Source organism: Streptomyces sp. NPDC091649 (assembly GCF_044756785.1).
Taxonomy (GTDB): domain Bacteria; phylum Actinomycetota; class Actinomycetes; order Streptomycetales; family Streptomycetaceae; genus Streptomyces.
The window spans coordinates 1-53,420 of record NZ_JBIVTR010000016.1; the positions used below are offsets into that span (position 1 = coordinate 1).

General features: G+C 72.8%; 44 protein-coding genes and 3 pseudogenes. 32 read left to right on the forward strand and 15 right to left on the reverse strand.

What is annotated here, in order from left to right; genetic code table 11:
• Window positions 1-183 precede the first annotated feature (183 nt).
• From ACIQMU_RS24060 to ACIQMU_RS24070, 3 genes are all read left to right on the forward strand, one after another.
• Window positions 184-1,086, forward strand: coding sequence for an oxygenase MpaB family protein (locus ACIQMU_RS24060; RefSeq protein ID WP_402689648.1), 903 nt, complete (start codon window positions 184-186; stop codon window positions 1,084-1,086).
• Window positions 1,087-1,176: 90 nt separating this feature from the next.
• Window positions 1,177-3,558 carry a tetratricopeptide repeat protein gene (locus ACIQMU_RS24065; protein WP_402689649.1) on the forward strand — a complete coding sequence of 794 codons (2,382 nt, stop codon included), beginning with the start codon at window positions 1,177-1,179 and terminating at the stop codon, window positions 3,556-3,558.
• A gap of 176 nt (window positions 3,559-3,734) precedes the next feature.
• On the forward strand, window positions 3,735-5,453 hold the full coding sequence (locus ACIQMU_RS24070; protein ID WP_402689650.1) for a phytoene desaturase family protein: 1,719 nt from the start codon (window positions 3,735-3,737) through the stop codon (window positions 5,451-5,453).
• A gap of 105 nt (window positions 5,454-5,558) precedes the next feature.
• Here ACIQMU_RS24070 and ACIQMU_RS24075 read toward each other — a convergent pair whose 3' ends face one another.
• Window positions 5,559-7,565: a serine hydrolase gene (locus ACIQMU_RS24075; protein WP_402689651.1), complete on the reverse strand. Its 2,007-nt coding sequence runs from the start codon at window positions 7,563-7,565 to the stop codon at window positions 5,559-5,561.
• Window positions 7,566-7,787: 222 nt separating this feature from the next.
• Here ACIQMU_RS24075 and ACIQMU_RS24080 point away from each other — a divergent pair.
• Window positions 7,788-8,336, forward strand: a pseudogene (locus tag ACIQMU_RS24080) (nitronate monooxygenase); the annotation flags it as partial.
• A pseudogene (locus tag ACIQMU_RS24085) lies at window positions 8,335-9,000 on the forward strand (acyl-CoA synthetase); the annotation flags it as partial. The pseudogenes ACIQMU_RS24080 and ACIQMU_RS24085, both read left to right, overlap by 2 nt.
• A gap of 71 nt (window positions 9,001-9,071) precedes the next feature.
• Here the strand turns inward: ACIQMU_RS24085 and ACIQMU_RS24090 are convergent.
• Window positions 9,072-11,489, reverse strand: coding sequence for an acylase (locus ACIQMU_RS24090; RefSeq protein WP_402689652.1), 2,418 nt, complete (start codon window positions 11,487-11,489; stop codon window positions 9,072-9,074).
• Between the two features lie 154 nt (window positions 11,490-11,643).
• Here ACIQMU_RS24090 and ACIQMU_RS24095 point away from each other — a divergent pair, with 154 nt between their 5' ends.
• The gene (locus ACIQMU_RS24095; protein WP_352242147.1) at window positions 11,644-13,143 is read left to right on the forward strand and encodes an acyl-CoA synthetase; all 1,500 of its coding nucleotides are present in this window, start codon (window positions 11,644-11,646) and stop codon (window positions 13,141-13,143) included.
• Between the two features lie 86 nt (window positions 13,144-13,229).
• On the opposite strand, the gene paaK is transcribed toward ACIQMU_RS24095, so the two are convergent.
• Window positions 13,230-14,525, reverse strand: coding sequence for a phenylacetate--CoA ligase PaaK (gene paaK, locus ACIQMU_RS24100; protein ID WP_352242146.1), 1,296 nt, complete (start codon window positions 14,523-14,525; stop codon window positions 13,230-13,232).
• 569 nt (window positions 14,526-15,094) lie between these two features.
• On the opposite strand from paaK, the pseudogene ACIQMU_RS24105 reads away from it, so the two are divergent.
• The 5 genes and pseudogenes from ACIQMU_RS24105 to ACIQMU_RS24125 all read left to right on the forward strand — a co-directional run.
• Window positions 15,095-15,262: pseudogene (locus tag ACIQMU_RS24105) on the forward strand (crotonase/enoyl-CoA hydratase family protein); the annotation flags it as partial.
• 62 nt (window positions 15,263-15,324) lie between these two features.
• Complete coding sequence (locus tag ACIQMU_RS24110; protein WP_402689653.1) at window positions 15,325-16,131, forward strand: enoyl-CoA hydratase-related protein; 807 nt, start codon at window positions 15,325-15,327, stop codon at window positions 16,129-16,131.
• On the forward strand, window positions 16,132-17,163 hold the full coding sequence (locus ACIQMU_RS24115; protein ID WP_402689654.1) for a thiolase domain-containing protein: 1,032 nt from the start codon (window positions 16,132-16,134) through the stop codon (window positions 17,161-17,163).
• Window positions 17,156-18,322, forward strand: a complete 1,167-nt coding sequence (locus ACIQMU_RS24120) for a thiolase domain-containing protein (protein ID WP_402689655.1) — start codon at window positions 17,156-17,158, stop codon at window positions 18,320-18,322. The genes ACIQMU_RS24115 and ACIQMU_RS24120 overlap by 8 nt, the downstream gene beginning before the upstream one ends.
• 76 nt (window positions 18,323-18,398) lie before the next feature.
• Window positions 18,399-18,899: a hypothetical protein gene (locus ACIQMU_RS24125; protein WP_003971159.1), complete on the forward strand. Its 501-nt coding sequence runs from the start codon at window positions 18,399-18,401 to the stop codon at window positions 18,897-18,899.
• A 149-nt stretch (window positions 18,900-19,048) separates the two neighbouring features.
• On the opposite strand, the gene ACIQMU_RS24130 is transcribed toward ACIQMU_RS24125, so the two are convergent.
• From ACIQMU_RS24130 to ACIQMU_RS24140, 3 genes are all read right to left on the reverse strand, one after another.
• Complete coding sequence (locus tag ACIQMU_RS24130) at window positions 19,049-21,262, reverse strand: germacradienol/geosmin synthase (RefSeq protein WP_402689656.1); 2,214 nt, start codon at window positions 21,260-21,262, stop codon at window positions 19,049-19,051.
• A 171-nt stretch (window positions 21,263-21,433) separates the two neighbouring features.
• On the reverse strand, window positions 21,434-22,090 hold the full coding sequence (locus ACIQMU_RS24135; RefSeq protein WP_352242141.1) for a transglycosylase SLT domain-containing protein: 657 nt from the start codon (window positions 22,088-22,090) through the stop codon (window positions 21,434-21,436).
• Between the two features lie 591 nt (window positions 22,091-22,681).
• The gene (locus ACIQMU_RS24140; protein ID WP_352242140.1) at window positions 22,682-23,818 is read right to left on the reverse strand and encodes an aminoglycoside phosphotransferase family protein; all 1,137 of its coding nucleotides are present in this window, start codon (window positions 23,816-23,818) and stop codon (window positions 22,682-22,684) included.
• A 231-nt stretch (window positions 23,819-24,049) separates the two neighbouring features.
• Between ACIQMU_RS24140 and ACIQMU_RS24145 the strand changes: the two genes are divergently transcribed.
• Window positions 24,050-25,540, forward strand: a complete 1,491-nt coding sequence (locus tag ACIQMU_RS24145) for a hypothetical protein (protein WP_402689657.1) — start codon at window positions 24,050-24,052, stop codon at window positions 25,538-25,540.
• Between the two features lie 24 nt (window positions 25,541-25,564).
• On the opposite strand, the gene ACIQMU_RS24150 is transcribed toward ACIQMU_RS24145, so the two are convergent.
• Window positions 25,565-26,998 carry a PP2C family protein-serine/threonine phosphatase gene (locus ACIQMU_RS24150; RefSeq protein WP_402689658.1) on the reverse strand — a complete coding sequence of 478 codons (1,434 nt, stop codon included), beginning with the start codon at window positions 26,996-26,998 and terminating at the stop codon, window positions 25,565-25,567.
• 309 nt (window positions 26,999-27,307) lie between these two features.
• On the opposite strand from ACIQMU_RS24150, the gene rpmG reads away from it, so the two are divergent.
• Together rpmG and ACIQMU_RS24160 are read left to right on the forward strand one after the other, a co-directional pair.
• Window positions 27,308-27,472, forward strand: a complete 165-nt coding sequence (gene rpmG / locus ACIQMU_RS24155; protein WP_352242137.1) for a 50S ribosomal protein L33 — start codon at window positions 27,308-27,310, stop codon at window positions 27,470-27,472.
• Window positions 27,473-27,539: 67 nt separating this feature from the next.
• Window positions 27,540-27,815, forward strand: a complete 276-nt coding sequence (locus tag ACIQMU_RS24160) for a type B 50S ribosomal protein L31 (RefSeq protein WP_352242136.1) — start codon at window positions 27,540-27,542, stop codon at window positions 27,813-27,815.
• Window positions 27,816-28,142: 327 nt separating this feature from the next.
• On the opposite strand, the gene ACIQMU_RS24165 is transcribed toward ACIQMU_RS24160, so the two are convergent.
• Window positions 28,143-28,643, reverse strand: coding sequence for a tetratricopeptide repeat protein (locus ACIQMU_RS24165; protein ID WP_352242135.1), 501 nt, complete (start codon window positions 28,641-28,643; stop codon window positions 28,143-28,145).
• Between the two features lie 146 nt (window positions 28,644-28,789).
• Here ACIQMU_RS24165 and ACIQMU_RS24170 point away from each other — a divergent pair, with 146 nt between their 5' ends.
• Both ACIQMU_RS24170 and ACIQMU_RS24175 read left to right on the forward strand, forming a co-directional pair.
• Complete coding sequence (locus tag ACIQMU_RS24170) at window positions 28,790-29,491, forward strand: VanZ family protein (RefSeq protein ID WP_402689659.1); 702 nt, start codon at window positions 28,790-28,792, stop codon at window positions 29,489-29,491.
• 111 nt (window positions 29,492-29,602) lie between these two features.
• The gene (locus ACIQMU_RS24175) at window positions 29,603-30,391 is read left to right on the forward strand and encodes a DUF4389 domain-containing protein (RefSeq protein WP_352242133.1); all 789 of its coding nucleotides are present in this window, start codon (window positions 29,603-29,605) and stop codon (window positions 30,389-30,391) included.
• 36 nt (window positions 30,392-30,427) lie between these two features.
• Here ACIQMU_RS24175 and ACIQMU_RS24180 read toward each other — a convergent pair whose 3' ends face one another.
• Window positions 30,428-31,432: a helix-turn-helix transcriptional regulator gene (locus tag ACIQMU_RS24180; RefSeq protein WP_402689660.1), complete on the reverse strand. Its 1,005-nt coding sequence runs from the start codon at window positions 31,430-31,432 to the stop codon at window positions 30,428-30,430.
• Window positions 31,433-31,530: 98 nt separating this feature from the next.
• Here ACIQMU_RS24180 and ACIQMU_RS24185 point away from each other — a divergent pair, with 98 nt between their 5' ends.
• From ACIQMU_RS24185 to lepB, 9 genes are all read left to right on the forward strand, one after another.
• Window positions 31,531-32,100, forward strand: a complete 570-nt coding sequence (locus tag ACIQMU_RS24185) for a DinB family protein (RefSeq protein WP_402689661.1) — start codon at window positions 31,531-31,533, stop codon at window positions 32,098-32,100.
• Window positions 32,101-32,168: 68 nt separating this feature from the next.
• Window positions 32,169-33,269, forward strand: coding sequence for a winged helix DNA-binding domain-containing protein (locus ACIQMU_RS24190; RefSeq protein ID WP_352242130.1), 1,101 nt, complete (start codon window positions 32,169-32,171; stop codon window positions 33,267-33,269).
• A gap of 129 nt (window positions 33,270-33,398) precedes the next feature.
• The gene (locus ACIQMU_RS24195; RefSeq protein ID WP_352242129.1) at window positions 33,399-34,097 is read left to right on the forward strand and encodes a DUF4230 domain-containing protein; all 699 of its coding nucleotides are present in this window, start codon (window positions 33,399-33,401) and stop codon (window positions 34,095-34,097) included.
• Between the two features lie 241 nt (window positions 34,098-34,338).
• On the forward strand, window positions 34,339-35,013 hold the full coding sequence (locus ACIQMU_RS24200) for a TNT domain-containing protein (protein WP_352242128.1): 675 nt from the start codon (window positions 34,339-34,341) through the stop codon (window positions 35,011-35,013).
• 4 nt (window positions 35,014-35,017) lie between these two features.
• Window positions 35,018-35,251, forward strand: coding sequence for a hypothetical protein (locus ACIQMU_RS24205; RefSeq protein ID WP_352242127.1), 234 nt, complete (start codon window positions 35,018-35,020; stop codon window positions 35,249-35,251).
• A 158-nt stretch (window positions 35,252-35,409) separates the two neighbouring features.
• On the forward strand, window positions 35,410-36,438 hold the full coding sequence (locus ACIQMU_RS24210) for an alpha/beta hydrolase (protein WP_352242126.1): 1,029 nt from the start codon (window positions 35,410-35,412) through the stop codon (window positions 36,436-36,438).
• A gap of 96 nt (window positions 36,439-36,534) precedes the next feature.
• Window positions 36,535-37,044: a DUF664 domain-containing protein gene (locus ACIQMU_RS24215; protein ID WP_402689662.1), complete on the forward strand. Its 510-nt coding sequence runs from the start codon at window positions 36,535-36,537 to the stop codon at window positions 37,042-37,044.
• Window positions 37,045-37,147: 103 nt separating this feature from the next.
• Complete coding sequence (locus ACIQMU_RS24220; protein WP_352242124.1) at window positions 37,148-37,438, forward strand: hypothetical protein; 291 nt, start codon at window positions 37,148-37,150, stop codon at window positions 37,436-37,438.
• Window positions 37,439-37,533: 95 nt separating this feature from the next.
• Window positions 37,534-38,238 (forward strand): signal peptidase I, encoded by a 705-nt coding sequence (gene lepB, locus ACIQMU_RS24225; protein ID WP_352242123.1) that lies wholly within the window; start codon window positions 37,534-37,536, stop codon window positions 38,236-38,238.
• Between the two features lie 141 nt (window positions 38,239-38,379).
• On the opposite strand, the gene ACIQMU_RS24230 is transcribed toward lepB, so the two are convergent.
• The 4 genes from ACIQMU_RS24230 to ACIQMU_RS24245 all read right to left on the reverse strand — a co-directional run bounded on the left by ACIQMU_RS24230 (window position 38,380) and on the right by ACIQMU_RS24245 (window position 42,665).
• Window positions 38,380-40,404 carry a fructose-specific PTS transporter subunit EIIC gene (locus ACIQMU_RS24230; RefSeq protein WP_352242122.1) on the reverse strand — a complete coding sequence of 675 codons (2,025 nt, stop codon included), beginning with the start codon at window positions 40,402-40,404 and terminating at the stop codon, window positions 38,380-38,382.
• Between the two features lie 102 nt (window positions 40,405-40,506).
• Window positions 40,507-41,454 carry a 1-phosphofructokinase gene (gene pfkB, locus ACIQMU_RS24235; RefSeq protein ID WP_352242121.1) on the reverse strand — a complete coding sequence of 316 codons (948 nt, stop codon included), beginning with the start codon at window positions 41,452-41,454 and terminating at the stop codon, window positions 40,507-40,509.
• Window positions 41,451-42,212, reverse strand: coding sequence for a DeoR/GlpR family DNA-binding transcription regulator (locus ACIQMU_RS24240; RefSeq protein WP_352242163.1), 762 nt, complete (start codon window positions 42,210-42,212; stop codon window positions 41,451-41,453). The genes pfkB and ACIQMU_RS24240 overlap by 4 nt, the downstream gene beginning before the upstream one ends.
• A gap of 204 nt (window positions 42,213-42,416) precedes the next feature.
• On the reverse strand, window positions 42,417-42,665 hold the full coding sequence (locus tag ACIQMU_RS24245; RefSeq protein WP_352242162.1) for a DUF6296 family protein: 249 nt from the start codon (window positions 42,663-42,665) through the stop codon (window positions 42,417-42,419).
• Between the two features lie 199 nt (window positions 42,666-42,864).
• Between ACIQMU_RS24245 and ACIQMU_RS24250 the strand changes: the two genes are divergently transcribed.
• Both ACIQMU_RS24250 and ACIQMU_RS24255 read left to right on the forward strand, forming a co-directional pair.
• Window positions 42,865-43,680 (forward strand): PepSY domain-containing protein, encoded by an 816-nt coding sequence (locus ACIQMU_RS24250; RefSeq protein WP_352242120.1) that lies wholly within the window; start codon window positions 42,865-42,867, stop codon window positions 43,678-43,680.
• 319 nt (window positions 43,681-43,999) lie between these two features.
• On the forward strand, window positions 44,000-44,833 hold the full coding sequence (locus tag ACIQMU_RS24255) for a PIG-L family deacetylase (protein ID WP_352242119.1): 834 nt from the start codon (window positions 44,000-44,002) through the stop codon (window positions 44,831-44,833).
• A gap of 154 nt (window positions 44,834-44,987) precedes the next feature.
• On the opposite strand, the gene ACIQMU_RS24260 is transcribed toward ACIQMU_RS24255, so the two are convergent.
• The gene (locus ACIQMU_RS24260) at window positions 44,988-45,491 is read right to left on the reverse strand and encodes a GNAT family N-acetyltransferase (RefSeq protein WP_352242118.1); all 504 of its coding nucleotides are present in this window, start codon (window positions 45,489-45,491) and stop codon (window positions 44,988-44,990) included.
• A 72-nt stretch (window positions 45,492-45,563) separates the two neighbouring features.
• Window positions 45,564-47,597, reverse strand: a complete 2,034-nt coding sequence (locus ACIQMU_RS24265; protein WP_402689701.1) for an ATP-binding protein — start codon at window positions 47,595-47,597, stop codon at window positions 45,564-45,566.
• A 796-nt stretch (window positions 47,598-48,393) separates the two neighbouring features.
• Between ACIQMU_RS24265 and ACIQMU_RS24270 the strand changes: the two genes are divergently transcribed.
• The 5 genes from ACIQMU_RS24270 to ACIQMU_RS24290 all read left to right on the forward strand — a co-directional run bounded on the left by ACIQMU_RS24270 (window position 48,394) and on the right by ACIQMU_RS24290 (window position 53,159).
• Entirely contained in the window at window positions 48,394-48,597 is a 204-nt protein-coding gene (locus ACIQMU_RS24270) for a hypothetical protein (RefSeq protein WP_352242117.1), read from the forward strand.
• A 322-nt stretch (window positions 48,598-48,919) separates the two neighbouring features.
• On the forward strand, window positions 48,920-49,081 hold the full coding sequence (locus tag ACIQMU_RS24275; RefSeq protein ID WP_352242116.1) for a hypothetical protein: 162 nt from the start codon (window positions 48,920-48,922) through the stop codon (window positions 49,079-49,081).
• Between the two features lie 781 nt (window positions 49,082-49,862).
• Complete coding sequence (locus ACIQMU_RS24280) at window positions 49,863-51,215, forward strand: ABC transporter substrate-binding protein (RefSeq protein WP_402689663.1); 1,353 nt, start codon at window positions 49,863-49,865, stop codon at window positions 51,213-51,215.
• A gap of 5 nt (window positions 51,216-51,220) precedes the next feature.
• Window positions 51,221-52,189 (forward strand): sugar ABC transporter permease, encoded by a 969-nt coding sequence (locus ACIQMU_RS24285; RefSeq protein ID WP_352242114.1) that lies wholly within the window; start codon window positions 51,221-51,223, stop codon window positions 52,187-52,189.
• 16 nt (window positions 52,190-52,205) lie between these two features.
• Window positions 52,206-53,159: a carbohydrate ABC transporter permease gene (locus ACIQMU_RS24290; RefSeq protein ID WP_352242113.1), complete on the forward strand. Its 954-nt coding sequence runs from the start codon at window positions 52,206-52,208 to the stop codon at window positions 53,157-53,159.
• Window positions 53,160-53,420: the final 261 nt, after the last annotated feature.

A 53,420-nucleotide genomic window follows, 5' to 3' on the forward strand; every position in this document is an offset into this window, starting at 1 on the left:
ACGCAAGACGCTCGGCTGGAATACACCAGCCGAGCGTCTACGTGATCTACTCGCCGTCTGAGCCAGCAGTGTTGCAACGACCGCTAGAACTCGAGCGGCGTACCATGGGGCCCTCTCGTGTTCCCGATCTCGTACGCGTACCGGCACCGCCCCCGTGCACAGCCGAGCCGGAGGTACCCGCGGATGGACGACGCCTCTCCCGTACGCCCCGACCCCGGGCTGTTCGGGCCCCGGTCGGTCACCTGGCAGATGCACGGCGATCCGATGATGTGGGTCGCGGGCGTCCGCGCCCTCTACCTCCAGGCACTCCACCCGCGCGCCGTGCGCGGGGTCACCCAGAATTCGGACTTCCGCCGGGACGCCTGGGGCCGGCTCATGCGTACGGCGTCCTTCGTCGGCACCATCACCTACGGCACCACCGACGCCGCCGAACAAGCGGGCGCCCGGGTCCGCCGGATCCACCGCGCCATCAGGGCCACCGACCCGGACACGGGGGAGACGTACGGCGTCGACGAACCGGAGCTGCTGCTCTGGGTGCACTGCGCCGAGGTCGACTCCTACCTCCAGGTCCAGCGCCGCTCCGGCTTCCCGCTCACCGACGCCCAGGCCGACCGGTACATCGACGAACACCGCACCGGCGCCCGCCTCGTCGGCCTCGACCCCGGCCAGGTGCCCGCCGCCACCGCCGAACTCGCCGCCTACTTCGACCGCGTACGCCCGGAACTCGCCGCCGGAGCCGAGGCCGCCGACATCGACGCCTTCCTCCGCGACCCGCCCGTGCGCCCCTGGCTTCTCCCGGCGCGCGCCCTGCTGTGGCGGCGCGTGGCATCACTCGCCTACCAGTCACTGCCCGCATACGCCCACGCCCTGTACGGCAGGCCGGCCCCGCCCCCGGCCGCCGTCGACCGGCGGTTGCGCGCCACCGGCGCCGCCCTGCGCGCGGTCCCGGCCCGGCTGCGCTGGCAGCTGCCGCCCGGTCACATTCTCCGGGCGATGGCGCGCCTGGGGCCCGACAGCCGCCCCGCCGCGTACAAACTCCGCGGACCGGCCGCCATACTGGACGGGCCGGGGAGGGCGCAGCACTAGGGTCTTTCGTCCGGATCGTGCCGGAGCACACCAGTGCGGCACGCTCCGGGCGAAGGCGCGAGCGGGAACAACGGGGGCGGGAAGCGGGAGATGGCGGACACCAGGCTGATCCAGAGCCGGTACCGGCTGCTCGAACAGATCGGGCGCGGCGGCATGGGCGAGGTGTGGCGCGCCCGCGACGAGTCGCTGGGCCGTCAGGTCGCCGTCAAATGCCTCAAACCCGTGGGCCCCCAGCACGACCGGGCGTTCACCCGCGTCCTGCGCGAACGCTTCCGCCGCGAGGCCCGGGTGGCCGCCTCCCTCCAGCACCGCGGCGTCACCGTCGTGCACGACTTCGGCGAGCACGAGGGTGTGCTGTACCTCGTGATGGAGCTGCTCGACGGGCAGAACCTGAGCCAGCTCCTGGAGGAGAACCAGCAGCACCCCCTGCCGGTCGAGCATGTCGTCGACATCGCGGAACAGGTCGCCGACGCCCTCGGATACACACACCGGCAGGGCATCGTCCACCGCGACCTCAAGCCCGCCAACATCATGCGGCTGACCGACGGCACGGTGAAGATCTGCGACTTCGGCATAGCGCGCCTCGGCCACGACATCGGCATGACCTCCCGGCTCACCACCACCGGCCTCGCCATGGGCACCCCGCACTACATGTCGCCCGAGCAGATCAGCGGCAAGGAGGTCGACCATCGCAGCGACCTCTACTCACTGGGCTGCGTCCTGTACGAAATCGCCACCGGCGTACCGCCGTTCGACCGGGAGGACGCCTGGGCCGTGCTCGTCGGACACCGCGACACCCCGCCGGAACCGCTGCGCACCCACCGCGCGGACCTGCCCGGTTTCTTCGACCGTGTCGTCCTGGACCTCCTCGCCAAGGCCCCCGAGCAGCGGCCGGTGGACGCGGGCGACCTGCGCCGCCGCATCGTCCTCGGCCGGACCGGGGAGCAGCCCGCGCTCGGGCCCGGACCCATCACGCCCTCCGGGGACGGGCGGCCGCCGGCCCTGCACGCGACCGCCCTGCCCGCCTGGACCCGGTCCATGACCGCCGGCCACCGGGCGACCGGCGCCAGGGGCCCCGGCACCGAACGGCCGGACCCGGCCGAGGGCCTGACGGGGCAGTGGACCACCGCACGCCCCACCGCGACCGCCACCCCGCGCTCCGGCGGCACCGCACACTCCGACCTCGCCGCTCCGCGCTCCGGCAGGGCCGCACACTCCGACTCCGCCGCTCCGCGCTCCGACGAAGCCGCCGCACATTCCGGCTCACCGGTGCCGCACTCCGGCTCCTGCGTATCCGGGCCCGTTGGACCGCCCGCCGCCGATCTTCTCGCCACGCTCGACGGCCGCCACAGCGCGGGCATCGACCTCGGCCGCCTGGGCCGCTGGGAGGAGGCGGGGGAGGTGCACCGCGAGGTCGCAGCCCGGCGTGGCCGCGTCCTCGGCCCGGACCACCCCGACACGCTCGCCAGCCGCTACGAGATCGGCCTCACCCTCAGCCGTACGGGCCGGGCCGAGGAGGGGCTGCGCGAGTTCGCCCGGGTCGCCGAGGGCCGTGAACGCGCCCTGGGCGCCGACCACCCCCAGACGCTCGCCGCCCGTCAGGCGACCGCCCACGCCCTGGGCCGCCTCGGCCGGCACGCGGAGGCCCACCAGGTGTACGAGGCGGTCCTCGCCGTCCGCGAACGCGTCATGGGCCCCGACCACCCCGACACCCTGCGCTGCCGCCACAACCTGGCGTTCAACCTCGGCCGGCTGGGGCGGCCCGAGGAGTCCTGGCGGCTGGCCCGGGAAGTCGCCGACGCCCGCGCGCGGCTGCTCGGCCCGACGCACCCCGACACCCTCGCGACCCGCTACGAGGTGGCGTTCACCCTGGGAAGGCTCGGCCGCTGGGCGGAGGCGCTGGAGACCTTCCAGGACGTCGCCCGGGCCCGCGCGAGCACCCTCGGGGCCGATCACCCGGACACCTTCGCCGCCCGCTACGAGGCCGGCATCAGCCTCGGCCGGCTCGGCCGCGACGCGGAGGCCCTGGAGCTGTACCGGTCCCTGGTGGCCGACCGCACGCGGACCGCTGGTCCGGCCGACCCCGAGACCCTGCGCGCCCGCCACGGTCTGGGGGTCAACCTGGGACGAACGGGCCGCTGGGAGGAGGCGCTCGCGGAGGCGCGCGAGGTCTGCGCGCTCCGGGAACGCACCCTGGGACCCGATCACCCGGACACGGTGATCAGCCGTCGCGAGGTCGCCGCCGGGCTCGGCTGGCTCGGCCGGTGGAGCGAGGCCCTGGTGGCGTACCGGCAGGTCGCCGAGGCCCGCGCCCGGGTCCTGGGCCCCGACCACCCCCAGACGCGGGCGGCCCGCGACGACGAGGCGCACTGCCTGGAGCGGCTCGGGCGTTCGGCCGCGGCGGGACCGTACCGCACCCCGGGCGGCGTCTCGCCGGTCACGGCCGGAGCCGATCAGCCCGAGACCTTGTAGCCACGGCTTTCCCGGCTTCCACGGCTTCCGGCACCGGCGGGCGACCAGGGCGGCCGACCCGGGCCGCCGCCCGTCCTGCCGCCCGCTCCGCGCCGCCGCCCCCCGACGCGCGTCCGCCGCACGCCGCCGCGCCGCCACCCCCTGGCCGGACGGAAGCCGGCGTGTTACGAAGGTGCATGCCCGCACCCCGGACACCCGCACCCCGGACACCCGCACCCCGGACACCCGCACCCCGGACACCCGCACCCCGGCCCTCCGCAGGTGGGCCCGACGCCCGGGGGCGTCTGGGCCCCGGGGCCCCCGGCCGGGACCGCTACGACGCCGTGATCGTCGGCGGCGGCCACAACGGCCTGGTCGCCGCCGCCTACCTCGCGCGCGCCGGGCAGTCGGTCCTCGTCCTGGAACGTCTCGGCGTCACCGGGGGAGCGGCGGTCTCGACCCGCCCCTTCGCCGGCGTCGACGCCCGGCTCTCGCGCTACTCCTACCTGGTCTCCCTGCTGCCCGACAAGATCGTCCGTGACCTCGGCCTCGACTTCGCCGTACGCAAACGGAACGTCTCCTCCTACACGCCCGCCGTGCGCGACGGACGCCCCACCGGGCTGCTCGTCGCGGGCGACGGGACCCGGGAGTCCTTCGCCGCGCTGACCGGCGGCGAGCGCGAGTACGCGGCCTGGCAGCGGTTCTACGGCATGACGCGGCGGGTCGCGGCCCGGGTCTTCCCGACGCTCACCGAGCCGCTGCCGACCCGGGCCGCGCTGCGCGAGCGGGTCGACGACGCCGACGCCTGGCGGATGCTGTTCGAGGAGCCGCTCGGAATGGCCGTCGAGGAGAACTTCACCGACGACCTGGTGCGCGGGGTCGTTCTCACCGACGCCCTGATCGGCACCTTCGCCGACGCCCACGACGCTTCGCTCCTCCAGAACCGGTGCTTCCTCTACCACGTGATCGGCGGCGGCACCGGTGACTGGGACGTTCCGGTCGGGGGCATGGGGGCGCTCACCGACGCCCTGGCCGGGGCCGCCCGCGCGGCGGGCGCCGAGATCCGCGTACGCCACGAGGCCACCCGGATCGAGACCGACGGCGAGGCGGCCGAGGTGACCGTCCGCACCCCGGACGGGGAACACGTCGTCGCCGCCCGCCGGGTACTCGTCAACGCCTCCCCGCAGGCTCTGGCCGCGCTGCTCGGCGACACCCCGCCCCCGCCCGCCGAGGGCGCCCAGCTCAAGGTGAACATGCTGCTCACCCGGCTGCCGAAGCTCCGCGACCGGTCCGTCGACCCCCGGCACGCCTTCGCGGGGACGTTCCACATCTCCGAGGGGTACGGGCAGCTCGCCGCCGCCTACCGGGAGGCGGCGGCCGGACGGCTGCCCGCCGCCCCGCCCTCCGAGATCTGCTGCCACTCGCTGACCGATCCCTCGGTCCTCGGCCCCGACCTCGCCGCGCGCGGCTACCAGACCCTCACCCTCTTCGGCCTGCACGCCCCGGCCCGGCTGTTCGCCGCCGACAACGACGCCGCCCGCGCCGCGCTGGTCGCGGCGACCCTGGCGGAACTGGACGTACACCTGGAGGAGCCGGTCACCGACTGTCTGGCCCTCGACGAGAGGGGCGAGCCCTGCATCGAGGCCAAGACCCCGCTCGACCTCGAACGCGATCTGCGGCTGCCCGGCGGCCACATCTTCCACCGCGACCTCTCCTTCCCGTACGCGGTGGAGGGCACCGGCGTGATGGAGGGCGACGGAGGGGTGGTGGGCAACGGAGCGGTGGTGGGAGCCGGGCGCTGGGGCGTGGAGACGGCGCACGCCACGGTCCTGCTGTGCGGGGCGGGCGCGGTGCGCGGCGGCGGCGTCAGCGGGGTCCCCGGCCACAACGCGGCGATGGCCGCGCTGGGCCGGTGACCAGAACCGCCGCGACCGTCTGCCCCGCCGGGCCGCCGCGAGCCCGGTGCTCGGAGGCCCGGTACTCGGGAGGCCCGGCGGCCGTCCGGCGACGGTCGGGCGTGGTCAGTCCGCCGACCGCACCCAGCCCGTGGCCTCGATCCGGCCGGCGTCCCGGGGCCGTTCCGCGTCGAAGACCGTGCGGACCCCGTCGCGGACCCGCAGGCCGTCCAGGTACGCGCCGCGTCCCACGTACAGCCGGTCGGTGGTGTAGCGCCACCGCAGGCGGACGTCCCGGTCGCGCCAGGCCGCCAGGTCCGCCTCCAGCCGGTGCCAGACGCGCCCCGACCAGCCGGTCACCGAGCCCGCGGGGTGCGGCCGCGGATCCGGGCCGCGGCCGGGTCCGGGGCCGGTAGCGAGCGTGGTGAACGGCACCGGCCGCCAGTCCTGGCCGCCCGCCGACGCTTCCAGGAAGAGGCCGTCGGAGGCCGGTTCGGTGTCCCACCACAGCGCGCACTCCAGGCGCACCCGCGCGGAGTCCAGGCGCAGGACGGGCAGCGTCAGGGTGGCGGTGGACGCGCTCGCCATTCCGGAGAACCAGGCCGTGCGCCCCCGTTCGGGCCGGACCGGAACAGCCCGGGCCAGCTGGTTGGCGGCCGCCACCCGCGGGGCGCTGCCCGAGCGCCAACTCCGTACGGGATGGACCGAGTTGCCCAGCACGATGAGAAAGGTGTCGGTCGACGGGTCGAGCACCAGGCTGGTCCCGGTGAATCCGGTGTGCCCCGCGCTGCGCGGGGTCGCCATCGCCCCCATGTACCAGTGCTGGTAGAGCTCGAAGCCCAGGCCGTGCTCGTCACCCGGGAACGCGGTGTTGAAGTCGGTGAACAACAGGTCGACCGACTTTTCGGACAGGATGCGGGAGCGGCCGTAGACCCCGCCGTTGAGGAGTGTCCGGGCGAGGATCGCGAGGTCCCAGGCGCAGGAGAACACCCCGGCGTGGCCGGCCACCCCGTCCAGGCTGAACGCGTTCTCGTCGTGCACCTCGCCCCAGACCAGCCCGCGTTCGAGCCCCGACCAGGGCAGCCGGGCGTCCTCGGTCGCCGCGATCTTCGGCTTCCAGGAGGCGGGCGGGTTGTAGCGGGTGCGGTGCATTCCGAGCGGGGCGGTGATGTCGTCGCGGAGCAGGGCGTCCAGCGGGCGGCCGGTGATGTGCTCCAGGATCAGTTGCAGCGAGATCAGGTTGAGGTCGGAGTAGAGGTAGGCGCTGCCCGGGGTGCTCGCCGGGACCTCGTCCCACAGTTTCCGGAGCTTGCCCTCCCGGGTCGGCTCCTCGTACAGCGGGATCCAGGGCCGGAACCCCGATGTGTGGGTCAGCAACTGACGGACCGTTACGTCCTGCTTGCCGCCGCCCGCGAAGTCCGGGAGGTACGAGGCGACCGCCGCCTCCAGCTCCAGTTCGCCGCGCTCGATCCGCTGGACCGCCAGGAGCGACGTGAACAGCTTGGAGATCGACGCCAGGTCGAAGACGGTGTCCTCGGCCATCGCGATCTGCTGGGCCGCCGGGAACTCCACCCCGGTGTCGGTCTTCTCGTCGTACGCCGCGTAGCGCACCGCCTTGCCGATCGGCCGGTGCAGCGCCACCGTGCCGCCCCGCCCGGCGAGCAGCACGGCGCCCGCGTACCAGGGGTGCCGGGGGGAGTCGGCGAGATAGCTCTCGGCGTCCCGCACGAGCTGGTCCAACGGCCCCTGGAGCAGCCCGGCGCGCGCGGCGCTCCCGCGCCGCAGCGTGGGCCGGTGCTTCCCTGGCTCCATGCCCGCTCCCGTGTCCGCCGCTCCGCCCGTCACCCCGGCGCCTGTCCCGCCCCGGGCGGCGGCGCCCGCGAGCGGGACCGGCGTCAGCGCGAGGGCGCCGCCCAGCGCCAGTATCCCGCCGCCCAGCCGCCGCCGGGCGATGCCGCTCCCGGTCGCGCGGCTCCCGGACGCGGAGTCGAGGCTTTCGTCCCCGCCCCCGGACGGGGAGCGAAGGTTTTCGTCCCCGCCCCCGGAGGCGGAGGGGCTCTCGTTCCTGCCTCCGACTCCGCGCGCGCCCCGGCCGTCCGCCGTGCGTCCGCTCGCCTGCGTGTCCCCGGTCATCCGTGACTCCTTCCCGCGCCCGGCGTCCGGTCGAGGGGCCGCGCCCGCGTTCCGGCGCCCGCGCGAAAGTAACTTCCGAATTTTCGCCGAGCAGTGAAAGTTCCTGCCGCCAGAGATTACTGTCACCCCCGCGCTCCCGTGAGCGTCCCGGCCCACAAAGAATCTGACGCTGCATCAGAAAAACTCTTCCCTCGGTCGCCCCGCTGCGGCATCCTGCCGCCCATGGAGACGGAGCTGAGCCGGCGACTGGGTATCGAGCACGCCGTCTTCGGCTTCACGCCGTTCCCCGAAGTCGCCGCGGCCATCACCAGAGCCGGCGGCTTCGGCGTGCTCGGCGCGGTCCGCTACACCGCGCCCGAGGACCTCGCGCGCGACCTGGAGCGCCTGCACCGGCACACCGACGGCAAGCCCTGCGGCCTCGACGTCGTCATGCCGGCCAAAAAGGTCGAGGGCGTCACCGAGGCGGACGTGGAGGCGATGATCCCCGCCGAGCACCGCGGCTTCGTGCGGGAGCTTCTGGCCCGTCACGGCGTGCCCGAACTGGCCGAGGGCGAGACGTCCGGCTGGCGCATCACCGGCTGGATGGAGGAGGTGGCCAGGGGCCAGCTCGACGTGGCCTTCGACTATCCGATCAAGCTCCTCGCCAACGCCCTCGGCTCCCCGCCCGCCGACGTCATCGAACGGGCCCACGACCACGGCGTCCTCGTCGCCGCCCTCTCCGGGAGCGCGCGGCACGCCGGGGCGGGCATCGATGTCGTCGTCGCCCAGGGGGAGCTGCGTCGAGGAGTACTACGCGGCCAGCGAGGGCGGCGGAGCGTTCGCCACCGCCGAGGACTGGCTGAAGAGGCCCGGAACCGTCGGCAGGGCCTGGCCGGTCAGCGAACTGGCCGTCTTCGACGACGACGGCAACCGGCTCCCCGCGGGCGAACTGGGCACCGTCTGCATGAAGATGAGCACCGGCGGCTTCAGCTACCACAAGGACGAGACCAAGACCCGCCGCAACCGCGTCGGTGACTTCTTCACCGTCGGCGATCTCGGCGATCTCGGCGATCTCGGCGTGCTGGACGCGGACGGCTACCTGTTCCTCCGGGACCGCAAGATCGACATGATCATCGCCGGCGGGGTCAACATCTACCCAGCCGAGATCGAGTCCGCCCTGCTCACCCACCCCGCCGTCGCGGACGCCGCCGCCTTCGGCATCCCGCACGCCGACCGGTGGGAGGAGGTCAAGGCCGTCGTCGAACCGGCCGAGGGCCACGAACCGTCAAAGACGCCCGCCGCCGCGCTCCTCGCCCACTGCGAGGAGCGGCTGGCCGGGTACAAACGGCCGCGAAGCCTCGACTTCATCACCGCGATGCCCCGGGACCCCAACGGCAAGCTCTGCAAACGGCGGCTGCGCGAACCGTACTGGGAGGGCTTCGAGCGCCCGCTGTAGAAGTGCCCGCGTCCGGGAGAGCTGTGGGCCGCGCCCCTCCCGGACCCGGCCCACAACCTCCCGGACCTGACCTACCGCCGCTCGTGCACCCGCACCACCTGGAGATCCGGGGAGCGCGCGATGTCCTTCTCGCAGAACCGGGACGTCACCCAGCGCTCACCCGCGTACAGCCGGGTCTGGTCGCTGTAGTGCGGTGACCTCGGATTCTCCGACTGGGAGTACGTCAGCAGCGTCCGGGCCACCGGACACCGGCCGTCGTCCCAGCCGACCGCCTGGATGTAGCTGGAGCCCGACGACACCTCCGTATAGCCGCCTCCCGCCGGATTCCACCTCGGCTCGGTCTTGTTCCAGACGCCCAGCGACTCCGTCCCGCCTCCGATCGGGAGCCGCTTGCCGTTCCGCACGACGAACTGGTGCTCGCCCAGCGGCGCGTCCAGCGCGATGCCCGCCGCCCGCAACTCCGTCACGGCGTCCGCCAGGGCCCTGCCCAGGACGGGCGCGGCGGTGTTCAGGTCGCGCGGGGTGCGCACCGGGTCGGCCGGGTCGAACGGTGTCCTCCACAGCTCGGCGGCGGGCGCCGAGGACGCCCTCCGCCAGAACCGGTCGAAGAGGAGCGCGCCCCGGCTGTCGCTGTCCGTGCTCCGGTCCCAGCGCCGCAGCACCCGGCAGGCCGCCGACACGTCGACCGGCGTCCCGTCCGTGCCCACGGCGGTGCCGCCCGGCAGCGCCGCACACCACTCCGCCGCTTCGGAGGCGGCCAGCCCCCCGGCCGGCGCCCGGTTGGCGAACTGCTGCCGCTGAAGGTCGGCGACCCGGAGGCGGCCCTTCTCCGCCATCGCCGCGACGTCCTCGATCGCGCCCCTGGTCCGCATCGACCGGGGTGTCGCGATCGTGCCGAAGATCCGCTCGTACCCGGTCAGCGGCCGCTCGGCGTTGGTCAGCCAGGCGCTGTCGTTGGAGTTCTCCACGTACGGCTGGTTCCTCAGCACCGGCATCCGGCCCGGGCCGAAGATCCCCGGCTGCACCGCGTCCGGGTCGCTGCCCAGTGCGCAGTCCGCCCGCGAACCGTCCAGCACCGCGAGGCCGGAGGCGGGGTAGGTCGCCCGGCCCAGCGGCGTCGAGCAGCGCTCGGCCAGCTCGTCCGTGATCCTCGGCAGCACCTGTGACTGGGAGAAGAAGGAGCGCCCCGCCCGGTCCGCCGCGACGGTGTTCACCCACGGCAGGCCCTGCGACCGGTGCAGCGTACGTTCCACGTCCCCGGTGGAGCGCGCCTTGCCGAAGCCCAGACCCGTGTCCGCCATCCGCAGATTTCCCGCGTTCGGGTCGTTCAGCGCGTACGCCGTGCTCGCCGTCCACGGCAGGGGCAGCGCCGCGCCCATCGAGGTGACCACCGGGCCGTAGCGGGTCCACCACTGGGTGCGGGTCACGTCGGCCGCGCCCTTCACGGGGACGCTCACCGTCCGCTTCGTCATCCGCTCCCGCTTCCCGTCGACCAGATAGGCGGTCGGGTCGGCCGGATCGAGTGTCAGCTGATGCAGATTCAGCGTGACACCCGTGGCGACCGTATGGCTCCACGCCACATCGGCGTTGTGCCCGATCGAGATCGTCGTCGCGCCCAGCAGGGACGCGCCCGACACGTTCAGCTCGCCGGGGATCGTCTGCTGCGCCTGCCAGAAGCGGCGTCCGCCCTGCCACGGGTAGTGCGGGTTGCCGAGCAGCAGTCCGCGCCCGTTCACCGTGGTGGAGCCGTCGAAGGCCACCGCGTTGGAACCCATGTCCGCGTTCTGCGCCGACAGCAGCCGCTCCGCCGCCGTCGCCGCCTCCTCGGGCGTGACCCCGGCGGCCGGGGGAGCGGCGGTCGGCGGCCGGGCGGCGGTGATGCCGTCGATGCCGCGCCCCTGGCCGCCGAGGACCGCCAGCGCGTAGCCGCGCGCCGCCACGTCCAGCGCCGTCACCGGACGCACCCAGGATGCGCCTCGGCAGGCCGGATCGGTGATCCGGTTCTGCGCTATCCACGCGTTGTAACCGGCGGCGAACCCGCGCATCGTCTCCTTGACGTCCCGGCTCGGACCGGCGGGCGCGGGCGTCCTGAGCAGCCTCTCCACGGTGCCGCTCTCCCGGACACCCCGGAAGTACAGGTCGCTGGAGAGGTTCGTCGCCGCCGAGGAGAGGGAGTAGTCGGTGGCGGCGTCCGGGCCGAAGTGCTTCGACCGCTCGCCGCGCACGGTGAGGAAGCCGTCCGCCAGTGTGCACACCTGGTCGGCGGCCTGCGCCCAGCCGGTGCCGAAGCCGAGCCGCGCGTAGTCCTTCGCCACGATGTGCGGTATGCCGTACTCCGTGTACCGGATGACGGCGGAAAGGCCGCCGGCGGACGGGTGCCGCGTCTCCTGCGCAGCACCGGACCCGGCGGCGGGCGGCAGCGACGCCGACACGGTGAACAGGGCGAGACCGGCGACCCCGAGCAGTCTCAGACGGTTACGTAAGGTCAAGGTGTTCCTCCCAGCGGTGCGGGTGGCACGGCGGCCCGTCCGGACCGCCCGGACAGCCACGCGCCACTCAGCCAGGGAGGCCCGCGAGCTGTCAACCGTCTGGTCGGTATCCGGACCCTTGACCCCGCGGGGCCCGGCCGCACAGGATCACGCCATGACAGGTGTACGCAGCAGCACAGTCGACGGCGTCCTCACCCGCAGCGCCCGGCGCACCCCCGGACGGACCGCCGTACGGTACGCCGGCCGGGCCTGGACCTACCGCTCCCTGGACGCCGCCGTCTCCACGGCCGCCGCCGTCCTCACCGAGGAGCACGGCCTCGCCCCCGGCGACCGGGTGGCCGCCTACGCCCACAACTCCGACGCCTACCTCATCGGCTTCCTGGCCTGTGCGCGGGCCGGGTTCGTCCATGTGCCGGTCAACCAGAACCTCACCGGCGACGACCTCGTCTACCTCCTCGACCAGTCCGGATCCGCCCTCGTGCTGACCGACCCGGACCTCGCCGGCCGGCTCCCCGCCGGGCGCCCGGTGCGCGCGCTGCGCGACGCGCCCGGATCGCTGCTCGACGCCCTGGAAACGGAACGGCCGTTCACTCCGGCGCGTCCGCCCGCCTCCGACGACCTGGTGCAGCTGCTGTACACCTCCGGCACGACGGCCCTGCCCAAGGGCGCGATGATGACGCACGGGGCCCTGGTCCACGAGTACGTCAGCGCGATCACCGCGCTCGGCCTCGCCGCAGCCGACCGGCCCCTGCACTCCCTGCCGCTCTACCACTCGGCCCAGATGCATGTGTTCCTGCTGCCGTATCTGGCGGTCGGCGCGGAGAACACCATCCTGGACGCCCCCGACGCCGCCATGATCTTCGACCTCGTCGAAGCGGGCCTGGCCGACAGCCTGTTCGCCCCGCCCACCGTGTGGATCGGCCTCGCCAACCACCCGGAGTTCGCCGCCCGCGACCTCGGAGGTCTGCGCAAGGCGTTCTACGGGGCCTCGGTCATGCCGGTGCCCGTCCTGGAACGCCTGCGGAAACGCCTCCCGCACCTGGCCTTCTTCAACTGCTTCGGCCAGAGTGAGATCGGCCCCCTCGCCACCGTGCTGGGCCCCGACGAGCACGACGGCCGGATGGAGTCCTGCGGCCGTCCGGTCCTCTTCGTGGAGGCCCGGGTCGTCGACGAGAAGGGCGAGGACGTCCCCGACGGCACCCCCGGCGAGGTCGTCTACCGCTCGCCCCAACTGTGCTCCGGATACTGGGACAAGCCCGAGGAGACGGTCGCCGCCTTCCGCGACGGCTGGTTCCACTCCGGCGACCTCGCCGTCCGCGACGCCGAGGGTTTCCTCACCGTCGTCGACCGGGTCAAGGACGTCATCAACTCCGGCGGTGTCCTCGTCGCCTCCCGCCAGGTCGAGGACGCCCTCTACACCCACCCCGCCGTCGCCGAGGCCGCCGTCATCGGCCTCCCCGACGACCGCTGGATCGAGGCCGTCACCGCCGTCGTCGTCCTGCGCGGCGAGGCAGGCGAGAGTGAACTCATCGCCCACGCCCGCGAGCGGCTCCCCGCCTTCAAGGCGCCCAAGCGCGTCGTGTTCGCGGACGCACTCCCGCGCAACGCCAGCGGGAAGATCCTCAAGCGGCGATTGCGGGACGAGCTGGCCTGACACACCCGCTCGGCACAGCCCCTGCTCCCGGCCGCCGACGCGGCCCCGAACCCCGCCGCGCGGCACGGCCCGTGAGCGGGCCGTGCTCACTGCGGGCCGGACTCCCGCAGATCGACGACCCGCCGGATCTTGCCCACCGAGCGCTCCAGCGACTCCGGGTCCACGATCTCGACCCCCACCGACACCCCGACACCGTCCTTCACCGCCGCCGCGATGGCCAGGGCCGCGCTCTCCCGCTCGGCGGCCGTCGCGTCCGCCCGCGCCTCCGCCCGGACGGTGAGCGCGTCCAGCCGGCCCTGCCGGGTCAGCCGCAGCTGGAAGTGCGGGGCGACGGCGGGTGTACGCAGCACGATCTCCTCGATCTGGGTGGGGAAGAGATTGACCCCGCGCAGGATCACCATGTCGTCGCTGCGGCCCGTGACCTTCTCCATCCGGCGGAACGTCCGCGCCGTCCCCGGCAGCAGCCGCGTCAGGTCCCGGGTGCGGTAGCGGATCACCGGCATGGCCTCCTTGGTCAACGAGGTGAAGACCAACTCACCCTCCTCGCCGTCCGGCAGCACCTCCCCCGTGAACGGGTCCACGACCTCCGGATAGAAGTGGTCCTCCCAGATGTGCAGACCGTCCTTCGTCTCCACGCACTCCTGCGCGACCCCCGGGCCCATCACCTCGGAGAGCCCGTATATGTCGACCGCGTCGATGGCGAACCGGTCCTCGATCTCCCGGCGCATCGCCTCCGTCCACGGCTCCGCGCCGAAGATCCCGACCCTGAGGGACGTCGCCCGCGGATCGACGCCCTGCCGCTCGAACTCGTCCAGCAGCGTCAGCATGTAGGACGGCGTGATCATGATGATCTCGGGCCGGAAGTCCTGGATCAGCCGGACCTGGCGCGCGGTCATGCCCCCGGAAGCGGGGATCACCGTGCACCCGAGCCGCTCCGCCCCGTAGTGTGCCCCGAGCCCACCGGTGAACAGTCCGTACCCGTACGCCACATGGACCTTGTGGCCGGGCCGCCCGCCCGCCGCGCGGATCGAACGGGCCACCACGTCCGCCCAGGTGTCCAGGTCCCGTTCGCTGTACCCGACGACCGTCGGGCGTCCGGTCGTGCCGCTGGAGGCGTGGATCCTGCGGACCTCGTGCTCCGGTACGGCGAACATCCCGAAGGGGTAGTTGTCCCGCAGATCCGCCTTCACGGTGAACGGGAACCGGGCCAGATCGGCGAGCGTCCGGCAGTCGTCGGCCCGCAGCCCCGCACGGTCGAAGGCGTCACGGTAGAAGGGGACGTTGTCGTACGCGTGGCGCAGCGTGGCCCGGAGCCGCTCCAGTTGCAGAGCCTCCAGCTCGCCACGTCCGAGCCGTTCCGCCGCGTCCAGCATGGCCGTCATCAGCACCTTCCCTCTCCGAAACAGGCGACGAACGGAAGACGGACAGCCGCCGAGGGGCGACCGATCATTCGGTCGATCTTCCTGGGAGCAGTAATGCAGGCGGCCGGGGCCGTCGGCAAGAGGCGCGCACGGTTCTCCGCGGATCAGCCCGTGGCTGGACGACCCGGGCGTCTTCGCCCCTACGGTGGGAGCCTTCCCCGCGCCGGCGCTCCGCACCCGTACCGGGATGGTCGACGTACAGGAGGGCCTCGCGGTCGGGCACCGCGTCCACGACCGACTCGAACAGGTCGGCAAGGTTGTACTCCACCGTTCCTCCTGACCCCGGGTGACTGGCGACTCGGCCGTCATTAGAGCGCCGGGGGGCACAAGTGGGAAGGGGTGGCGGCGCAATAATCTGACGAGCTGTCAGAAAATTATTGAACTGCACCCCCTCCTCCTGCAACCTGTTCCAGGTCTGGAGACAGGAGTCGGTCATGGGCGGTACGGAACATCTCACCGTGCGGCGCGAGGGCGCCACGCTGGTGCTCACCTTGAACAGACCACAGGCCAGGAACGCGCTCTCGCTGCCGATGCTCGTCGGCCTGTACGACGGCTGGCTCGCGGCCGACGCGGACGACACGGTCCGCTCCGTCGTCCTCATCGGCGCGGGCGGAGCGTTCTGCGCCGGAATGGAACTCAAAGCTCGCGCGGGCGGCGGAATGGAGGGGGAGGAGTACCGGGAGCGGATGACGGCCGAGCCGGACCTCCACTGGAAGGCGATGCTGCGCCACCACCGCCCGCGCAAACCGGTGATCGCCGGGTGGAGGGCCCCTGTGTCGCGGGCGGCACCGAGATCCTCCAGGGCACGGACATCCGCGTCGCCGGAGCGGGCGCCACCTTCGGGCTCTTCGAGGTCCGCCGGGGCCTCTTCCCGATCGGCGGCTCCACCGTCCGGCTGCCCCGCCAGATCCCCCGCACCCACGCCCTCGAAATGCTCCTCACCGGCCGCCCGTACACCGCCGACGAGGCCGCCGCCATCGGGCTCATCGGCAGGGTCGTGCCCGAGGGAACCGCGCTGGAGGAGGCCCTCGCCGTCGCGGAGCGGATCAACGCCTGCGGACCGCTCGCCGTCGAGGCCGTCAAGGCATCGGTCCACGAGGGCGCCGAGCTGACCGAGATCGACTACGTCCACACCCCGGGCCGCGCCCAGAGCGCCTACCTCACCGCCCTCGAAGGCCACCGCACCGTCGGCGAACGCTGTCCCGCCTGCCGCAAGGTCTACGTCCCGCCGCGCGGAGCCTGCCCCACCTGCGGGGTGGCCACCGCCGAACAGGTCGAGGTCGGCCCGCGCGGCACGGTCACCACGTTCTGCATCGTCAACATCAAAGCTGCCCATACGGCGAATCTCGATCTCGAAGTCCCGCACGTCTACGCCCACATCGCCCTCGACGGCGCGGACCTCGCCCTGCACGGACGCATCGCCGGAATCCCGTACGACCAGGTGCGCATGGGGCTGCGCGTCGAGCCCGTCTGGACCGGCGCCGGTCAGGGGCCCCGCCACCCGGACCACTACCGGCCCACCGGGGAGCCCGACGCCGACTACGACACGTACAAGGAGCTGGTGTAGATGCGGGACGTGGCCATCGTCGCCTTCGCCCAGACCGCGCACCGGCGGCGCACCGACGAACTCTCCGAGGTCGAACTGCTGATGCCCGTCCTCCACGAGGTCCTCGGCGCGAGCGGCCTCAAGGCGAACGAGATCGGGTTCACCTGCTCCGGCTCCGCCGACTACCTGGCGGGGCGGGCCTTCTCCTTCACCATGGCACTCGACGGCGTCGGCGCCCACCCGCCCATCTCCGAGTCCCACGTCGAGATGGACGGGGCCTGGGCGCTGTACGAAGCGTGGGTGAAGCTCCAGACCGGCGAGGCGGACACCGCACTCGTCCACTCCTACGGCAAGTCATCGCCCGGCCGGGTCCGCGACGTCCTCACCCGCCAGCTCGACCCCTACTACCTCGCCCCGCTCTGGCCGGACTCCGTCGCCCCCGCCGCCCTCCAGGCGCGGGCACTCATCGACGCGGGGGCCACCGACGAACCCGCCCTCGCCGAGGTCGCCGCCCGCAACCCCCACGCCCAGCTCACCGGCGACGTCCCCGCCGGCGACTACCTCGTGCGGCCCCTGCGCACCGGCGACTGCCCGCCCATCGGCGACGGCGCGGCAGCCGTGATCCTCGCCGCCGGGGACACCGCCCGCGCCCTGTGCGCGCGGCCCGCCTGGATCCGGGGCATCGACCACCGCATCGAGGCGCACGCCCTGGGCGTCCGCGACCTGACCGACTCGCCCTCCGCACGGCTCGCCGCCAGGCGCGCCGGAGCCTTCGAGCGCCCCGTCGACACAGCCGAGCTGCACGCCCCGTTCACCTCGCAGGAGGTCGTCCTGCGCAGGGCCCTCGGGCTCGGCGACGACGTCCGCGTCAACCCCTCCGGCGGCGCGCTCGCCGCCAACCCCGTGATGGCCGCCGGACTGATCAGACTCGGTGAGGCCGCCGCCCGCATCCACCGGGGCGAGTCCGACCGGGCGCTCGCGCACGCCACCTCCGGGCCCTGCCTGCAGCAGAACCTGGTCGACGTCCTGGAAGGGGAGAGCGCTCATGCCTAAGGAGCCCGTCGCCGTCGTCGGCATCGGTCAGACCAAACACGTCGCCGCCCGGCACGACGTCTCCATCGCCGGACTGGTCCGCGAGGCCGCCGTCCGGGCCCTGGAGGACGCCGGGCTGGTCTGGAGCGACATGGACGCCGTGGTGATCGGCAAGGCGCCCGACTTCTTCGAGGGCGTCATGATGCCGGAGCTGTACCTCGCCGACGCGCTGGGCGCCGTCGGCAAACCGATGCTCCGCGTCCACACGGCGGGCTCGGTCGGCGGCTCCACCGCCCTGGTCGCCGACAACCTCGTCGCCGCCCGCGTGCACCGCACCGTTCTCACCCTCGCCTTCGAGAAGCAGTCCGAGTCCAACGCCATGTGGGGCCTCTCCCTGCCCGTCCCCTGCCAGCAGCGGCTGCTGGCAGGCGCGGGCGGCTTCTTCGCCCCGCACGTGCGGGCGTACATGCGGCGCACCGGAGCCCCCGACGCGGTCGGATCGCTCGTCGCGTACAAGGACCGCCGCAACGCGCTGAAGAACCCCTACGCGCACCCCCACGACCATGACATCACCCTGGAGAAGGTCCGGGCCGCCCCCATGCTCCGGGACCCGATCCGCTACTCCGAGACCTGCCCCTCCTCCGACGGGGCCTGCGCCATGGTCCTCACCGACCGCGACGGCGCGGCCCGCTCGCCCCACCCGCCCGCCTGGGTGCACGGCGGGGCGATGCGCAGCGAACCGACCCTGTTCGCGGGCAAGGACTTCGTCTCCCCGCAGGCCGGCAGGGACTGCGCCGCCGATGTCTACCGGCAGGCCGGGATCACCGACCCACGCCGGGAGATCGACGCCGTCGAGATGTACGTGCCCTTCTCCTGGTACGAGCCGATGTGGCTGGAGAACCTCGGCTTCGCCGAGGAGGGCGAAGGCTGGAAGCTCACCGAGGCGGGCGTCACCGAACTCGACGGCGACCTTCCCGTCAATCCCTCGGGCGGAGTGCTGTCCGCCAATCCCATCGGCGCCTCCGGCATGATCCGCTTCGCCGAGGCGGCCCTCCAGGTGCGGGGGAGGGCCGGCGAGCACCAGATCGACGGTGCCGCCAGGGCGCTCGGCCACGCCTACGGCGGAGGGGCGCGGTTCTTCGCCATGTGGCTCGTCGGAGCGGAGCCCCCGCCCGGCTGAGGGAACGCGGTGGGCCCGGTCCCGCGGGGCCCGGGCCCGGCTCCGCGACGTGAGCCGGGACACGTAACATGGCAGCATGTCCTTCCTCCGCCGCCGTAGCGCCGCAACACCCGCGGGCCCGGACTTCGACGTCCTGGCCATGGACCCCGGGGACTGGCCCGGCAACCTCGGCGCCGGTCTGCTCCCCGCCCCCGACGGCAGCTGTCAGGGGGTCTTCCTCCGCTACGACCTGTACGGCGGCCGGGGCCCGGCGATGATCATCGGCAACCTCCCGGAGGGCTCGCCCGCCCGCGAGACCGAGGAGGGCCAGGTCCCCTTCGAGGTGGCTCAGCTGCTCCTCGCCCTGGAGAACGACGAGCCGATCGAGGTCGTCAGCTCCGAGGACGTCCCCGTCATGCAGGGCGACAACCTGCTGATCGTCCGCCGCGTCAAGCTCTCCGAGAGCCGTATCGCCTGCGTCCAGTTCGACCGCAGCGACGGCGTCCTCGTGACCATCGCCAGCTGGGACCGGCCGATCACCGACGATCTGTACACCCTGCTCAAGCCCCTGCCCGCAGAGCTGTTCCAACAGGGCTGAAACGTCCCTGCGAAAGGCCGCCCGGAGACCCTCCGGGCGGCCTTTCCCGTTGTCCGGGAAGGCATCGGCCGGGCTGCTCGCGGAGTGCGAGCCGTACCCGCTCGCGGCCCGCCGCCGTGCCCCCGGACGGCGGACCGTCTCCTCGTGGACTACGCCGGGCTGCCCGCGAGCCGGGGCGTCATCCGCGTCACCTGCGCCGCCGACGTGCCAAGTCCCGTGGGGCCGCTGAGGTGCCAGGGCGCGGCGTGCCCGCCCCGCAGATCCTCCTCGCGGTAGCGGCGGCAGCCCCGGTGCCAGATCAGGATGCCCGCGATCCAGTGCTTGAGCTCCTGCACATAGCCCGCCAGGACCTCCCGCGCCTCGGCGTCCAGGCCGAAGTCGTCGTACAACGCGGGGAGTTCGACCTCGGCGACATGGAGGAACTGGCGCAGTCGCGATTTCATCAGGTCGTGCACGACGGCCACGCCCGTCGGATAGTCGACGTCGAAGAAGTTCTGCACGACCAGGACGCCGTTGTGCACCTCGCCCTCGTACTCGATCTCCTTCTGGTACGAGAAGAGATCGTTGAGCAGGCACGCGTAGTCCGCCGCCGCGTTCTCCAGAGAACGCATCGGACCGCTGCGGTAGACCGCTTCCGGTACCTTCCGGCCGTGCCCGAGCCGGCACAGGCTCATCGTCAGGTCCGAACCGAACGTCGCCCGCCGCATCTCCATGTAGTCCACCGGGTCGGGGATACGGTTCTGCGCCTGGTTCGCCAGCTCCCACAGCCAGCTCGCGGTCATCGACTCGATCGCGGTCCGGAACGTGCGCCGTCCGCTCGCGTCCATCGGGGCGGCCGTCCTGCGCCACAGATCACCCAGGCTCCGCTCCAGGGCGTTCACCGGCTCCGGCGTCCCCTCGCCGTCCAAGGGCATGAACAGTGACAGCCGCTCGTTGGACAGGCGCGCGCCCGCCAGGTCGCGGCTCCGCCCGTGCACGACCGGGAACCAGTCGTCCCCGTACGTCCCCCAGGCCAGCCATGCCGAGGACAGGTCCAGTTCGTCCGGGGTCGCGTCCGGATCGAGGCCCGCCGCGCACAGCGGCAGGTCGATGGCGATGATCCGCCGCTCGTCCCAGATGTGCGAACCCGGCACGCCCGGCTGGGCCTCCAGGAGACCCATGCGCCGCGCCCACTCGACGACCCTGACCCGGGCCCCCTCCAGATGCGGGCTCAGTGTCGTCCCGAACGGCAGATCGAATTCCGGGAGCAGTGAGGGGCCCACGTGCTGGTACGGCACATGGCTCTGGCCGCGGGCACGCGCGGTCTCGGAGCGGAGCGTGAACCTGATGGAGGCGGCGGACATGCCGAAGCCGGCGACGGCCTCGCCGGCGCCGCCGCCGTTCATGTAGCGGCTGGAGCGCATGTGCCATTCGTGGCCGCCGGACTGCCAGTCCTGGAGCCCCTTGACGTACCCCAGTACCGCGGCGGTCTGCGCCGGGTCCAGGCCCTTCTCGGCGCAGAGCGGTCCGAGCTCGGTCAGCGCGGTGTTCTCGAACTGCTGGAGCCGTGAGGTCAGGAGATCGTTGACCGCCTCGGCGGCCTCCTGCGTGGAACAGCCGAGGAACTTCTCCAGCACCAGCACGCCGTTGCTGTTCTCCCCCTCGTCCTCCACCTCACGCTGGTAGGAGAAGAGGTCGTTGCGCAGGTGCACCGCGTCGGAGAACGCGTCCCGCAGCACCCGCAGCGCGCGGGAGCCGGCGACCGACGCGGGCACCTCGGCGTTCGCCGCGTACTCCACCAGACCCGCGGACCAGGGCGCGCCGCCCACTTTGCGGCGCATCTCGATGTACTCGACGGGGTTCGCGATGCGGCCCTCGTGGATGTTGGCCAGCTCCCACAGGGACTCGTTGAGGAGGTTCTCCGTCGCCTCGGCGAACCGGGCCCGCCAGGCGTCCGACATCGAGGGGACCGTACGCGCCCACAGATCGGCGAGCCCCGCCTCGACGGGGTTCGAAGGCTCCGGCGTCGGCGCTCCCCGCTCCATCGGCATGAAGGCGGGCAGCCGGTCCAGATACCGCTTGCCGCCCTCCCGGTCGGGCGTGCGCTTGAACGACTCCAGGAAGTGGTCGTCGAAGAAGAAGACCCACACGTACCAGTCGGTGACCAGGGAGAGCGCCTCGGCCGAGCAGTCGGGGTGCGTGTAGGCGCACAGGAGGGCGTAGTCGTGCGCCTCCAGGTCCTTCTCTTCCCAGATGCCGGACCCCTCCAGCATTCCCATGGAGCGGGCCCACGCCCGGGTGTGCGAGCGTGCCGCCTCCACATGAGGGTTGAGCCGGGCCGGATACGGAACATAGAAGTCCGGCAGGGAGAAGGGCTGTGCCATGTGCGGGCCTTTCGAGAAGCCTCCGCGCGGGGAAAGGCGCGGACCGGTGGTGTCCGCGCAGCACTACCCTTCGGCCATACGGAGCACGCACGGCGGCAATTAGTCACATAATCGCGGCGCTCTGCGCGCGTGCCCGGAAGGCGGTCGTCACGTGATGCGGAAGGCGGTCGCTCAGTAGGCGGAGTCGACGTTGTCGATCGAGCCGTACCGGTCCGCGGCGTAGTTGGCGGCGGCGGTGATGTTGGCGACCGGGTCGGTGAGCTTCTTCGGGGTGCCCTTGACGTGGTAGGCGTCGAAGGTGGGCTGGATCACCTGGAGGAGACCCTTGGAGGGGATGCCGTTCCGCGCGTTGATGTCCCAGTCGTTGACGGCGTTCGGATTGCCGCTGGACTCGCGCATGATGTTGCGGTGCAGCCCCTCGTAGGAACCGGGGATGTTCTTCTTCTTCATGATGTCGAGCGACTCGCGGATCCAGCCGTCGAGGTTGTTCGCGAACTTCTTCGGCGTGACGGCCTTGCGCTCGGTGGAGCGGTTGGCGGCCTGCTCCTCGGAGCGCGCCTCGGCCGCGGCCTTTTCCGCGGCAGCCTTCTTCGCGGCGGCCTCCTTGGCGGCGGTTTCCTGAGCGGCCTTCTTGGCCGCCGCGTCCTTCGCCGTGGGGATGCCCGCGGCGGCGACCGGCTCCACGGAGACGGAGGACCGGGTCGCCGTGGTCTGCGCCTCGCTCGGGGCGCCGGTGGCGGCTATGGCGGTGACGGAACCGGCCGCGACGAGCACGGCGGTGGCGATCTTGTGCGAGCGAGTGACGCGCAGGGTGGAGATGCGGGGCATGCGTGAGCTCTTCCTATGGGGGACGGGCTTCGCGGCCTTCGCGCCGCGTCGGCAGGAACCGCGATGTCGTCCGGGCCGCGTTCGCCGGTGGGCGATCGACGTCGGCTCGTACTCGGTGCTTGCCGGAATCCATGGTTAGCGCGCACCGACATAGGAAGCAATGACCGCCTTTACTACTCTTCATCGTGAGATGCCAATTTATGAGCCATATGGGCGGTTCGTTACGCCGCACGGGAGGCTCCACGCCTACTACGGGAGGCCGTAGGTGACGTGGGTCTCGTGGCGGGCCTCACCCGCGGCGGACCCCGGAACGGCACAGGGTCAACACCCGGTGACGGGGAGGCGCCGGGTGGGAGGAGCTCTCATGGTCACGCCGAGTCGCGCCGGGCTGCGCCGTACGGGAGCGACGGCCGGCGCCGGCCGCAGGCGTCGGCGCCGGCCGGACCGGAAGGCCACGGGCAGCGCCGGAACGCACGACAGCGCGCCGCGGGACCGGCGTGTCGGCACCGGTCCCGCAGCGCGCTTCTTCACAGTGGTCTGGTCACTGCGGTTCTTGATAGGCGGGCTGTCCGCCCGCGTCGTTGTTCGGTCTCAGCGCGTGCCGACCGCCGCCCGCACCGCACTCCGCGCCATCGCGCAGTCGTCGTGCAGCCTCCGCAGCAGCAGCCGCTGCTCCTCGCCCGAGGAGAGGGCGCCGGGACGGTCGGACCCCGCGCCCGCCGCGGGCGCCTCGCGCATGGTGCGCTGGACCGCCGTCTCGTAATTGCGGATCTCGCGGGTCAGCACGAGCATCAGGTTCACCAGGAACGCGTCCCGCGCGGCCGGTCCCCTGGCCTGGGCCAGCTGGCTGATCTGGCGTCGCGCCACGGGGGCGTCGCCCAGCACCGCCCACAGCGTCGCCAGGTCGTAGCCCGGGAGATACCAGCCGGCGTGCTCCCAGTCGACGAGTACCGGTCCGGTCGGCGACAGCAGAATGTTCGAGAGCAGGGCGTCCCCGTGGCAGAACTGCCCCAAGCCCTGCCGGCCGCCCGCGTGCGCCAGGCCGTGCAGCAGTTTCTGGAGGTCGCCGAGGTCCCGGTCCGTGAACAGCCCGAGCTCGTGGTAGCGCGCGATCCGCGAGGCGTAGTCGAGCGGCGCCTCGAACAGTCCGGGCGGCGGCCGCCAGGCGTTCACCCGGGCGATCGCGCCGAGCGCGGCACGGATGTCGGCCCGCGGGGGAGCCTCCACCGGGTGCCGGGTGAGGGCGGCGACCCGTCCGGGCATCCGCTCGATCACCAGCGTGCAGTTCTCCGGGTCCGCCGCGATCAGCCGGGGCACCCGAACCGGGGGGCGGTGCCGGACGAACGCGCGGTACGCCGCTATTTCGTGCCTGAACCGCTCGGTCCACGCCGGCGAGTGGTCCAGTAAACACTTCGCCACGGCGGTGGCCCGCCCGGTCGTTCCGACGATCAGGACCGAGCGGCCGCTGCGGCGCAGCACCTGGACCGGGTTGAACTCGGGACAGACGCGCTGCACGGAGGCGATGGCCATCCGCACCTGCGCGCCCTGTGGCCCGGACAGGTCGATCCTTCCGCTGAGCGGTCCGGCGCCCGGCCCCGCGGCTCGTCGGGCCCGGCCCGGACCCTGCGCCGGTGCGCCGGCGTGAGGAGCGAGATAGGGCCCGCCGCCCGCGCCCATCGGGCGGAGCGGACGGGGCGGGGCGGACACGGAGGACGATGCTGTGTACATGGGCGAGACAGATCCCTTCGTGCGCCGACAAGGTACGTGCGCCAACCCGGCCGACGGCCGTTCGGCACCCTGGGGAGTACCTAGGGCTGCCGGGCGGGGTGGCGCTTTCCTACCTGACACCGGCGCGCGGGTGGCAGACCATCTGGCGGACCCTGGCGAACCCTGGCGAATAGTCACAGCGCACCTGACAGGGGGTTAGTGTCAAGTCAGCCGAGAACCTGGGGGCTTGAAGTGACCGGAGAACCCAACACCCGCCTTTCGGACCTGTTCGGCCTGGCCGGCTGGTCCAAGGGCGAACTCGCGAGAATGGTGAACCGGCAGGCGGCGGCCATGGGCCACCCGCAGCTGGCCACCGACACCTCGCGCGTCAGGCGCTGGATCGACATGGGGGAGTCCCCGCGTGATCCCGTGCCAGGAGTGCTGGCGGCCCTGTTCACCGAGCGGCTCGGCCGTGTCGTGACCATCGAGGACCTCGGGTTCGGCCGACGCGGGCGTGTGGGGAAGCGGCGTGACGCCGGGACGGAACACCATCCCGATCAACTGCCGTGGGCGCCCGAACGGACGGCAGCGGTCCTCACCGAATTCACGGGAATGGACCTCATGCTCAACCGACGCGGCTTGGTGGGTGCGGGCGCCGCGCTCGCCGCCGGCTCGACCATCGCCGGCCCCATGTACGACTGGCTGCACACCGACCCTGTTCTGGCGGCCGACGCTCCACGCGCCAACGATCCCCTGCACGCCGATCCCGCCGGTTTCGACCGGTACGAGGCAGCACCGGTCGGCTCGGAGGAGATCGAGGCCCTGGAGCACTCGGTCACGGTGTTCCGCGCCTGGGACGCGTCCCGGGGCGGCGGACTCCAACGCAAGGCGGTCGTGGGGCAGCTCAACGAGGTGGGCGGCATGCTCGCCTACCGTCACCCCGATCATCTACAGCGCCGCCTGTGGGGCGTCGCCGCCAACCTCGCCGTCCTGGCGGGCTGGATGTCCCACGACGTCGGCCTCGAACCCACCGCCCAGAAGTACTTCGTCATCGCCGCCCACGCGGCCCGCGAGGGCGGCGACCGGCCGCGCGCCGGAGAGGCGCTCTCCCGGGCGGCCCGCCAGATGGTGCACCTGGGCCGGCCCGACGACGCACTCGACCTGATGAAGCTCGCCAAGTCCGGCTCGGGCGACGAGACCCTGCCCCGTACACAGGCGATGCTGCGAACCATCGAGGCGTGGGCGCAGGCGTCGATGGGCCGGGGCCAAGCCATGCGGCGCACGCTCGGCGAGGCCGAGGAGCTCTTCGTCTCCGACAAGAGCGACGTGCCGCCGCCCAGTTGGATGCAGATGTTCGACGAGGCCGATCTGCACGGGATGCAGGCGCTCGCCTTCCGCACACTGGCCGAGCACGACCGGAGCGCCGCGGTCGTCGCCCAGCGCCATGCCAAGCGGGCGCTGGAACTGCGGGCGGAGGACCGCCAGCGGTCGAAGATCTTCGACTACATCTCGCTGGCCTCGGCCTGCTTCATCGCCAACGACCCGGAACAGGCCGATCGTTACGCCCGGCTCGCTCTGGTGTCGATGGGGGAGACCTCCTCGCACCGCACCTGGGACAGGCTCCGCGAAATGTACCGGCTCACCGGTCAGTTCGCCGGATACGCCGGCATCCAGGACCTGCGCAAGGAGATCGAGCTCTCGATGCCGCCGAGCCAGAAGAAGGCCAAGGGCACGCAGATCTGACCCCGCCCGCCGCTCCGCGTACCCTCACGCCCCGATACGGGCGACCAGCACGCACGCGTCGTCCAGGCGCTCGGTCCCGCCGAACGCCTCGGCGACGCTCCGGACGCACTCCTGTGCCGTACGCGCCGCCGCGAACCGGGGGGCGAGGGCGAGAAGTGCCTCCGGGCCCGCATCCGGGTCGCCGCGTCGTGTCAGCCCGTCGGTGTGCAGCACGAGCACGTCGCCGGGGAGCAGCCGCACCTCGTCCTGCTCGAAGACGATGCGGGACGCGGCGCCGAGCAGCATCCCGTCCGGCGGGGGCAGGAGCCGTCCCGCACCGTCGCGGAAGAGCAGCGGCGCGGGGTGCCCGGCCTGCGCCCAGGACAGCAGGGAGGTTTCGGGGTCGAAGCGGCAGCACAGGGCACTGCCCAGCGCGGGCTGTATCGACGTTTCGAGCACCTGGTTGAGGTGACCCATCAGCGCGCCCGGCTCGATGCCGGCGACGGCCATGCCGCGCAGCGCGCCCAACATCATCGCCATCGCCGAGGTGGCGGGGATGCCGTGGCCGGTGAGGTCGCCGACGGTGAGGAGGGTGCGCCCGTCGGGGAGCTCCATCGCGTCGTACCAGTCACCGCCGATGAGCCCGCTCGACCGGGAAGGGAGGTAGTGCGCGGCGATGTCCAGGGCGCCGGGGCCCTGCGGTGGAAGGCGCAGCGATCCGCGCCACGGGGGGAGGACGGCTTCCTGGAGCTCCACGGCGATGCGGTGCTCGGTGCGCTCGATGTGCTCCTCGCGCCGCACCGAGGCCCGGCTCCTGCTCACGGCCTGCTCACCGCGCCGCAGCTCGCTGACGTCCCGTAGGACGGCCCACATCGATGCGGTGCAGCCCTCGGCGTCGAGGACCGGCTCGCCCGTCATGTGCAGCAGGCGTGTGCTTCCGCCGGGGCGTACGATGCGGAACTCGCCGTCCATCGGCCGGCCGTCGACGAGGCAGCCCGTCACCATGGCGGTCAGCAGCGGCTGGTCCTCCGGCAGCAGCACGGACGGCAGGTCGTCCAGGGAGAGGGGGGCGGACCCGGGCGGTCTGCCGAAGATCTCGTACAGCTCCTCGGACCAGCTGGACTCGTCGGTGAGGAGGTTCCACTCGGCGCTGCCCACCCGGTTCAGCGGGGAACCGGCGCCCGGGCCTCCCCGGGCCTCCCCGCCCTCGAGGGCGGCGTCCTCGGCGCACCGGTCCGGCAGACCCGCCCTGAGCTGACCCAGGTGTTCGTCGAGGTTGTCCAGGTGGTGCACGGCCAGCTCGCACAGGGCGCGCTGCCAGCGCAGCTGGGGGTCGTCCTCGTCCAGCACGACGGCGTCCCGCCGCACGGCGTCCACATCTCCCCGCAGTCGGCGCGTCCGGCGGATCAGGGCGTCGACGGCGTCGTGCGCGGGAAGCTCCTGTGGTGCGGGGCGGTCCGCGAAGAGGGGGGACGGCATCTCGTACTCCGATACAGGCGCGGCCTAGCCGGTTCTGAAGGGTGGACCGCTACCGACTGTCGCACAGCCTGCGGCGGGCCGTAAGGGATTTGGCAACACTCGATGCGTTGTTGCTTCTGGCATATGCCAGCGGCTCCGCAGCATGATGAGCACCCGAACAGGCTTGCGTTTAGGGCGAGTTGGTCGCATGGCTCGGAGTGCGTGGCGGGCGGGAATGCCGAGGGTGCGGCTCGCGTTACCCCACCAGTACGAAAACGAATCCCATTCTCGATACGGGAGTGGGGTCGGCAGAGGCATCGGGAGGCGCCCATGGCACGCAATGAGATCAGGCCCGTCGTCACCCTCCGGTCCACCGCCGGTACGGGCCGGAGCTACGCGACGCGCAAGAACCGCCGCACCAACCCCGACCGGCTGGAGCTCCGCAAGTTCGACTCCGCGGCCGGCCGCCACGTGCTGTTCCGCGAGGTTCGCTGACCGTCCGGAAGAGGCCCGCACATCTGTAGGTCGCCGCGTCGTCCGCGGTGAGGAAGGAACGCATCGAATGAAGCCCCGTATCCACCCCGTGTCCCGTCCGGTGGTCTTCCGTGACCGTGCGGCCGACGTGGCCTTCCTGACCCGCTCCACCGCCGACTCCGTCGAGCGCGTGCGGTGGGAGGACGGCAACGCCTACCCCGTCGTCGACGTCGATACCTCCTCGGCGAGCCACCCGTTCTACACCGGTGGCGGCCAGGTGCTCGACACGGCGGGCCGCGTCGAGCGGTTCCGGCGCCGCTACGGCGCCGATGCGGCGTCCGGAAGCCGGCCGAGCGAGGTCTGACCGGGCCCGGCCACGCCTGGCCGGGCGGCCGGGAACCCGTGCCGTGGATCACATCCACGGGGGCGGGTTCCCGGGAACAGCTCAATATGGTTTATCGTTCATCTATACGTGGGTGTGAGGGGGACAGCGTCCCCGGGCCTCACCTGTGGCCCATGGGGAAGATCGCACCGCCGAAGCCCCATGGAGCCCTTCGCCGAGAGGCGACCGCCCTTCGCGCCCACCCCAGAGCCGCCCCGGCTGGATTCCCCCGATCCGGCCGGGGCACCCCCTTGCCCGGACCGGCCCGCGGCTCACCGCCGGCCGGCGCCGCGAGCGCCGCCCCGCGGGTCACACGGTCTCGTGGAGATCCTTGGCGTAGTGCTCGATCGCCCGCCGGTACCGCTGGACGTACGGGTCCTGGCTCGTCGTGGCCGTCAGCTCCAGCAGCAGCCGCATCGCCTCGTGGTGCTCGTCGGTGTTGTACAGGGCCATCGCCAGGAACGCCCGCAGCGCACCGTCGTCCGGGAACTCCTCGACGCCCCGGCGCAGTGTCTCGACCGCCTGGCCGTACCGGCCCAGGATCCGGTAGGTGCTGCCCAGCCCCAGGAGCACCCCGCGCCGGTCCTCCGCGGCCAGCTCCGGATTCGCCAGAGCGCGCTCGTAGTACGGCACCGCCTCCGACTCCAGGCCCAGCACGTCATGGATCCACGCCGTCCGGCAGGCCACCTCCGCGTCGTCGGGATACTCCGCGGTCAGCGCGAGGAGCCGTTCGCGCGCCTCTTCGGGCCGGCCCTCCGTACGCAACCGGTCGGCCTCGTCCAGCAGGTCCCTCTTCTTACGTGCGCTCATACGCACATCGTCGCAGGTGGTCGCGGACGGCCGGGTGGAATTTCGCTCCGCCGGGCCTTCGGGCGAGTGTTCCGGACGGGCGGGGGCACCCGTCGGCCATGACAGCAGAGGCGAATCGCCGTACGCGCCAAGGGACATGGACGCGTGTGCTGGTGCGTGGGGCGGTCCTGACGGTGGTGCTGCTGGGCCTGGTGGCATTCTCCGTCCTGCTGGCCAAGGTGACGCTCACGCCGTCCCCGGCCTCCGAGGGCCTCGTCACCGCGAATCTCCGCCCCGGCCGCTCGCTGCGCCAGTACGCCGAGGACTACACCTTCCTCGCCGCGTGCAAGCAGGCGGGGGGAAACCTGGTGCTCGGCGTGCCGTTCGGACTCCTGCTGCCGTTCATCGTGCCGCGCCGCCTGCGCATGGTCAGCATGACGCTGCTGACGGTCGTCGTCATGGCCGTCGTCGAGCTGATCCAGGGCGCCCTGGTCGAGGGGCGCGCCTTCGACATCGATGACGTCATCCTCAACACGGCGGGCGCGCTGCTGGGGTACTTCGTGCTCGGCCGCCGGATCAGCCACCGCTACCACGCCTACGCCGATGACGCGGTCTCCACCGGCCCGGCGGCGAAGAAGCCCGAGGCCGAGCCTGCGCACGCGCCGAGGCGGGCGCCCCGCACCGGAGCCGCTCCAGCGCGGACCGCCGGCACCGGGGCCGGGCAGCGGGCCCGGCCGATGCCGCCGGCCGTCCCGGCCGGGGAGCGCGGCTCCCGCACCGGGAGGGCCGAGGGCCCGGCGGGCGGAGCCCGGCGCGCCACCGGCTCCGGTGCCGCCCGCTCCCTGCTCGACCGCCTCCGCGGGCGCTGAGCCGGGCACCCGTTCGGTCGGGGCCGTTTGCGGGCGGCCCGGAGCGGACGCACGGTGGGGGCACGTCCTGCGCGCGGACGCCGTACGGATCCCCTGCCGAGGAGGAGCGACATGGCCGAAGGCCAGTGGAGCCCGGGCCGCAAGGAGACGGACGCCGACGAGTTCCGGCCCGTCCTGGACATCGTCGGACCGGCACGCCAGCGGCGGCTGACCGTTCTCCTGCGACTCCTGTTGCTCCTCCCGCACTTCATCGTGCTGTTCGTCCTGAACATCGCGGCGTTCTTCACCGTCATCGTGGGGTGGTTCGCCGCCCTGGTGCTGGGGCGGCTGCCCGACCCCGTCTTCCGCTTCCTGACCGGCGTGCTCGGCTACGACATGCGCGTGTCGGCGAGCGACATGCTGCTCATCGACCGCTACCCGCCCTTCGCCCTGACCCCGCCGGCCGACTACCCGGTGCGGATCGAGGTGCGGCCCACCCCGCTCAACCGGCTCGCGGTGCTGTTCCGGGTCTTCCTGATGATTCCGGCGGCCATCGTGCAGAGTCTCGCCGTGTACGGATGGTGGGTGCTGGCCTTCGTCTGGTGGCTGATCACGCTGGTCCTCGGCCGGATGCCACGCCCCCTCTTCGAGGCGACGGCGGCCACCCTGCGCTACCGGATGCGGTTCTCCGCGTACGCCATGATGCTCACCCCCGCCTACCCCAAGGGCCTCTTCGGGGACGACGACAGCGCCGCGGCCCGGGAAGGGGCGCGCTCCGACACCCGCCCGCTCGTCCTGAGCAGCGCCGCGAAGTGGCTCGTGGTGCTGTTCCTGGTGCTCGGCCTGGCCGGACACATCACCTCGTCGGTGACCGCCTCGACGACCGACGACACCTCCGGCACCCGCCTCGTCGGCCGCTGAGGGCGGCTCCCGGCCCGGGCCGTCCGGCGACGGCCCTCAGGCCCCGGCAGGCTCCGCCCCCGTCCCCGCGGCGTCGGCGTAGCGGCGGGCCAGCCGCGCGAAGGCGCCCCTGAGCCCGTCCGGGCCGACGACCTCGATGTCCACGTCGAACCTGCCGAACTCGGCGGCCAGGACCGGCCAGGACCAAGCACCCAGGACCACACGGCAGCGGTCCGGGCCGTACTCCTCGACGATCCCGTCGCGGACGTGGGCGGCCACCTCGGAGGCCGGGGCGTCCAGGATCACCTCGCCGCGGCACGGCCACCCGTCAGGGGCCTCGGGACCCTGGAACCTGGCGGCGACGAAAGCGGCCACATCACCCCCCGGCACGTCGCGCGGCGTGAACCGCGGACCCGTGGGGGTGCGCGGGGAGATCCGGTCCGCACGGAAGGTCCGCCAGTCCTCGCGGTCCAGGTCCCAGGCGACGAGATACCAGCGTCCGCCCCAGGTGACCAGGTGGTGCGGTTCCACCCGCCGCACCGGGGGCGCGGCATCCGCGGTGGCCGACCGGCCGGCGGGGGAGTGGTCGAAGCGCAGCACCTCGCGTGCGCGCACCGCCGCGCTCAACGTCACGAGCACGCGGGGGTCGGCCTGCGGCCGGGGCCGCCCTCCCCTGCGCTCCACGGCGGTGACCTGGAGCGCGTCCACGCGATGACGCAGCCGGGCGGGCATGACCTGGCGGACGGTGGTGAGGGCGCGCGTCGCGGCCTCCCCGATCCCGGCACCGGTCGCGGCGGCGGTCCGCAGCGCGACGGCGAGCGCGACGGCCTGGTCGTCGTCGAACAGCAACGGCGGCAACCGGGCGCCCGCGTCCAGCCGGTATCCGCCGTCAGGCCCCTTGAACGCCGCGATGGGATAACCCAGCTCCCGCAGCCGGTCGACATCACGCCGCACCGTGCGGGGGCTGACGCCCAGCCGCTCGGCCAGCAGCCCGCCCGGCCAGTCCCGGCGCGCCTGGAACAGGGAGAGAAGCGCCAGCAGTCGCGCTGAAGTCTTCGGCATGACGCCAGTATGAAGGGAGAAGAGGACACTTCCTGGCCGCTTCCCTTGCGAGGGTTGACCCGAACCGCACGACAGGAACGCCGGAAGGACCGATCACCATGACCACCGCCTCCACCTCCCCCGACACCGAGCGCGCCGACCTGCTCGCCGCCCTCGCCACCGCGCGCGCCGCCCTGGCCGGCTCGGTCGAGGGCCTCAGCGACGAGCAGGCCGGTGCGCGGCCGACGGCCGGCGCCCTGTGCCTGGGCGGCCTCGTCAAACACGTCACGGCCGTGGAGAGGAACTGGCTGGACTTCGTGACCGAGGGCCCCTCGGCCATGTCCTTCGCCCTGCCCGAAGGCGTCACCTGGGACGACCTGGCGGCCGGCACCGCACGCGAGCTCCCGAAATGGGCGGTCGAGCGGGAGCGGGAGTTCCGGATGCTGCCCGGCGAGACGACAGCCGGGATACTCCACGCCTACGAGCAGGTCGCCACCCGCAGCGAGAAGATCGTCCTCGCCGTCCCCGACCTCTCGGCCTCGCATCCGCTCCCCGAGGCGCCCTGGAACGCACCCGGAGGCGCATGGAGCGTGCGGCGCGTGCTGATCCACGTCATCGCCGAGACCGCTCAGCACGCCGGGCACGCGGATATCCTGCGCGAGACGCTCGACGGGCGCCGGGCGACCTGACCACCGGCCCCCGCGCACGAACGCGCTCGGGAACCGACTGCGGGCAACCGAAACGGAGAAGCGACACGGTGACCGTCCTCGACAACCGGGCCCTCAACCGCGCCACGCTGGCACGCCAGTTGCTGCTGGACCGCGCCGGCCTGCCGGTCGTGGACGCCGTGGCCCACCTCTGCGGCCTCCAGGCGCAGGAACCGCAGGAGCCCTTCGTCGGGCTCTGGTCCCGGCTGACCGCCTTCGAGCCGGCGGCCCTCTCGGATTCGCTGACCGCGCGGAGCCTGGTGCGCACCCACCTGATGCGCCGCACCGTCCACCTGGTCACCGCCGAGGACGTCCTCGCCTGGCGGGCCCGCCACGACGCGATGCTGCGCCAACGGGTGCTCGGCGTCTACCGCGACGAGCTGAAGGAGGTCGACCTGGACGCACTCGCCGCGGACGCGAGGGACCTGACGGCCGACGGGGAACCCAGGACCGCGGCCGAGATCGTGCGGGCACTCGCCCCGAGGTGGCCCGGAGTGGGGCCCCGGCCGCTGGGCGAGGTGGTGGTCGCCGCCCTCGTCCCGATGGCCCAGGCGCCTCCCCGGGGGCTGTGGCGGACGAAGGGCGGGGTACGCAACGTCGCGCTCTCCTCCTGGCTGGGCCGCCCGGTCGACCCGCCCGCTCCCGACGGCGCCGACCCGGTCGGCCAGGCACTGGTCCGGCGCTATCTGGCCGCCCACGGCCCCGCCGCCACGGCCGACCTGCGCGCCTGGTCCGGCCTGGCCGGACTGCCGGGTGCGGTGGCCGCCGTACGCGGTGAACTGGTCGGCTTCCGCGACGAGCGGGGGCGGGAGGTGCTCGACCTGCCGGACGCCCCTCGCCCGGACCCGGAGACCCCCGCCCCGGTGCGGTTCCTGCCGGCCTTCGACAACGCGATCCTCGGCTACCACGACCGCGGCCGGATCATCGACGACGCCCACCGCGGCCTTTCCGTCGCCGGTGAGCGCGTCGTGCTGGTCGACGGCCGGGTGGCCGCCACCTGGCGCGTCACCGAGGACGTCGTCACGGTGGAGCCCTTGCGCACCTTCTCCCGGGCCGACCGGGCCGCCGTGGCCGACCAGGGGCGTGAGCTGGCGTCGTTCCTGTCCGACGGCGCGAGCGATCGCGTACGGGTGGCGGCCTCGCCGCGCTGAGCGGCCCGGCCGCCGGGGTGTCCCCGCGTCTGCCCGCGCGTACCGGAACAGGCGCATTTTGTAAGGGACTTCGGGCGAAAGTGGGCGCGAGGTGGACTGGAGGAGCCGGGTGCGGGTCACACGCGGAACATGACGTCCAGTGAGGTAACCACAGAGCCCGCGCCGCACGGCGACGGAAAGCGCCACGCCCGCCGCCGGGTGTGGCCGGCCCTCGGCATCGGCGCGGCCGTACTGGTCCTGCTGTTCGCCGGCAGCCGGCTCAGCCTGCTGCCGGGACTCGACGACCTCTTCCGGGAGGAGACCAACGACCGGTCGGGCCCCGCCGTGCTCGAGTCGATCCAGGACATGAGCGCGTACGAGGCCGCCTCGGGCAACTTCCAGGTCGTCGTCGATCTGGAGAAGGACGCGAAGTTCGTCCCCGACGCCCTGCGGGGCACCCGCACCCTCTTCGTCGGAGCGGGCACGGTCGGCGCCTCCGTCGACCTGGGCAAGGTCACCGGGGACGGCGTCGTGGTGAACGAGGACCGCACCACCGCCGAACTCCGGCTCCCGCACGCGGTACTGGGCGCCCCGGCACTCGACCCCGACCGGTCCTACACGGTGTCCAAACAGCGCGGTCTCCTCGACCGGCTGGGCGACCTCTTCTCCGACAATCCCGGCAGCGAGCAGGCCGTCAACAAGCTCGCCGCGCACCACATCGCGGAAGCGGCGAAGGAGAGCGGACTGACCGTCCGCGCGGAGAAGAACACCGCCGACATGCTCAAGGGCCTCCTCGGCTCCCTCGGATTCGAGCGCGTCACCGTCCACTACGGCGACGACCGAGGCTGACCGCGACACCCGGGCGGCCGGACGGAGTGCGCCCGCCCGGGTGTCGCGCGAGACGTCGCCCCCGCCCTCGACGGACGCTCCGGCCGGCAGGGCCCGGCCCCGCGCACGGCGCTGCGCCGAGGCCCGGCGCGGCGCCGGCCCGTTGGCCGGAAGACGGCATGGCGCAGAGGCCCCGCGTAAGTGAGCGGTTACCCTACGTCAGCCCGTCTGATGGTCATCAGTGCACAAGGGGACTCCCTGAATGAACCGCATGAGCACCGTACTCGCCGCGCTCGGCATCACCGCCGGACTGATCTCCGCCCCCGCGGCGAGCGCCGCACCGGGATCCGCCAGGCCCGCGCCCGCCGCCGAGCGTCACGATCCCTGCACCGGAGAGTTCCGCGGCGACGCCCGCCTGGGCCCCAAGTGGCTGCCGAACAAGCGGCTCGCCCCGGTCGGCCCCCTGCTGAAGGGCTATCAGCGCACCGGCGACCTCACGCCCAAGGACTTCCTGAAGAAGTACTGGGAAGGGCCCGCCGACACCGGCAGCTGGAAGTACCCGCCCAACGACGGCTTCGCCGAGGTGAACGGCGAGATCGACAAGGAGCCCGTCAAGCTCCGCACCGGCCAGCGCCTGGACCGCTTCGGCTCGGAGTACGGCGGCTACCTGGCCCCCGCGGGCGACGCCTACGCCGAGCGCGCCCTGCCCCCGCAGAACCTCAACACCCGTGACGCGGCGACCCCGTGCGATTACCGCGTCTACAAGGTCGCCAAGCCCTTCTGGGTCTGGGAGGGCGGCATCGCCCCGTGGTTCGAGCAGCCCGGCGGCGGCCGGCAGATCAAGCTCGACGCGGTGTTCCTCGACCCGGGCGAGGGGCAGCGCCTCAACGTCAAGTGGCTGCTCGACAACGCCTACCTGACGCCCGCGGGCGCGTAACGCCATGGACCGCCGGGACTTGCGCGCCGCACTCGTCGAGGCAGGGATCCCCGGCGGCTACTACCGGATCGAGGGCGTCCACGAGCCCGCTCCCACCCCGCCGGACTTCCTCTTCGTCCGGCGGGGCGAGGACGGCGGCTGGGAGACCGGGGCGTTCGAGCGCGGACGTCACGAAGTCATCGCCCGCCACCCGGACGAGGCCGCCGCCTGCGCCCACCTGCTGCGACTTCTCGTCTGACCCCCGTTCCGCACCGGTGTTTTGCCGCACCGGCAAAAATTCTTGCCCGGGCGAGGGCACCGGCCGAATGATCGTGACCGGGCGGCCGGGCTCCCCGGCCCGGCCGCCCGCCGAAGCGTCACGACCGCCCCGCCGCACGGGGCGCCCGAGGAGGAGCCATGCCGGAGCCCACCCCCCTGCTCACGCCGTCCACGGACCGTTCAGCCCGCCCTTCCGCCGTCCTGACCGGCGCGACGCACCGGACGGTCGACGTCCCCGGCGGCCGGATCCACTGCGTCGAACAGGGCACGGGCCCGCTCGTCCTGCTGGTCCACGGCTTCCCCGAATCCTGGTACTCCTGGCGCCACCAGCTCCCCGCGCTCGCCGCCGCCGGATACCGGGCCGTCGCCATCGACGTACGCGGCTACGGGCGCTCCTGCGCACCCGCCGCCACCGACGCCTACCGCATGACGGCCCACGTCGCCGACAACACCGCCGTCGTCCGCGCCCTGGGTGAGGAGACGGCCACGGTCGTCGGGCACGACTGGGGCTCCCCCATCGCCGCGAACAGCGCCCTGCTCCGGCCGGACGTCTTCACCGCGGTCGCCCTGCTCAGCGTCCCCTACGCCCCCCGCGGCGGCCCCCGCCCCACCGACGGCTTCGCCCGGATCGGCGGCGAGGAGGAGTTCTACGTCAGCTACTTCCAGACTCCCGGCCGCGCCGAGGCGGAGATCGAACCGGACGTACGCGGCTGGCTCGCCGGCTTCTACGCGGGTCTCTCCGGCGACACCCTCGACCCCGCCGGCCACTCCAGCCTCTTCTTCGTACCGCCGGGCGCGCGCATGGCCGACCGGTTCCCCGCCGGCCGCCTCCCCGGCTGGCTCGACGAGCATGACCTCGACGTCTACAGCGAGGAGTTCGAGCGCACCGGGCTGACCGGCGCGCTCAACCGCTACCGCAACGTCGACCGGGACTGGGAGGACCTCGCCGCCTGGGACGGAACCCCCCTGGCCCAGCCCTCGATCTTCATCGGGGGCGCCCTGGACGCCTCGACCACCTGGATGTCCGAGGCCATCGACGCCTACCCGAAGACCCTCCCCGGCCTGTCCGCCGCCCACATCCTCGAAGGCTGCGGCCACTGGGTCCAGCAGGAACGCCCCGACGAGGTCAACCGCCTGCTCACCGACTGGCTGCACGGCCTGCGCTGAAGGACGTCGGCGCGTACTCCTCCACGTCCCGGCCGGACGCCGACCGGCGGTGTGTCGCACCCCGCGGCCGGGGATTCCTCGGGCGAGAGTGGAGGGATGAACACCGCAGGCATGCTGGCCGAAGCGTTCGACCGGGTCGCGGAAGCGGTCCACGCGGTGGTCGAAGGACTCCCGCCCGACGACCTCAACGCCCGCGTCGACGCGGAGGCGAACTCGATCTCCTGGCTCGTCTGGCATCTCACCCGCGTCCAGGACGACCACATCGCCGACGCCGCCGGAACCGGGCAGATCTGGCTCACCGAAGGCTGGGCCGACCGCTTCGGGCTGCCGTTCGAGGAGACGGCGACCGGCTACGGGCACAGCGGCGACGAGGTCGCCGCCGTCCGCGTGGACTCCGCCGAGCCCCTTCTCGGCTACTTCGACGCCGTGCAGGAGCGGACTCTGGACTACGTCGCGGGACTGGAGGGCCACGCCCTCGACCGGATCGTCGACGAGGGCTGGTCGCCCCCGGTGACCCTGGGCGTCCGGCTGATCAGCGTCATCGCCGAGGACCTCCAGCACGCGGGGCAGGCCGCCTTCGTCCGGGGGATGCTGGAACGCGCCTGAGGACCGGCGGCGGCCGGGCACACCCGTGCACAGTCCCACCAGCGGTGCCATACTCGGAGGAAGTCCGCAAGACAGGCTTGTCACCGTCCGAAAGGCGACCGTCATGAGCTGGGCATCGTGGACGACCAGCGGTGTCTTCGCGGGAGCCGGCGGAGTCCGCACCGAAGAAGCAGGCATACTGAGCGGCGACCTCACGGTGCATACGACCTGGTTCGACGGACTGGCGTCGGTGGCCGTGCAGTACAGCGGTTCCTCGGACTGGTTCACCCTCGTCGGCAGCCCCGTGCCGTGTCCCTCCGAGGAGGAGAGCCGCTCCTTCCACCAGAGCGTCGTCGAAGCCGTCCGCGCCGGCGAGGGGGCGACCGTCCCGCCGGTCGGCGCCGAATCCGCCTGAGGCCGTCCCGCACCGCCCACCACGCCCCATAGAGTGGATCACCGGATCCGTCCCCGAGGGTCGGGCGGGCGTGACATGCGGCGAGGAGCGGTGCAATGGGGCGTGCGGGCACACGGCGGCCGAGGACGCGGAAGAACCGGCCGTTCTGGGTGGAGCTGCCGCTCCTCGTCGGCTTCGCTCTCGTCCTGGCGCTGCTCATCAAGACCTTTCTGGTGCAGGCGTTCTCCATCCCCTCGGACTCCATGCAGAACACCCTCCAGAAGGGCGACCGGGTCCTTGTCGACAAGTTGACGCCGTGGTTCGGTTCGGAGCCCGAGCGCGGCGAGGTGATCGTCTTCCACGATCCGGCCGACTGGCTGGCCAACGTGCCCGTGGACCCGCCCAACACCGTGCAGAAGGTGCTGAGCTTCGTCGGCGTGATGCCCTCCGCCGAGGAGAAGGACCTCATCAAGCGGGTCATCGGCGTCGGCGGCGACACCGTGGAGTGCGAGGGCTCCGGACCGGTGAAGGTCAACGGCACCGCGCTGGACGAGCCGTACGTCTTCCCGGGCAACACCCCGTGCAGCGACGACGAGGACGGCGGCCGGTTCAGGGTTACGGTGCCCGACGGCAAGGTCTGGGTGATGGGGGACCACCGCCAGGCGTCCGCGGACTCCCGCTACCACCAGGACGACCCGAACCAGGGGATGGTCCCGGTCGACGAGGTCGTCGGCCGGGCCGTCGTCATCGCCTGGCCGGTCGGCCGCTGGAGCACCATGCCGGTGCCGGAGACCTTCGAGAAGGTCCCCGACAGCCCCTGAGAGACGGCCGGCCTCCCGCGGACGCGGCGCGAAGCGCCCGGGCGGGGACGCCACCCGGGCGCCCTGGCCGCCCGGGGTGACAGCCGTCGCACACGGAGCCCCCGCCTCGCACGGACGCCCGTGCCGCGCCGGGCGCGGACGTCAGGCGGCGACCGTGACCCGGGAATCGCCGGATCCCGCGGCCGCCGCGCCCCCGGCCGGCTCCGCCGCCGTCCGGCGTGCGCCCTTGAGCAGGACGACGAGCGCGGTCGCCACCAGCGTCCCGACGGCGATGGCGAGCAGGTAGAGGAACGGCTCACCGATCAGCGGGACGACGAAGACGCCGCCGTGCGGAGCGCGCAGGGTCGCGCCGAAGGCCATCGACAGCGCGCCGGTGACCGCGCCGCCCGCCATCACCGACGGAATGACCCGCAGCGGATCGGCGGCGGCGAACGGGATCGCCCCCTCCGTGATGAACGAGGCGCCCAGCACCCACGCGGCCCGGCCGTTCTCCCGCTCGGTCTTCGTGAACAGCCTCTTGCGTACGGTGGTGGCCAGCGCCATCGCCAGCGGCGGCACCATCCCGGCGGCCATGACCGCGGCCATCACCTTCAGGCTGCCCGGCGTCGGGTCGGCGAGACCCCCGACCGCGAAGGCGTACGCCACCTTGTTCAGCGGGCCGCCCATGTCGAAGCACATCATCAGCCCGAGGACCACGCCGAGGATCACCGCGTTGGAGCCCGACAGGCCGTTCAGCCAGTCCGTCAGCGCGCTCTGGAGCGAGGCGATGGGCTTGCCGACCACGATGAACATCAGGAACCCCACGACCGCCGACGCGATCAGGGGGATCACCAGGACCGGCATGATGCCGCGCAGGGTCGCGTGGACCGGGACCCGCTGGATGGCCATCACCACCGCACCGGCCAGCAGCCCGGCGACCAGACCGCCGAGGAACCCGGCGTTCACCGTGAGCGCGATGGCCCCACCGACGAAACCGGGCACCAGCGCCGGCCGGTCCGCCATCCCGTACGCGATGTATCCGGCCAGCACCGGCACGAGGAACCCGAAGGCCGCCGAGCCGATCTGGTTGAGCAGCGCGGCCCAGCTGTCCGCCTCGCCCCAGACGAAGTGGTCGGCGACCGACGTGGCGCTGGCTATCCCGTAGCCGCCGATGGCGAACGACAGGGCGATCAGAAGACCGCCCGCCGCCACGAACGGCACCATGTAGCTCACGCCGGACATCAGATACGTACGGAGCCGGACGCCGAAGTGTGCGTGATCCGCGCCGGGACCGTCACCGCCCCCGGAGCCGGCCGCCCCGTCGGTCTCGGGTGCGGCGGCGATCTCTCCGCGTTCCGCCCTGCGGCGGGCCTCGGCGATCAGCTCGGCGGGCCGGTTGATGCCCGCCTTGACCCCGACGTCGACCAGCGGCTTGCCGCGAAAGCGGGCCTTCTCCCGCACCTCCACGTCGTGCGCCCAGATCACCGCGTCCGCCGCCGCGACGACGGCGGGGTCCAGCTTCTCGAAGCCGGCCGAACCCTGGGTCTCCACGGTCACCTCGACACCCTCGGCGCGGCCCGCCGCGGCCAGGGACTCCGCGGCCATGTAGGTGTGGGCGATGCCGGTGGGGCAGGAGGTGACGGCGACGATCCGGAAGGGGGCGCTGCCGGCCGTCCCGAGGGCTTCCGCCGCTGCTTCCGGCTCGGTCTCCCCGTGTTCCCCGTCCGGCTCGGGCTCCTGGGGCGGTTCCTCGCCGCGGATCAGCGCGGCCACCGCCCGCGGGTCCGTTCCGGCGCGCAGGGCGGCCGTGAACTCCGGGTCCATCAGCCGGCGGGCCAGGCCCGACAGGATGGTGAGGTGGTCGTCGTCGGCCCCGGCCGGGGCCGCGATGAGGAAGACCAGGTCGGCCGGACCGTCGGGCGCCCCGAAGTCGATGCCGGCCCCGCTGCGCCCGAAGGCCAGCGTCGGGGCGCTCACATGCTCGCTGCGGCAGTGCGGGATGCCGATGCCGCCGTCGAGACCGGTCGGCATCTGCGCCTCCCGGGCGGCGACGTCGGCCAGGAAGCCGTCGAGATCGGTGACGCGGTGCGCGGCCACCATCCGCTCGGCGAGCGACCTGGCGGCGGCGTCCTTCGTTGCGGCGGACAGATCGAGGTCGACCAGTTCCGCGGTGATCAGCTCACTCATCGCGGTGCTCCTTGCTCGGGGACCGCCGTGCGGCGGCTCGGGGGGACGGGGTGGCGGGCCCGTACGGGTGGGGTCCGTACGGGAGGTGCGGCGGTACGGGGGTCATCGGGCGGGCTCCGTCAGCGCGCGGTCCCACGGCACGTTCGAGGTCGTCACGACCGACGGCAGGTCCAGGTCGGCCGGGGTGGGCATGAGGCTTCCGGCCAGCTGCACGGCCGCGGCTCCGTGGGCGACGGCCGAGGTGAGCGCCTCCGGGCCCTGCCCGCCCGCCGCCAGGAAGCCGGCCAGGGACGCGTCCCCGGCGCCGACGTTGCTGCGCACGGCGGCCACCGGTGCGACGGCGAAGTACGCGCCCGACGCCTCGACCAGCAGCTGTCCGTCCGCGCCCAGGCTCGCCAGCACCGAACGGGCGCCGCGCTCACGCAGCTCCTCGGCGGCCTTCAGCGCGTCGCCCAGCGTGGCGAGCGGCCTGCCGACGGCTTCGGCGAGCTCCTGGGCGTTGGGCTTGATCACGTCGGGTCCCCGGCCGAGGGCCGCCGTCAACGCGGCTCCGGAGGTGTCCAGCGCGATGCGGGCGCCGGCCCGGTGGCTCCGCTCGACCAGCTCCGCGTACCACTGCGGCGGGAGTCCGCGCGGCAGGCTCCCGCAGCAGGCGATCCAGTCGGCGGCGGACGAGCGGGTCCGTACCGCTTCGAGGACGTCCTCCGCCTCGGCCGGAGTCAGCTCGGGACCCGCCGCGTTGACCTTGGTGAGGGTGCCGTCGGGTTCGACGAGTGCGACGTTGATCCTGGTGTTCCCGGCGATCGGGACGCCGGCGGCCTCGATGCCGAGATCGCCCAGCAGCCGGGACAGCAGCGCGCCCTCCGGGCCGCCCATCGGAGCGACGGCGACGGTGCGGTGCCCGGCCGCCGCGACCGCGCGGGAGACGTTGACGCCCTTGCCGCCCGGGTCGACACGGTCGGCCGTGGCGCGCAGCACGGCGCCGCGGGTCAGGCCGGGCAGCTCGTAGGTGCGGTCCAGGCTGGGGTTGGGGGTGACGGTGAGGATCATGCGCGTACCACTTCCGTGCCCCGGCTCTCGATGGAGCGGGCGTCGTCGGGGCTGAGGCCCGTATCGGTGATGAGCAGGTCGACCTCGGTGAGGTCGCCGAAGCGGGCGAAGTGCTCCTGCCCGAACTTGCCGGAGTCGGCGAGCAGGACGACCCGGCGGGCCGCCTTGATCACGGCCCGCTTCACCGCGGCCTCGGCGAGGTCGGGCGTGGTCAGACCGCTGTCGGGGGAGAAGCCGTTCGTCGCGAGGAAGACCACGTCGGCCCTGATCTCGGCGTAGGAGCCCAGCGCCCAGGCGTCGACCGCCGCGCGGGTGCGGTGCCGGACCCGGCCGCCCACCAGGTGCAGGGCGATGCCGGGGTGGTCGGCGAGACGGGCGGCCACCGGCAGCGCGTGCGTCACCACGGTCAGCGCCGCGTCGACCGGTACGGCAGCGGCGAGCCGCGCGGTCGTGGTGCCGGCGTCGACGATCACATTGCCGTCGGCGGGCAGTTCGGCGAGGGCGGCCCGCGCGATGCGGCCCTTCTCGTCGGCGGCCACGGCGTCGCGCTCGGCGAGGTCGGGCTCGAAGCCGAGCCGGCCGGCCGGGATCGCCCCGCCGTGCACCCGGCGCAGCAGCCCCGCCCGGTCCAGGGCCTTGAGATCGCGTCGGACGGTCTCGGCCGTCACCTGGAACTCCTCGGCCAGCGACAGCACGTCGACCCTGCCGCTTTCCTGGGCGAGGCGGAGGATTTCCTGCTGACGCTCCGGTGCGTACATGTGGTTTCGTTTCCGTTCCATGCCCGACTCTGTGGTTTTGGGCCCAGGTTACGACCGGGGCCCCGGGAATGTAAACACATTCGGGCGAAGAGTGGGCAGGAACGGAAAGGCGTACTCGCGTGCGGACATCGCGTGCGGCCGGACGGTGCGCACCGGCGCGACGGGGCGCACCGGCACACGGTGCACCCCGTCCGACGGGCCCGGTCACTGCGTGTCGGGTGCGTCCTCGGGCAGGGGGCGGGCCAGCACGGGAGCGCCGGGGGCCTGATGACCGCCGCTGGCGAGCATGCGGACCTCGCCCCGGTCGCTGATCTCGGCGCGGACGATTCCCGTCTCGTCCTCGTACACCGGGAATCCACCGGCTCCCGTCCGGTCGGTCATCCGGACGGACACCACGTCGTCCGCGGCGCCGGACATCTGGAATATGAGCTCGTAGCGCTCGGTGTGCACCATGTGATCCATGACGGCCTCCCGGCCGGGCGCGGACAATACGGCCCTGCCGCCATTGTTTCGCACCCCGGCGTCCGTCGCCCGGGGAACGGCGGCCAACGGGCGGACCCGCCCGGTCGATCGGGTGACTCCACCCGGTAGGACAACATGACCGGCGGCCCGGGGGGCTAGGCATGCGTACATGAGACTTGAGCCCCGACGAATGAACAGTGCCTCCCCCCGCTCCCGCACCCTCAGGGCGGTCGGCGTCCTCGGGACGGCCGCCGCCGCGGCCGTCCTGATGACCGGATGCGGTCAGAGCTCGGACAGCGCGACGAGCGCGGCCACCTCCGAGGCCGCGAAGGTCGTCCCGCAGAACCAGACGACCTCGCCCTCGGCCACCGCCCAGCTGACCGAGGACCAGCAGGAGCGCAAGAAGGTACTCGACGCCACGAAGGTCACCTTCGACGACGCGGCCACCACAGCCGCCGGCGAGGTGGCCGGCGGCAAGCTGGTCGACCTGGACCTGGAGGGAGTGGACGACGACGACAGCGACCGGAGCCCCAGCCCGACCGGCTCCGCCAGCCCCACGGGCACCGCGAGCCCGACCGGAACCGCCAGCCCCACCGGAACCGCGAGCCCGACCGGAACCGGCACGTCCAGCCCGAGCGCGAGTCCGGGCTCCGAGGGCCCGGTGTGGGTCGCGGAGGTCGCCGAGAAGGACGGCACGATCCACACCGTCCGGATCAACGCGGTCGACGGCAAGGTGATCGAGGCCCGCGTCGACGCGGATCAGGACGCGGACGACAAGAAGCAGACGGCCGACCTGCTCGCCCAGGCCACCCAGACCCCGCAGCAGGCGGCGAAGGTCGCCACCGAGAAGAAGAAGGGGACGGTCACCTCCGTCGGCCTCGACGACAACGACGGCAAGGGCGTCGTCTGGCAGGTCGACGTGGTCGACTCCGACTGGAAGAAGACGACCTTCGACGTGGACGCCAAGAACGACACCATCGTCCGCGAGGAGACCGACAAGGACTGACCACCGCCCGACCCGCCAAGGGGTACGCCGGACACCCGGCGTACCCCTTTCCCGTGCGGGAGGGGCCAGAGGCACTCCGATGCGTGCGCGAGGCGTGGGCGCGAACCGCGCCCGGTGAGACCGCCACGGGCAAGTCGGCAGGCCGCGCGGGAACACCCGGTCCGGTCGGCGCGGTTGCATCGACCGAGGGACCGTTGCCGCGCCATCGGGGAACACGGGAGCCACCCGTCCGTGCGCACCCCGGGGAACGGGCCTCCATGGGCGCGGGCCGTCGGGCCGCGCCCTCTTACCACGACGTATGCGTCCGCAGGAGGACTGTATGACCGACCGGCCCTTGACCCTGATGGCTGTGCACGCCCACCCCGACGACGAGGCCACCGGGACCGGAGGGATCCTCGCCCGGTACGCGGCGGAGGGCGTCCGCACGGTTCTCGTCACGTGTACCGACGGCGGTTGCGGCGACGGAGCGGGGGGCGTGAAGCCGGGCGAACCCGGGCACGATCCGGCAGCCGTCGCCCGGATACGCCGCCGGGAACTGGAGGCGAGCTGTGAGGTCCTGAAGATCAGCGATCTGGAGATGCTGGACTATGCCGACTCCGGGATGATCGGCTGGCCGAGCAACGAGGCCCCCGGATCCTTCTGGCAGACCCCCGTCGCGGAGGGGGCAGCCCGACTCGCCGAGCTCATGCGGCACTACCGGCCCGATGTGGTGGTCACCTATGACGAGAACGGCTTCTACGGCCATCCCGACCACATCCAGGCCAACCGCATCACGATGGCGGCGCTGGAGATGGTGACGCCGGCGCCGAAGGTGTACTGGACGACGATGCCGCGTTCGACGATGCGGCGGTTCGGCGAGACCATGCGCGAATTCCAGGAGGACATGCCGGAGCCGGACCCCGCCGAGGCCGCCGCGATGGCCGAGATCGGCCTGCCCGACGACGAGATCACCACGTGGGTGGACACCACCGCATTCAGCGGTCAGAAGTTCGACGCGCTGGCCGCGCACAGCAGCCAGGGGGAGAACATCTTCTTCCTCAAGATGGGCAAGGAGCGGTTCGGCGAGCTGATGGGCATGGAGACCTTCGTACGCGTTCAGGACGCCACCGGAGCGGCCCTGCCCGAGAACGACCTCTTCGCCGGACTGCGCTGATCCCACCGCCCTCGCCAGGGTCCGACGCCCGCCGCGGCACCGCCGCCCCCGCCTCCCGGCGGGCGAGCCGGGCGGGCCGCCGGGACTGCCCGGCGGTCCGCCCGCGCGCACCGCGCCTCCGAGTGCGGAACACCGGCCGGACGCCGTCGTGCCGTCAGAGGGCCGGGGGGGCGCCCCCGCTCAGGTCCAGGACGTACCGCCGCCCGGGGCGGTCGCCGAACATGACCTCCTCCAGCGGTTCGAAGCCGGTGCGCGCCAGCACCGCGCGGGATCCGGCGTTGTCCAGGGTCGTCTCCGCGCGCAGCGCGGTGAGCCCGTACTCCTGGACGGCCAGAACGCAGATCTGCTGGACCGCCCGGGTGGCCACCCCTCTCCCCGCGGCCTTCTCCGCTATCCGGTAGCCCAGCTCGGCCGAACCGTCCCGCACCTCGACGAGGTTGATCCGGCCGAGGATGCCGCCGTCGGCGTCCTGGAGGACGTGGAGGTGGTGCAGTCCCGCGTCCTGCTCGGCGAGCAACGCGCGGTGGCGTGTGGCGAACTCGGCGAAATAGTCGTCACCCCGGTCGGGAATGGAGGCGGCGAAGTAGGCCCGGTTCTCCCGCTCGAAGGCGAGCAGGGCTTCGGCATGGTCGGGGCGGAGCCGGCTGATGGACGTCATACCGGGATGCTAGGGGCTGTCCCTCCGAGGTCTCCGTCCCCCCGGACGGCGAGGGGGCGGCGGGGGCTTCGGCTAGCCGGGACTCCCGCGCTCCAGCGCGTGGGCCAGACCGCGTTCGGCGTCGTCGGCCGACGCGCGCCGGTAGGCCCGCTCGTACGCCGAGTCGCCCGCGGCCCGCCGGGCCAGGAGCTCCCACTGCTCGCGGATCGCACCGAGCTCCGGGGTGCCCCGGTGCGGGTGGCCGATCATGCGCCAGTAGGCGTGCCCGGTGCCGGAGGCACGGGCGGCGGCCACCCCGTTCCCCTGAGCGGCGATGGACCCGGCGAGCAGGTCGAGACCGAGCGCGATGCCGAGGCTGTCCTGCAGTTCGTGCTTGCTCGCGAGCATCGCGCGCGCGTGGCTCTCGGCGTGGCGTGGACGGCCCTGAAGCAGGTGGATGAGGGCCAGTTGGTGATCGGCGTAGGCCCGTGCCCAGTGCTCGCCGAAGCTCAGGCTGATCCGCTGGAGCCGCAGGGCCTCCTCGTACGCCTCGTCGAGCCGGCCGAGCGCGGACAGGGCGAACAGGCGTATCACCCGGCAGCGCAGTTGCGAGGGCGCGTCGGCGGGGTCGCCCGGGTGATGGCGCAGCGCCAGGTCGCTGACGGAGTAAGCGGTGTGCGGCCGGCCCATCATCAGATACGTGAAGCTCACGGAGTGGGCCGCGAGGAGCACCGCCTCGGGGTCGTCGTCGCCGCGGGCCGCCTGCCGGCACTGCTCGCCGGTGCGTCCGGCCGCCTCGTGATCGCCCTGCAGGGTCAACGTGATGCCCAGGGCCCAGAGAGCCCGGGTGCGGTGCGGGCCGGCGGAGAGCGGCAGGGCGAGCACCTGCTCCAGATACCTGCGGGCCTGGTGCAGATGGCCGCAGCAGCTCCAGAAGAGGCCGGCGCACCCGGCCATCTCCATCGCCATCTCCGGGTCCTCGGCCAGCAGATGGTCCAGTGCCGCGCACAGGTCCGCGTGGGTGTCGGCGATCCGGTGGTACCAGAGGACCTGCGACGGCCCGAGCCAGCCCGCGTACGCCTGGACGGCGACATGGGCGAAGTGCCGGGCGTGCCGGTCCGCGAGGAGCGCGTCCTCCGCCAGCTCCGCCAGCCACATCGCCCCGTACTCGCGGAGCGTGTCGAGCATCCGGTAGCCGTCCCCGGCCCGCCGGAGCACGGACTGGTCGGCCAGCCGTTCCAGGGCGGGGGCGACGGTCCCGGTGTCCAGCGGCCCGCCCGCGCACACGGCCGCCGCGTCCGCAGCCGTGATGACGCCGCGGAAGACGGAGAGCCGCGCCCACAGCAGCCGCTCCAGCGGTGCGCAGAGTTCGTGGCTCCAGCCGATGGTGGTCCGCAGGGCACGGTGGCGGCGGGGCCACAGGGTGCCGTCGGTGAGGTCCTCCATGCGGGAGGCCAGCCGCCAGGTGATCTCCTGCGGGCTGCTCTCGCGGAGCTGGGCGCAGGCCAGTTCGACGGCGAGCGGTATGCCGTCGAGCCGGCGGCAGATCTCGGCGACGGCGGCCGTGCTCCCGGGGTCGTCGAGCGAGAGGTCCGGCGCGACGGCGGCCGCGCGTTCGCGGAAGAGCCGCACGGCCTCGTCACCGTCGTCGCCCGCGGACAGCGGGGGCACCTCGACGCACCTCTCGTCCGCCGCGCCCAAGGGTTCCCTGCTGGTGGCCAGGACCGTCAGCCCCGGGGCGGCGGCGAGCAGTTCGGCGACGAGTCGGGCGCAGGGGCCGACGATCCGCTCGCAGCAGTCGAGCACGAGGAGGAGGCGGCGGCCGGACAGCCACTCGCCGAGCGCGGCCACCGGCCGGCGGTGGCTGTGGTCCAGGAGCCCGACGCCGTCGCAGACCGTCGTGGCGAGCAGGTGCTCGTCGTGGAGATGGGAGAGATCGGCCCACCAGACGCCGTCGGCGTAGCGGCCCCGGGCGCGCTCGGCGGTGCGCAGGGCCAGCCGGCTCTTGCCGACTCCGCCGCTGCCGGTGAGCGTGACCAGCCGATGATCTCGAAGTGCCCGTTCGACGCTGACCAGTTCGCTGTTGCGGCCGACGAAACTGGTCGTCACGACGGGGAGGTTGCCCATCACGGGGGACATCCTGCCTGGCCGTGGCCCAGCGCCTCCGTTCATAGCGAAAAGCAGTCAGAAACGGCCGACAATGCATCATGCTCGATCGGCAGGCGGCGCAGACCGAAGGTTGATGGGGTGTGCCGACGCCGTGAGCCGACCGGCGCGCCCCCACACCCGAGGGGTGCGCGGCCCCCGCCGCCCGCCACCGGCAGGGTGCGGTGCGCCGGCCGGGCGGGCGGACCGTGCGGCAGCGGACCGCACCCCGCCGGTGGCGGAGGTGCGCACGGGCGTCGTCCTTCGGCCGGTGGTGGGCGGGCACGGGCGTCCTGCGCGCTCCTACCCCCCTTCGACCGGTGGCCGGGGCGGCGGCGGGAGGGCGGCGGAGCGGCCCCGGCATGCCCCTGCGCTACGTTGCTGGCATGACGCAATACGCACCCGTGGCGGGGGCCCGGCCCGGTCCATGGGCATGGCGCGAGGTGGAGCCCGGTCCGCGCGAGGCCGGTTGCGGGCCCCGCCCGCCGGCCCCGCCCGCCCTCGCCGACGAACGGACCGCCCGGTTCGCCGGCGTCCGGCCACCTCGCCCCGGGGCCGCGCTCGCCGGCCCCGCCGCCCCGACGCCCGCGCCGGGCCCGCCGCCGACGACGTACGTCACATGCCCGCCCGCTCCCTCCGGGGCGAGTGCCGGGGCGGGCGAGCCGACGAGCGAGCGGTGGCGGCCGGTCACCCGGGCCACCGGTCGCGAACGGGTGTTCCCACGACCGTGCGAGCAGGCCCGCGTCCTGCCGCCCGCCGTGAGAACGGACACGTGACGATGCCCAGCTCACCCGGTCCCGAGCGGCGGTCCCGGAACGAGGCGGCGGCCACGGAGCACCCGGAGATCACCTACATCGGATGCGCGCGGTGCGGCACCCTGATTGCGGGCCTCGACGGGCGGTACGCCTGTTCGGGCTGCGGCTGGGTCAACGAGTGGACCGAGGGCCACCGCCCCCTGCCCGGGGCCCGTCGGCGCCCCTGAGGGGGCGTCCCGCCCGCCCCGGTCCTCGCGAGCCCGGCCGCGACCCGTTGACCGGCCCGCGAGCGGCCCCCACCGATGAGCTGACCGCACCCGCCGCCCGGGCGGGCCCTCCCGTGCGGCACCCCGGCGGGCGGCCGGCGCAGAGGCGGCGCAGGAGCCGTTCCGGCCCGCCGGGGGCCGGGCGGGCCGCCGTTCCAGCAGGTGCGGGGCGGTTCCGGCTCCGGATATGGAATCGCCCTCGCCGCCGCCCACCACGTACACTCGCCCCCGCCTCCGCCGACCGGCAGGGGCTTTCCGCACGAGACCGACGGGGAAGAACCGTATGAGTTCCGCAGACAGCACCGAAGCACCGATCTACGCCGGCCTGGTCGAGGAGCACGGCGACGTGCTCGCCGAAGTGCGCCGGGTGGCCGAGGAAGTCCTGCGCGAGGCCGACCGCGCCATCGACTTCGGCACCGTACGAACGGCCGCCGCAGCCCGCTAGGAGTGGGCCGCAATCCCCGCTCGCAGCCGCCTCCGGGCGGACTGTCCATCACGGGACGATAAACGTCCCGCAACTATTGCCATATTCTTGCGTTCGCGACGCGATGGTTTGCTGAAGAACCGTCGCGAGTGGAAGCGGGTGAGGCCGCGGTAGGCCGGGCGTGCGACATCGCGCCCGACGCCACCGCGGCCCCCGGCCACCCGTCGCGACCGCCCCGGCGGCCGTGCTTCGGTGAGCGGTCCACGCAGCCGCGTGGAGAGCGCTCCCGGCCGGCCGCCGAGGGCGGAAGGCCGCCGGTCCGTCACCCTGCGCCACACCGGCCGGCTCCGCGCCTATGACCGCCTTCCCCCGCGGCTCCCGTGGTGACCCTCCGCTCCGCCGCTGCTCGCGGCGCTTGCCGGGCGTCGTGCGTTCAGCGGGGCCCTTCGCGACGTCCGGCGCGCCCCACGGCCCGTGAGCCGCGGCGTTCCGGTCGTTCCCGCACGGTGTTCCCGACATCCGGGCGCGGCGTCCCGGCCGTCCCGGCGCGCCGTCGACCCCGCCGTGACCGGCTCGCGGCGCGGCCCGTCGCCGGGTCCGCCGCCGTCGGCGACTCCTCGACCGGGACCCCCTGCCTCCACGCTTCCGTCAGCTGTGGAGGGGCGTAACGGCCTCGAACTGTCAAAGATTTACGAAATCAACGTGACATCTTGCGGACATTCGTCGGCGGTGGTTGAGTGTGATGCGCCGCACAGCTCGGGGCTGTGGGCTTCCCGCACTCCCGCCCTGGAGGGGTCCACCGATGAGAAGTCCCGTTCTTCGCCGTACCTGCGTCACCGCCGTCGCCACCGCACTGACCATCACCGGTCTGGCCGCCTGCACCTCCGAGGGCGACAGCGCCGCGGACGGCAGGACGGCCATCACGGTCAACTGCTGGCCCCAGCCGAGCGCGAAGATCGACCACCAGCGGTTCGACGAGGACGTCAAGACGTTCGAGGAGCAGAACCCCGACATCGACGTCACCGCGCACGACGCCTTCCCGTGCCAGGACCCCAAGACCTTCGACGCGAAGCTGGCCGGCGGTCAGATGGAGGACGTCTTCTACACGTACTTCACCGACACCGAGCGCGTCGTCTCCATCGACCAGGCCGCGGACATCACCGAGTACGTCAAGGACCTCAAGGCGTACAAGGACATAGCCGAGCCCCTGCGCGACGCCTACACGGTCGACGGCAAGATCTACGGCATCCCGCGGACCAACTACTCCATGGGCCTGCTCTACAGCAAGCCCCTCTTCACCAAGGCCGGGCTCGACCCGGACAAGCCGCCCGCCACCTGGGAAGAGGTGCGGGAGGCGGCCAAGAGGATCGCGGCGCTCGGCGACGGCACCGTCGGCTTCGCCGAGTACAGCGCCCAGAACCAGGGCGGCTGGCACTTCACCGCCTCGATCTACTCCCACGGCGGCACGGTCGTCAGCGAGGACGGCAAGAAGGCCACGGTCGACACCTCCGAGGGCAGGGCCGTCCTGCAGAACCTCAAGGACATGCGCTGGCGCGACGATTCCATGGGCGCCAAACAGCTCCTCATCATCAACGACGCCCTCCAGATGATGGGCTCCGGCAAGCTCGGCATGTACCTCGCCGCCCCCGACAACGTCCCGCGCATCGTCAAGGAGGCCGGCGGATCGTACGAAGACCTCGCGCTCGCCCCGATGCCCGGCGGCAAGGGCACCCTCATGGGCGGCGACGGCTACATGTTCAACAAGAAGGCCACCCCGGAGCAGATCAAGGCCGGTCTCAAGTGGCTGGAGTGGACCTTCCTCACTCCCGGCCAGGGCTTCATGAACAACTACGCCCGCGCCGCCGAGGACGAGTCCCCGGTCGGCCTGCCCGAGCCCCGGCTGTTCACCGGCGCCACCGACGCCAAGGACCAGGAGCTGAAGAAGGCATCCGCCAACGTCCCGGTCGAGAACTACCGGGCCTTCGTCGAGGGCGGCCAGCAGCTCGAAATGAAGCTGGAGCCCAAGCACGGCCAGCAGATCTACGCCGTCCTCGACGGCGCCGTCTCGGCGGTCCTGACGAAGAAGGACGCGGACATCGACTCCCTGCTGAAGGACGCCCAGTCGAAGATCGACGGAATCCTGGCCCGAGGCTGACCGCCATGAAGACCACCACCCAGCCCGCAGCGACCGCGAGGCCGCGGTCCGCCGGTGCGACGCCTCCCCCCGGGGACGCGCGCCCGGCGGTCGGCGGGCCGCTGGGCCCGCTGCGCCGGAAGATCGCCGACCAGGCCACCGCCTACGCGTTCCTGGCCGGGGGTCTGCTCTGCTTCATCCTGTTCTCCTGGTACCCGGCCGTCCGGTCGGTGATCATCGCGTTCCAGAAGTACACCCCCGGGTCCGACCCCGAGTGGGTCGGCACCGCGAACTTCACCCGCGTCCTCAAGGACCCCGAGTTCGCCGCCGCCTGGCGCAACACGCTCACCTTCACCGTGCTCGCCCTGGTCATCGGGTTCGCCATCCCGTTCGTCATGGCACTCGTCCTCAACGAACTGCGGCACGCCAAAGCGTTCTTCCGGGTCGTCGTCTACCTGCCCGTGATGATCCCGCCGGTGGTCAGCGCCCTGCTGTGGAAGTGGTTCTACGATCCGGGCGCGGGCCTGGCCAACGAAGTGCTCGGCTTCCTCCACCTGCCGACGTCGAACTGGACCAACGGCTCCGACACCGCGCTGCTCTCCCTCGTCATCGTCGCCACCTGGGCCAACATGGGCGGCACCGTCCTCATCTACCTCGCCGCGCTCCAGGGCATACCCGGCGAGCTGTACGAGGCCGCCGAACTCGACGGCGCGTCCGTCTGGCAGCGGGTCCGGCACGTCACCGTCCCGCAGACCCGCTTCATCATCCTCATGCTGATGCTGCTCCAGGTCATCGCCACGATGCAGGTGTTCACCGAACCGTTCGTCATCACCGGCGGCGGCCCGGAGAACTCCACCGTCACCGTGCTCTACCTGATCTACAAGTACGCCTTCCTCTACAACGACTTCGGCGGCGCCTCCGCCCTCAGCGTGATGCTGCTGCTGGTGCTGAGCGCCTTCTCCGCGCTGTATCTCCGACTCACCCGCACCGACTGAGAGGAGCGCCGCCGCCATGACACAGACAGCTCCGCCCCCGGTACGGAAAACGCCCGCGGTCCGCGCCGGGAAGTCCGGCGACGCCCCTGTCGAGCGAACCGTACGCACCGTCATCTCGCCGCTGGCACTCGCAGGACGCCGCGGCAAGGCCGCCTACTGGTCGGTGTTCACCCTCGTCGTCCTGCTCTTCGCGTTCGCGTTCCTCTTCCCCGTCTACTGGATGGTCACGGGTGCGATGAAGCCGCCCGAGGAAGTCGTACGCACCCCGCCCACCCTCGTCCCCGAGCAGTGGCAGGTCAGCGGCTACACCGACGCCTGGGACCTGATGCGGCTGCCGACCCACCTGTGGAACACGGTCGTCCAGGCGACCGGAGCCTGGGTGCTGCAGATCGTCTTCTGCACAGCCGCCGCCTATGCCCTGTCCAAACTCAAGCCCGCCTTCGGCAACGTGATCCTCGGCGGCATCCTCGCCACCCTCATGGTCCCGGTGCAGGCCCTCGTCGTACCGAAGTACCTCACCATCGCGGACATGCCGCTGATCCACGTCAACCTGCTGAACGACCCGCTGGCGATCTGGCTGCCGGCCGTCGCGAACGCCTTCAACCTCTATCTGCTCAAACGGTTCTTCGACCAGATCCCGCGTGATGTCCTGGAGGCTGCCGAGATCGACGGGGCGGGGAAGCTGCGCACCCTGTGGTCCATCGTCCTGCCCCTGTCCAGACCGGTCCTCGGCGTCGTGTCGATCTTCGCGCTGGTCGCCGTGTGGCAGGACTTCCTCTGGCCGCTGATGGTCTTCTCCGACACCGGCAAGCAGCCGATCAGCGTGGCACTGGTGCAGCTCTCGCAGAACGTCCCGCTGACCGTGCTGATCGGAGCCATGGTCATCGCGAGCATCCCGATGGTCCTGATGTTCCTCGTCTTCCAACGGCACATCATCGCCGGAATCAGCGCCGGCAGCACAAAAGGCTGACCGCGCCGTGCGGCATGACATGACCAGTGCCGCACCGCCCCGGACCCGCCGCCGCCCCCGGTCACCCGCCCCGCTGAGGGGCGGCGGCGTCAGAACCTCCCGCCCCTGTCGCGGGGGGCGGGCCCCCCCCCCCCCCCCCCCCCCCCCCCCCCGCCCAACCCCCCCCCGCCCCGCCCCCCCCCCCCCGCCCCGCCCCCCCCCCCGGCGCCCCCGCCCCCCCCCCCCCCCCCCCCGCCCCCCCCCCCCCCGGTTACCCCCCCC

Excerpts from the sequence above, each read along its gene's own strand:
- ACIQMU_RS24060 (WP_402689648.1), top strand. The coding sequence starts at position 184 with ATGGACGACGCCTCTCCCGTACGCCCCGACCCCGGGCTGTTCGGGCCC.
- ACIQMU_RS24065 (WP_402689649.1), top strand. The coding sequence starts at position 1,177 with ATGGCGGACACCAGGCTGATCCAGAGCCGGTACCGGCTGCTCGAACAG.
- ACIQMU_RS24070 (WP_402689650.1), top strand. The coding sequence starts at position 3,735 with ATGCCCGCACCCCGGACACCCGCACCCCGGACACCCGCACCCCGGACA.
- ACIQMU_RS24075 (WP_402689651.1), bottom strand. The coding sequence starts at position 7,565 with ATGACCGGGGACACGCAGGCGAGCGGACGCACGGCGGACGGCCGGGGC.
- ACIQMU_RS24095 (WP_352242147.1), top strand. The coding sequence starts at position 11,644 with ATGACAGGTGTACGCAGCAGCACAGTCGACGGCGTCCTCACCCGCAGC.
- paaK (WP_352242146.1), bottom strand. The coding sequence starts at position 14,525 with ATGACGGCCATGCTGGACGCGGCGGAACGGCTCGGACGTGGCGAGCTG.
- ACIQMU_RS24115 (WP_402689654.1), top strand. The coding sequence starts at position 16,132 with ATGCGGGACGTGGCCATCGTCGCCTTCGCCCAGACCGCGCACCGGCGG.
- ACIQMU_RS24120 (WP_402689655.1), top strand. The coding sequence starts at position 17,156 with ATGCCTAAGGAGCCCGTCGCCGTCGTCGGCATCGGTCAGACCAAACAC.
- ACIQMU_RS24125 (WP_003971159.1), top strand. The coding sequence starts at position 18,399 with ATGTCCTTCCTCCGCCGCCGTAGCGCCGCAACACCCGCGGGCCCGGAC.
- ACIQMU_RS24130 (WP_402689656.1), bottom strand. The coding sequence starts at position 21,262 with ATGGCACAGCCCTTCTCCCTGCCGGACTTCTATGTTCCGTATCCGGCC.
- ACIQMU_RS24135 (WP_352242141.1), bottom strand. The coding sequence starts at position 22,090 with ATGCCCCGCATCTCCACCCTGCGCGTCACTCGCTCGCACAAGATCGCC.
- ACIQMU_RS24140 (WP_352242140.1), bottom strand. The coding sequence starts at position 23,818 with ATGTACACAGCATCGTCCTCCGTGTCCGCCCCGCCCCGTCCGCTCCGC.
- ACIQMU_RS24150 (WP_402689658.1), bottom strand. The coding sequence starts at position 26,998 with ATGCCGTCCCCCCTCTTCGCGGACCGCCCCGCACCACAGGAGCTTCCC.
- rpmG (WP_352242137.1), top strand. The coding sequence starts at position 27,308 with ATGGCACGCAATGAGATCAGGCCCGTCGTCACCCTCCGGTCCACCGCC.
- ACIQMU_RS24160 (WP_352242136.1), top strand. The coding sequence starts at position 27,540 with ATGAAGCCCCGTATCCACCCCGTGTCCCGTCCGGTGGTCTTCCGTGAC.
- ACIQMU_RS24165 (WP_352242135.1), bottom strand. The coding sequence starts at position 28,643 with ATGAGCGCACGTAAGAAGAGGGACCTGCTGGACGAGGCCGACCGGTTG.
- ACIQMU_RS24175 (WP_352242133.1), top strand. The coding sequence starts at position 29,603 with ATGGCCGAAGGCCAGTGGAGCCCGGGCCGCAAGGAGACGGACGCCGAC.
- ACIQMU_RS24180 (WP_402689660.1), bottom strand. The coding sequence starts at position 31,432 with ATGCCGAAGACTTCAGCGCGACTGCTGGCGCTTCTCTCCCTGTTCCAG.
- ACIQMU_RS24185 (WP_402689661.1), top strand. The coding sequence starts at position 31,531 with ATGACCACCGCCTCCACCTCCCCCGACACCGAGCGCGCCGACCTGCTC.
- ACIQMU_RS24195 (WP_352242129.1), top strand. The coding sequence starts at position 33,399 with ATGACGTCCAGTGAGGTAACCACAGAGCCCGCGCCGCACGGCGACGGA.
- ACIQMU_RS24200 (WP_352242128.1), top strand. The coding sequence starts at position 34,339 with ATGAACCGCATGAGCACCGTACTCGCCGCGCTCGGCATCACCGCCGGA.
- ACIQMU_RS24205 (WP_352242127.1), top strand. The coding sequence starts at position 35,018 with ATGGACCGCCGGGACTTGCGCGCCGCACTCGTCGAGGCAGGGATCCCC.
- ACIQMU_RS24210 (WP_352242126.1), top strand. The coding sequence starts at position 35,410 with ATGCCGGAGCCCACCCCCCTGCTCACGCCGTCCACGGACCGTTCAGCC.
- ACIQMU_RS24215 (WP_402689662.1), top strand. The coding sequence starts at position 36,535 with ATGAACACCGCAGGCATGCTGGCCGAAGCGTTCGACCGGGTCGCGGAA.
- ACIQMU_RS24220 (WP_352242124.1), top strand. The coding sequence starts at position 37,148 with ATGAGCTGGGCATCGTGGACGACCAGCGGTGTCTTCGCGGGAGCCGGC.
- lepB (WP_352242123.1), top strand. The coding sequence starts at position 37,534 with ATGGGGCGTGCGGGCACACGGCGGCCGAGGACGCGGAAGAACCGGCCG.
- ACIQMU_RS24230 (WP_352242122.1), bottom strand. The coding sequence starts at position 40,404 with ATGAGTGAGCTGATCACCGCGGAACTGGTCGACCTCGATCTGTCCGCC.
- pfkB (WP_352242121.1), bottom strand. The coding sequence starts at position 41,454 with ATGATCCTCACCGTCACCCCCAACCCCAGCCTGGACCGCACCTACGAG.
- ACIQMU_RS24240 (WP_352242163.1), bottom strand. The coding sequence starts at position 42,212 with ATGTACGCACCGGAGCGTCAGCAGGAAATCCTCCGCCTCGCCCAGGAA.
- ACIQMU_RS24245 (WP_352242162.1), bottom strand. The coding sequence starts at position 42,665 with ATGGTGCACACCGAGCGCTACGAGCTCATATTCCAGATGTCCGGCGCC.
- ACIQMU_RS24250 (WP_352242120.1), top strand. The coding sequence starts at position 42,865 with ATGAACAGTGCCTCCCCCCGCTCCCGCACCCTCAGGGCGGTCGGCGTC.
- ACIQMU_RS24255 (WP_352242119.1), top strand. The coding sequence starts at position 44,000 with ATGACCGACCGGCCCTTGACCCTGATGGCTGTGCACGCCCACCCCGAC.
- ACIQMU_RS24260 (WP_352242118.1), bottom strand. The coding sequence starts at position 45,491 with ATGACGTCCATCAGCCGGCTCCGCCCCGACCATGCCGAAGCCCTGCTC.
- ACIQMU_RS24265 (WP_402689701.1), bottom strand. The coding sequence starts at position 47,597 with ATGGGCAACCTCCCCGTCGTGACGACCAGTTTCGTCGGCCGCAACAGC.
- ACIQMU_RS24270 (WP_352242117.1), top strand. The coding sequence starts at position 48,394 with ATGCCCAGCTCACCCGGTCCCGAGCGGCGGTCCCGGAACGAGGCGGCG.
- ACIQMU_RS24275 (WP_352242116.1), top strand. The coding sequence starts at position 48,920 with ATGAGTTCCGCAGACAGCACCGAAGCACCGATCTACGCCGGCCTGGTC.
- ACIQMU_RS24280 (WP_402689663.1), top strand. The coding sequence starts at position 49,863 with ATGAGAAGTCCCGTTCTTCGCCGTACCTGCGTCACCGCCGTCGCCACC.
- ACIQMU_RS24285 (WP_352242114.1), top strand. The coding sequence starts at position 51,221 with ATGAAGACCACCACCCAGCCCGCAGCGACCGCGAGGCCGCGGTCCGCC.
- ACIQMU_RS24290 (WP_352242113.1), top strand. The coding sequence starts at position 52,206 with ATGACACAGACAGCTCCGCCCCCGGTACGGAAAACGCCCGCGGTCCGC.